General features: G+C 63.8%; 55 protein-coding genes and 1 tRNA gene (2 of these 56 running past the window's edge). 26 read left to right on the top strand and 30 right to left on the bottom strand.

Features of this window, described 5'->3' with window-relative positions; genetic code table 11:
• A protein-coding gene (locus tag P8192_RS04200; RefSeq protein ID WP_431521138.1) for an IS1634 family transposase crosses the window boundary here: on the top strand, positions 1-101 show its end. It extends 1,429 nt beyond the left edge of the window; the window shows 101 of its 1,530 coding nt (coding positions 1,430-1,530); the start codon falls outside the window, past its left edge; its stop codon occupies positions 99-101.
• A gap of 56 nt (positions 102-157) precedes the next feature.
• Here the strand turns inward: P8192_RS04200 and P8192_RS04195 are convergent.
• The 4 genes from P8192_RS04195 to P8192_RS04180 form a co-directional block, all read right to left on the bottom strand.
• Positions 158-1,305 (bottom strand): IS3 family transposase gene (locus tag P8192_RS04195; protein WP_278158466.1). Its coding sequence is split into 2 segments (ribosomal slippage): positions 158-1,035 and positions 1,035-1,305, totalling 1,149 coding nucleotides; the frame shifts between segments, so codons are not numbered across the junction.
• 214 nt (positions 1,306-1,519) lie between these two features.
• Positions 1,520-2,050: a GbsR/MarR family transcriptional regulator gene (locus tag P8192_RS04190; protein ID WP_278158727.1), complete on the bottom strand. Its 531-nt coding sequence runs from the start codon at positions 2,048-2,050 to the stop codon at positions 1,520-1,522.
• A gap of 7 nt (positions 2,051-2,057) precedes the next feature.
• Positions 2,058-2,246 carry an MbtH family protein gene (locus P8192_RS04185; protein ID WP_278158725.1) on the bottom strand — a complete coding sequence of 63 codons (189 nt, stop codon included), beginning with the start codon at positions 2,244-2,246 and terminating at the stop codon, positions 2,058-2,060.
• A gap of 53 nt (positions 2,247-2,299) precedes the next feature.
• Complete coding sequence (locus P8192_RS04180) at positions 2,300-6,160, bottom strand: non-ribosomal peptide synthetase (protein WP_278158723.1); 3,861 nt, start codon at positions 6,158-6,160, stop codon at positions 2,300-2,302.
• A gap of 334 nt (positions 6,161-6,494) precedes the next feature.
• On the opposite strand from P8192_RS04180, the gene P8192_RS04175 reads away from it, so the two are divergent.
• Both P8192_RS04175 and P8192_RS04170 read left to right on the top strand, forming a co-directional pair.
• On the top strand, positions 6,495-7,205 hold the full coding sequence (locus tag P8192_RS04175; protein WP_278158720.1) for a GAP family protein: 711 nt from the start codon (positions 6,495-6,497) through the stop codon (positions 7,203-7,205).
• A gap of 177 nt (positions 7,206-7,382) precedes the next feature.
• Positions 7,383-7,562, top strand: coding sequence for a hypothetical protein (locus P8192_RS04170; RefSeq protein WP_278158718.1), 180 nt, complete (start codon positions 7,383-7,385; stop codon positions 7,560-7,562).
• A gap of 130 nt (positions 7,563-7,692) precedes the next feature.
• Here the strand turns inward: P8192_RS04170 and P8192_RS04165 are convergent, their stop codons facing one another.
• Positions 7,693-9,909 (bottom strand): NADP-dependent isocitrate dehydrogenase, encoded by a 2,217-nt coding sequence (locus P8192_RS04165; protein ID WP_278158717.1) that lies wholly within the window; start codon positions 9,907-9,909, stop codon positions 7,693-7,695.
• 229 nt (positions 9,910-10,138) lie between these two features.
• Between P8192_RS04165 and P8192_RS04160 the strand changes: the two genes are divergently transcribed.
• The gene (locus tag P8192_RS04160) at positions 10,139-10,612 is read left to right on the top strand and encodes a DUF4190 domain-containing protein (protein ID WP_278158715.1); all 474 of its coding nucleotides are present in this window, start codon (positions 10,139-10,141) and stop codon (positions 10,610-10,612) included.
• Between the two features lie 30 nt (positions 10,613-10,642).
• Here P8192_RS04160 and mgtE read toward each other — a convergent pair whose 3' ends face one another.
• The 3 genes from mgtE to purN form a co-directional block, all read right to left on the bottom strand.
• Entirely contained in the window at positions 10,643-12,028 is a 1,386-nt protein-coding gene (mgtE, locus tag P8192_RS04155) for a magnesium transporter (RefSeq protein ID WP_278158713.1), read from the bottom strand.
• Position 12,029: 1 nt separating this feature from the next.
• Positions 12,030-13,730: a bifunctional phosphoribosylaminoimidazolecarboxamide formyltransferase/IMP cyclohydrolase gene (purH, locus tag P8192_RS04150; RefSeq protein WP_270105998.1), complete on the bottom strand. Its 1,701-nt coding sequence runs from the start codon at positions 13,728-13,730 to the stop codon at positions 12,030-12,032.
• A gap of 61 nt (positions 13,731-13,791) precedes the next feature.
• Positions 13,792-14,421: a phosphoribosylglycinamide formyltransferase gene (gene purN, locus P8192_RS04145; protein ID WP_270105999.1), complete on the bottom strand. Its 630-nt coding sequence runs from the start codon at positions 14,419-14,421 to the stop codon at positions 13,792-13,794.
• Positions 14,422-14,428: 7 nt separating this feature from the next.
• On the opposite strand from purN, the gene P8192_RS04140 reads away from it, so the two are divergent.
• Genes P8192_RS04140 through P8192_RS04120 form a run of 5 tightly spaced genes read left to right on the top strand, consistent with a single transcriptional unit; the run spans position 14,429 to position 18,130 of the window.
• Positions 14,429-15,301 carry an ABC transporter ATP-binding protein gene (locus P8192_RS04140; protein WP_270106000.1) on the top strand — a complete coding sequence of 291 codons (873 nt, stop codon included), beginning with the start codon at positions 14,429-14,431 and terminating at the stop codon, positions 15,299-15,301.
• A complete protein-coding gene (locus P8192_RS04135; protein ID WP_270106001.1) occupies positions 15,298-15,948 on the top strand; it encodes an ABC transporter permease in 651 nt (216 codons plus the stop codon). Before P8192_RS04140 ends, P8192_RS04135 begins: the two co-directional genes overlap by 4 nt.
• Complete coding sequence (locus tag P8192_RS04130; RefSeq protein ID WP_270106002.1) at positions 15,945-16,625, top strand: ABC transporter permease; 681 nt, start codon at positions 15,945-15,947, stop codon at positions 16,623-16,625. The genes P8192_RS04135 and P8192_RS04130 overlap by 4 nt, the downstream gene beginning before the upstream one ends.
• Positions 16,626-16,671: 46 nt before the next feature.
• Positions 16,672-17,712 (top strand): ABC transporter substrate-binding protein, encoded by a 1,041-nt coding sequence (locus P8192_RS04125; RefSeq protein ID WP_278158709.1) that lies wholly within the window; start codon positions 16,672-16,674, stop codon positions 17,710-17,712.
• A gap of 4 nt (positions 17,713-17,716) precedes the next feature.
• On the top strand, positions 17,717-18,130 hold the full coding sequence (locus P8192_RS04120; RefSeq protein WP_270106004.1) for a hypothetical protein: 414 nt from the start codon (positions 17,717-17,719) through the stop codon (positions 18,128-18,130).
• A gap of 17 nt (positions 18,131-18,147) precedes the next feature.
• On the opposite strand, the gene P8192_RS04115 is transcribed toward P8192_RS04120, so the two are convergent.
• On the bottom strand, positions 18,148-19,455 hold the full coding sequence (locus P8192_RS04115) for a cell division protein PerM (protein WP_270106005.1): 1,308 nt from the start codon (positions 19,453-19,455) through the stop codon (positions 18,148-18,150).
• Between the two features lie 193 nt (positions 19,456-19,648).
• Here P8192_RS04115 and gdhA point away from each other — a divergent pair, with 193 nt between their 5' ends.
• Positions 19,649-20,989 carry an NADP-specific glutamate dehydrogenase gene (gene gdhA / locus P8192_RS04110; protein WP_270106006.1) on the top strand — a complete coding sequence of 447 codons (1,341 nt, stop codon included), beginning with the start codon at positions 19,649-19,651 and terminating at the stop codon, positions 20,987-20,989.
• 72 nt (positions 20,990-21,061) lie between these two features.
• Here the strand turns inward: gdhA and P8192_RS04105 are convergent, their stop codons facing one another.
• Genes P8192_RS04105 through P8192_RS04090 form a run of 4 tightly spaced genes read right to left on the bottom strand, consistent with a single transcriptional unit; the run spans position 21,062 to position 24,661 of the window.
• Complete coding sequence (locus P8192_RS04105; RefSeq protein WP_270106007.1) at positions 21,062-21,538, bottom strand: acyl-CoA thioesterase; 477 nt, start codon at positions 21,536-21,538, stop codon at positions 21,062-21,064.
• A complete protein-coding gene (locus P8192_RS04100) occupies positions 21,531-22,688 on the bottom strand; it encodes an App1 family protein (protein WP_270106008.1) in 1,158 nt (385 codons plus the stop codon). Before P8192_RS04100 ends, P8192_RS04105 begins: the two co-directional genes overlap by 8 nt.
• 31 nt (positions 22,689-22,719) lie before the next feature.
• Complete coding sequence (locus tag P8192_RS04095; RefSeq protein WP_278158704.1) at positions 22,720-24,159, bottom strand: MFS transporter; 1,440 nt, start codon at positions 24,157-24,159, stop codon at positions 22,720-22,722.
• Positions 24,152-24,661: a MarR family winged helix-turn-helix transcriptional regulator gene (locus P8192_RS04090; protein ID WP_278158702.1), complete on the bottom strand. Its 510-nt coding sequence runs from the start codon at positions 24,659-24,661 to the stop codon at positions 24,152-24,154. Before P8192_RS04090 ends, P8192_RS04095 begins: the two co-directional genes overlap by 8 nt.
• Positions 24,662-24,756: 95 nt before the next feature.
• On the opposite strand from P8192_RS04090, the gene P8192_RS04085 reads away from it, so the two are divergent.
• Both P8192_RS04085 and P8192_RS04080 read left to right on the top strand, forming a co-directional pair.
• On the top strand, positions 24,757-25,674 hold the full coding sequence (locus tag P8192_RS04085; RefSeq protein WP_278158700.1) for an inositol monophosphatase family protein: 918 nt from the start codon (positions 24,757-24,759) through the stop codon (positions 25,672-25,674).
• On the top strand, positions 25,671-26,105 hold the full coding sequence (locus P8192_RS04080; RefSeq protein ID WP_278158698.1) for a pyridoxamine 5'-phosphate oxidase family protein: 435 nt from the start codon (positions 25,671-25,673) through the stop codon (positions 26,103-26,105). Before P8192_RS04085 ends, P8192_RS04080 begins: the two co-directional genes overlap by 4 nt.
• Positions 26,106-26,125: 20 nt before the next feature.
• Here P8192_RS04080 and P8192_RS04075 read toward each other — a convergent pair whose 3' ends face one another.
• Together P8192_RS04075 and P8192_RS04070 are read right to left on the bottom strand one after the other, a co-directional pair.
• Complete coding sequence (locus P8192_RS04075; protein ID WP_278158696.1) at positions 26,126-26,452, bottom strand: DUF202 domain-containing protein; 327 nt, start codon at positions 26,450-26,452, stop codon at positions 26,126-26,128.
• Positions 26,449-26,835: a YidH family protein gene (locus P8192_RS04070; RefSeq protein WP_270106014.1), complete on the bottom strand. Its 387-nt coding sequence runs from the start codon at positions 26,833-26,835 to the stop codon at positions 26,449-26,451. Before P8192_RS04070 ends, P8192_RS04075 begins: the two co-directional genes overlap by 4 nt.
• Before the next feature lie 141 nt (positions 26,836-26,976).
• Between P8192_RS04070 and P8192_RS04065 the strand changes: the two genes are divergently transcribed.
• Genes P8192_RS04065 through P8192_RS04055 form a run of 3 tightly spaced genes read left to right on the top strand, consistent with a single transcriptional unit; the run spans position 26,977 to position 29,952 of the window.
• Entirely contained in the window at positions 26,977-28,113 is a 1,137-nt protein-coding gene (locus tag P8192_RS04065) for a VIT1/CCC1 transporter family protein (protein WP_278158694.1), read from the top strand.
• A gap of 43 nt (positions 28,114-28,156) precedes the next feature.
• Entirely contained in the window at positions 28,157-29,191 is a 1,035-nt protein-coding gene (locus P8192_RS04060) for an aldo/keto reductase (protein WP_347403428.1), read from the top strand.
• Entirely contained in the window at positions 29,188-29,952 is a 765-nt protein-coding gene (locus P8192_RS04055; protein ID WP_278158691.1) for a peptidyl-tRNA hydrolase, read from the top strand. Before P8192_RS04060 ends, P8192_RS04055 begins: the two co-directional genes overlap by 4 nt.
• A gap of 86 nt (positions 29,953-30,038) precedes the next feature.
• Here the strand turns inward: P8192_RS04055 and sucD are convergent, their stop codons facing one another.
• The 3 genes from sucD to pcrA all read right to left on the bottom strand — a co-directional run bounded on the left by sucD (position 30,039) and on the right by pcrA (position 34,827).
• Positions 30,039-30,959 carry a succinate--CoA ligase subunit alpha gene (sucD, locus tag P8192_RS04050; RefSeq protein ID WP_270106017.1) on the bottom strand — a complete coding sequence of 307 codons (921 nt, stop codon included), beginning with the start codon at positions 30,957-30,959 and terminating at the stop codon, positions 30,039-30,041.
• A gap of 24 nt (positions 30,960-30,983) precedes the next feature.
• A complete protein-coding gene (sucC, locus tag P8192_RS04045; RefSeq protein WP_278158689.1) occupies positions 30,984-32,147 on the bottom strand; it encodes an ADP-forming succinate--CoA ligase subunit beta in 1,164 nt (387 codons plus the stop codon).
• Between the two features lie 166 nt (positions 32,148-32,313).
• The gene (gene pcrA, locus P8192_RS04040) at positions 32,314-34,827 is read right to left on the bottom strand and encodes a DNA helicase PcrA (RefSeq protein WP_278158687.1); all 2,514 of its coding nucleotides are present in this window, start codon (positions 34,825-34,827) and stop codon (positions 32,314-32,316) included.
• A 135-nt stretch (positions 34,828-34,962) separates the two neighbouring features.
• Here pcrA and P8192_RS04035 point away from each other — a divergent pair, with 135 nt between their 5' ends.
• From P8192_RS04035 to P8192_RS04025, 3 genes are all read left to right on the top strand, one after another.
• Positions 34,963-35,568, top strand: a complete 606-nt coding sequence (locus P8192_RS04035) for a hypothetical protein (RefSeq protein WP_278158685.1) — start codon at positions 34,963-34,965, stop codon at positions 35,566-35,568.
• Positions 35,569-35,576: 8 nt separating this feature from the next.
• Positions 35,577-35,652, top strand: a tRNA-Arg gene (locus tag P8192_RS04030).
• 220 nt (positions 35,653-35,872) lie between these two features.
• Complete coding sequence (locus P8192_RS04025) at positions 35,873-36,043, top strand: hypothetical protein (protein ID WP_278158683.1); 171 nt, start codon at positions 35,873-35,875, stop codon at positions 36,041-36,043.
• Here the strand turns inward: P8192_RS04025 and P8192_RS04020 are convergent.
• The 8 genes from P8192_RS04020 to P8192_RS03985 form a co-directional block, all read right to left on the bottom strand.
• A complete protein-coding gene (locus P8192_RS04020) occupies positions 36,035-36,340 on the bottom strand; it encodes a transposase (protein WP_278158681.1) in 306 nt (101 codons plus the stop codon). The genes P8192_RS04025 and P8192_RS04020 overlap by 9 nt on opposite strands.
• Positions 36,341-36,770: 430 nt before the next feature.
• Positions 36,771-37,808, bottom strand: a complete 1,038-nt coding sequence (gene glsA / locus P8192_RS04015; RefSeq protein ID WP_278158679.1) for a glutaminase A — start codon at positions 37,806-37,808, stop codon at positions 36,771-36,773.
• A 568-nt stretch (positions 37,809-38,376) separates the two neighbouring features.
• Positions 38,377-38,688, bottom strand: a complete 312-nt coding sequence (locus P8192_RS04010; RefSeq protein WP_278158677.1) for a metal-sensitive transcriptional regulator — start codon at positions 38,686-38,688, stop codon at positions 38,377-38,379.
• 16 nt (positions 38,689-38,704) lie between these two features.
• Entirely contained in the window at positions 38,705-40,921 is a 2,217-nt protein-coding gene (locus P8192_RS04005) for a heavy metal translocating P-type ATPase (RefSeq protein WP_278158675.1), read from the bottom strand.
• Between the two features lie 42 nt (positions 40,922-40,963).
• The gene (locus P8192_RS04000; protein WP_278158673.1) at positions 40,964-41,536 is read right to left on the bottom strand and encodes a YdhK family protein; all 573 of its coding nucleotides are present in this window, start codon (positions 41,534-41,536) and stop codon (positions 40,964-40,966) included.
• Between the two features lie 196 nt (positions 41,537-41,732).
• On the bottom strand, positions 41,733-44,081 hold the full coding sequence (locus tag P8192_RS03995; protein ID WP_278158671.1) for a heavy metal translocating P-type ATPase: 2,349 nt from the start codon (positions 44,079-44,081) through the stop codon (positions 41,733-41,735).
• Positions 44,071-45,045, bottom strand: a complete 975-nt coding sequence (locus P8192_RS03990; protein ID WP_270106026.1) for a heavy-metal-associated domain-containing protein — start codon at positions 45,043-45,045, stop codon at positions 44,071-44,073. The genes P8192_RS03995 and P8192_RS03990 overlap by 11 nt, the downstream gene beginning before the upstream one ends.
• Before the next feature lies 1 nt (position 45,046).
• The gene (locus P8192_RS03985; protein WP_270106027.1) at positions 45,047-45,259 is read right to left on the bottom strand and encodes a heavy-metal-associated domain-containing protein; all 213 of its coding nucleotides are present in this window, start codon (positions 45,257-45,259) and stop codon (positions 45,047-45,049) included.
• A 185-nt stretch (positions 45,260-45,444) separates the two neighbouring features.
• Here P8192_RS03985 and mobF point away from each other — a divergent pair, with 185 nt between their 5' ends.
• From mobF to P8192_RS03950, 6 genes are all read left to right on the top strand, one after another.
• On the top strand, positions 45,445-46,602 hold the full coding sequence (gene mobF, locus P8192_RS14495) for a MobF family relaxase (protein WP_431521137.1): 1,158 nt from the start codon (positions 45,445-45,447) through the stop codon (positions 46,600-46,602).
• A 338-nt stretch (positions 46,603-46,940) separates the two neighbouring features.
• On the top strand, positions 46,941-47,177 hold the full coding sequence (locus P8192_RS03970; protein WP_278158669.1) for a heavy-metal-associated domain-containing protein: 237 nt from the start codon (positions 46,941-46,943) through the stop codon (positions 47,175-47,177).
• 33 nt (positions 47,178-47,210) lie between these two features.
• On the top strand, positions 47,211-49,217 hold the full coding sequence (locus P8192_RS03965) for a heavy metal translocating P-type ATPase (protein ID WP_278158667.1): 2,007 nt from the start codon (positions 47,211-47,213) through the stop codon (positions 49,215-49,217).
• 34 nt (positions 49,218-49,251) lie between these two features.
• On the top strand, positions 49,252-49,680 hold the full coding sequence (locus tag P8192_RS03960; protein ID WP_270106031.1) for a cupin domain-containing protein: 429 nt from the start codon (positions 49,252-49,254) through the stop codon (positions 49,678-49,680).
• Between the two features lie 153 nt (positions 49,681-49,833).
• Entirely contained in the window at positions 49,834-50,550 is a 717-nt protein-coding gene (locus P8192_RS03955) for a Crp/Fnr family transcriptional regulator (protein WP_278158665.1), read from the top strand.
• A 102-nt stretch (positions 50,551-50,652) separates the two neighbouring features.
• Positions 50,653-52,512 carry a heavy metal translocating P-type ATPase gene (locus P8192_RS03950; protein ID WP_278158663.1) on the top strand — a complete coding sequence of 620 codons (1,860 nt, stop codon included), beginning with the start codon at positions 50,653-50,655 and terminating at the stop codon, positions 52,510-52,512.
• A gap of 615 nt (positions 52,513-53,127) precedes the next feature.
• Here the strand turns inward: P8192_RS03950 and P8192_RS03945 are convergent.
• Positions 53,128-53,724, bottom strand: a complete 597-nt coding sequence (locus P8192_RS03945; RefSeq protein WP_278158661.1) for a DUF2249 domain-containing protein — start codon at positions 53,722-53,724, stop codon at positions 53,128-53,130.
• A 125-nt stretch (positions 53,725-53,849) separates the two neighbouring features.
• On the opposite strand from P8192_RS03945, the gene P8192_RS03940 reads away from it, so the two are divergent.
• Positions 53,850-54,215, top strand: a complete 366-nt coding sequence (locus P8192_RS03940) for a LuxR family transcriptional regulator (RefSeq protein WP_278158659.1) — start codon at positions 53,850-53,852, stop codon at positions 54,213-54,215.
• 58 nt (positions 54,216-54,273) lie between these two features.
• Here P8192_RS03940 and P8192_RS03935 read toward each other — a convergent pair whose 3' ends face one another.
• The 3 genes from P8192_RS03935 to P8192_RS03925 all read right to left on the bottom strand — a co-directional run bounded on the left by P8192_RS03935 (position 54,274) and on the right by P8192_RS03925 (position 56,674).
• Positions 54,274-54,540, bottom strand: coding sequence for a hypothetical protein (locus P8192_RS03935; protein WP_270106037.1), 267 nt, complete (start codon positions 54,538-54,540; stop codon positions 54,274-54,276).
• A 147-nt stretch (positions 54,541-54,687) separates the two neighbouring features.
• Complete coding sequence (locus P8192_RS03930; RefSeq protein WP_347403425.1) at positions 54,688-55,536, bottom strand: C40 family peptidase; 849 nt, start codon at positions 55,534-55,536, stop codon at positions 54,688-54,690.
• Between the two features lie 403 nt (positions 55,537-55,939).
• Positions 55,940-56,674, bottom strand: coding sequence for a metal-dependent transcriptional regulator (locus tag P8192_RS03925; RefSeq protein ID WP_270106038.1), 735 nt, complete (start codon positions 56,672-56,674; stop codon positions 55,940-55,942).
• Positions 56,675-56,972: 298 nt separating this feature from the next.
• Between P8192_RS03925 and serC the strand changes: the two genes are divergently transcribed.
• Positions 56,973-57,283 carry the 5' portion of a phosphoserine transaminase gene (gene serC, locus P8192_RS03920; RefSeq protein ID WP_278158654.1) on the top strand. It continues 817 nt past the right edge of the window, so only the first 311 of its 1,128 coding nucleotides appear in the window; it begins with the start codon at positions 56,973-56,975; its stop codon lies beyond the right edge, outside the window.

Genomic DNA, 57,283 nt, shown 5'->3' with positions numbered 1-57,283 from the left:
CGTTGCGAACGGTCACGATTGATATCAATGGGCAGCAACTCGCCGCGGCCCCGTCCATCCCCGTGGACGCTCAGAAACTGCTCGACTCGTTGGTCTCATAAACTACGCACTAAATCTGGCACGACTCAGGTCAAACAATAGTGGGCCGCCCCCGTAGTTAGGTCCGCTCAGTATGCGAGTCGGTTTCTTCGAACGTGTGGGTGCAGGATCGAGCGTACTCGACCGGGGCCAGGTACCCCAGCGAGGAATGTCGGCGCTCGTGGTTGTACTCGTGCTTCCAGTCGCTGATCACGACCCGTGCATGGAGCAGCGAGTAGAAGCTGTTGATGTTCAGACACTCGTCGCGGAGCCTCGAGTTGAACGACTCAACGTATCCGTTTCGCCAGGGCTGACCGGGCGGGATGTACGACAACCCGGTTCTCGTGCCAGCCCAGTCTGCAACGGCATCCGAGATGAACTCCGGCCCGTTGTCACTTCGCAGCATCATCGGTGCCCCATGCTCAGCGACGAGTTCCTCGAGATGCTCGATGAATCGCTCTGCGGTGATCGACCGCTCCACAAGACCACCCAAACACACGCGGGTGTGCTCATCCACGATGGAGCAGATCTTGATCGCTTTGCCGCGCTCATCGACATCAAATTGGAAATCAACCGCCCACACCACGCCCGGCGCAGCCGCCTTGGGGGCGTCAGCAGTTGATGACCCCACCCGCTTCCGCCGACGTTTCTGCGGCACCCGGAGCCCTTCTTCACGCCACAAACGTTGTACCTTCTTGTGGTTCACATTCCAGCCCTCAGCACGCGCGTCATGGTACGCACGTCGGTACCCCCAACGTGGGTGGTTCTTCGCAAACTTCCGGAGCCAGTCGCGCAGCGCCTGGTCAGGGTCTGCCGGGGTGTCGCCTCGGAGCGGCCGCCGCCATGCGGAGCGGGAAAGCCCGGCCAGGCGGCACGCCATGCGCTCACTGATCTGCAAGGTGCGAATCAGGTGCGTGATAGCGGCGCGACGCCTACCCGGGCCTAGAAGTTTCCCTCAGCCAACTCCTTCAAAGCAGCCTTCTCGAGCTCTGCTTCGGCAAGCAACCGCTTCAGGGTCGCGTTCTGCTTCTCGAGCTCCTTGAGCCGTTTCGCGTCGTCGGCTTTCATGCCGCCGTACTGGTTTCGCCACCGATAATAGGTCTGCTCGGTAACCCCGAGCTCGCGGCAGGCATCGGCGATCGTATTGCCCTCGCCCAGGAGCCGGTCGGCTTGCCCGAGTCTCCGGACGATCTGCTCCGGGGTGTGACGCCTTCTTTGTTTGCTCATCGTGTGATCCATTCTCCCCGCGAGCGCGGGGGTCAGGACTCACATAACGAATGGACCTAGAAAACGGGGTCAGCCCAATAGGCCATCCAAGTCTCCGAACGATTCATACACGACTATCCCGTGGGATATTAGCCCTTGCACGGCGACCTAAGACTAGCGAAGGACTCTCCCCGATCTCGTTGCATAGCTCGAAGAACGACTGACGTGGAAGTGATCAAGAAGAATCAACAATCACAGTCGAGTCAAGATTCGCTTCAGCGGCTCCATCCCGCTCCCGCAAACGAGCTCGAACAGCGAGCCATTCGTCTTTTAACTCTGGAAGTCGCTCAGCGAGAAAGAGATACAGTTCGCTCAGCTCTTGAAGCGCCTGTTTTCTCCCTGACTCATCAGCTTCGAGGAGTTGCGAAGCTTGCTCAAGTAGTTGGGCTTGATCGGCGTAAGCCTCACCGTCCAAGTCCCTGGTGAATTGCTGGATGTCAAGATTTGCGACTACGAAGTCGACCCTTTGCCCGCGACCGCGATAGCGCCGGGCTAGTCCTCTTTCGCTGAGCAATGACACGGCCTGAGTGATTGCACTTCTGCTGGCTAGTAGCGCGTCTGCTAGTTCGGCGATCGTCTGTTCCGCCGGAGAGCTCACGGCTAGGTATGCCAACGTCCGGCCGGCCACGGGTGGAAATCCCAGGCTTTCCGCGTAGTAAGCACCGGCTTTATCGACGAACTTCAACGTTTGCACCTGGTCTGTCATTGAGCTCCTAGCGATCGGCATTCTGAGCAACTGGCGCCCCCTCTTCAACCCAAGCCAAGCACTCTTCTCTAGTACCTGGACCAAAGGCCACATGCCAACCATCCGGCACGTTCTTGAATTCAGGCCAGAGTGACTTCTCCAGCTTCTCATTCGTCAAAATAAAGAAGGATCCGTTTTCGTTGTCTAGAGCACTCATCTTAGTATCTCCTCGCTCTTTTAGGGGTATGGTTCTTCAAATCGGTTCTGTATCTAGTGAGACTGGAGCCATGCGCGCATTGAATCTTCGAAACTGCTAACGCCAGCTTCAGTCAGTAGCTCGTCATGTGTTGTCGGGGCCGAGACCGACTTCACCTCACCGTTCACGCGGTAACGCCAATGGGCTTCTGTGTCAAGTGCAGCGGTAGCACCCTTTGACGCAACGATGACCATGACGTCAGCGGAGATATAGGCGGGATCCACATGACCGTTTAACAACGCTTCCATTCCATCCAAACAACGGCCCATACGGAGGGCATCTGCCTTAGGCGGAAGGACGTCGGCTGCACCACTCTGTTCTACCCATGCATAGAAGCTGTCGACTCCGCTGAGCACGGAAGGAGAAAGATCCCTCAAGCCAATTTCAGCGTGCCGGGCAAGCAGAGTCACGATATCTGCCTCGGTCACTTTCGTCTGGTTCGCACCAGAAACGGCAGGGTCCACCGAATCAATAACCACCAACGACGCAATCGCTTCACCACGCTCTTCCAATTGGCGAACGATCTCTGCGGCAATCGTTCCGCCGCTGGACCATCCGACCAGCGTCGTTTCGTTCCAGTTTTGCACACAGTCAGAAAGCCCATCCATATGGCGTCGAGCAAGCATCTCGATACTTGCGTCCGAGGCCTCCCCGAAGTACTCCGGTGCCTGTACCGCGTAGAAGGGGCGGTCCGGTGGGATAACCCGTAGTAGCCGTGAATATACGTGCCCGGTACCGGCTCCAGGATGAATCGCGACGACGGGTGCGCCTTTTCCATCCTGGAGCGTCAATACATGCGGTTCATCTACATCGGCGAGACCAGCAGTCAATGAAGACGCCATTGCCTCGACGCTTGGGCTGTTGTAGACAAGCCGAGCCGTTAGGTCGAGGTTTAGCTCCGTCCGTATGCGGTTGACCAGTTGAATCGCCGTAATCGAGTCCCCGCCCAAAGCAAAGAACGACTCATCAGTACTCACCGAGTCCAATCCCAAGACCTCCGAGTACAACTGCACCAGAACCCGCTCAGTCTCTGACTCAGGCTCCACAATCAGCCGAGCATCATCCAACTCCGGTCGCGGCAACTGCCGGAAATCAGTCTTGCCGTTATGCGTCAACGGAATCTTCTCCAACTCAACGACCGCAGCAGGAACCATGTAATCCGGCAACCACTGCCGCAACTGCTCACGAACCAATGCCGACTCAACATCAGCACCCGAAGCAACCACATACCCGACCAACTGACGATGCCCAGGCATATCCTCACGCACCATAACGGTCGCCTGAGCCACCCCCGGCACCCGAAGCAACGCAGCTTCTACTTCACCAGTCTCCACACGGAAACCACGGATCTTCACCTGATCGTCATTCCGCCCCTCAAAGACCACCTCACCGTGCTCATTCCAACGAGCAAGATCGCCCGAACGGTACATACGAGCACCATCACCAGCAAACGGATCAGCAATGAACCGCTCAGCCGTCAGACCCGGCCGACGGAAATAACCTCGCGCCAACCCGATACCAGCAATAAACAGCTCACCGGTCACCCCGACCGGACACGGATTCAGATTCCCATCCAACACATAAATCGACGTTCCCGGGAACGGCCGACCAATACTCGGCGCATCCTCCCCCGGCACCAACGCACCCGTCAATGTCGACACCACAGAATTCTCCGTCGGACCATATGTGTTGAAAAGTGAGTGATTCTTCGACCAGTCGTCGACTAGGGACGAAGTGCAGGCTTCTCCGCCAACGACAACGACCAAACCTTCAGGAACCTCGTCAGGATCGACGGTTGCCAACAGGGCGGGGGTTAGAGACATGTGGGTGGGCTTGACCTTGCGAATGGTCGTGGTCAAATCTGCATCTACAGAAGACTTGGCCCCTTCGACAATTGACAGTTCCGCGCCGGAACAGAGGGTGACGAAAATTTCCTCGACGGAGATATCGAAGCTGGTGGATGCCATGTGCATGAACCGCTGACCAGGACCAACGCCGAACGCCGCGGATTCAGCGTTTACGAAGTCGGCGAGGCCGCGGTGAGTGACCAAAACCCCCTTGGGCTTACCAGTTGACCCGGATGTATAGATCAAATAAGCCGGATCGTCCACGCCCAAAGCACGAACCCGGTCCTGCTGCTCAACAGCACTGTCAGAAACATCGCGCCACGGACGATCTTCAACCAGAATCTCGCCGGAACGACCAGAACCCCTCGACGAACTCGCCACCACGAAACTCGGGCACGCATCATTCAGAATGTAATCAATCCGTTCCAGAGGATACTCCGGATCCACAGGCAGATACGCACCACCAGCCTTGATCACACCCAAAATGGCGACCAAAGCATCAACACCCCGCGGCAACATAATCGCCACGATCGATTCTGGCCCAACACCAAGATCAATCAAATACCGAGCAACCCGATTAGATTCCCGATCCAACTGCTCATACGTCAGCCCACCATCAGACCCACTCACCGCCGGCCGATGTGAATGCAAAGACACCTGCTGAGCAAACAAATCCGGCAACACAACAGGGACCTCAGCAATCCCGGTCTGATTGAACGACTCCAGCTGGCCGCGTAACTCATCACCGACCAAATCCACATTGCCCACAAACTGATGCGGATCATCCACCACAGCAACCAACGCCCTGATGAACTGTTGCAGCTGTCGCCGTGTTCCTGGCTCGCCGTGCATCTGATCATTTGTGTACCAGAGAGCTTCAGTAGTGTCACCTTCCGGGTGGTACACAGAGACGAAGGCGTCGTCCGTCAAGCCGTTGTTTACAACAGTGAGCCGACTTTTGATTCCTTCGAGTCCCGAATCAAACGAACCCATATAGTTCACCGTAAGACCTGCTAGTTCGGTCACCCCTGACTCGAGGCGTAGATCCCGGCCAAGGCGCGATGCTCGGTAACGCTGATGCCTTAGCACTCCAGCCAGTCCAACTTCAGCAGCGACCACAACCTCTTCGAAGGTCATAGCAGCAGTGACATGAATCGGAACCGGGAGGATGTTCGCGGCAGTCGCTGGCGTCTCACGATCTTTTCTGGAGAATCGAGCAGCAAGCGCCAGACCAACGGGTATATCTCCGTCACCCACTAGCGGATGCAACATGACGGCCGCAGCCGCAAGTAAGGTTGCAGGAATTGATTTTCCAGTGCTCTTGATTCTGTTGAGCAAATCGCTGGGCATATTAGAGCGAACAATATGATTGCTCGTAGCGCGGATCGGCGGGGCACCGCTCAAGCTTGCGCGTCGCCTGAGTCGCTCCGTTTGACCCCACCAGTACTCTCGGTCCCTAGCCAAATGATTTGACTCACGATACTGATGGTCTCGCTCAATAAACCCTTCTAAGTCACCGATGCTGGAGTTTGAGTCAGCTGGCGATTCACTGGTAGGCGCCTGGTAGGCGAGCATGACTTCACGCACGATAAGTGCACCGGCATAACCGTCGAGGTGATAGTGATGTGCCGCGAAATCAACGCGATAGTGGTCGGGCCGCAGGCGAGCGACGACGAAGACGTGACTATGGTCTGAGTCTAGCGGTGATAGTTGAGCATGCCACGGGACAAGCCACTGATCAAGCGCGCCCTCCGGGTTAGACGAACCGGAGAAATCCAATGCATGTACATTCGGGCGAGTCCGCCGAAGGCGTTGCTGGGGCAAAGCGTTTGCAATGTCGATCACCAGGCCAAGTGACTCAGTTCGAAGGACGACTCGACGCAGAGCCTCCTCCATTTTCGCTAGATTGACGTCCTCAAAGATGTCGACGAATTCTTTCACGTACCGCCGGTCTCTGCCACCGGCCAGTAACTGGCTGTACCAGAACTCCTCTTGCGCACCCGTCAGGGTCAACTTCTTGTGTTCCATAGCATCTCCGTAGACATCTGATTCGTAGCGGAACTGAACTCTCGGCTCTCAACTGAACGTCAACTCATGTGCATTGACCCCGCCCGGTGCGTTGATTCTGGTTCACCCAGGGAATACACCGAGAACGTTAACCGTCAGTCAGTAAATAGGATACCAGCGATAACACGTAAATGTGTCATAACTATTAGATGAAACATTCTCAGAACTATTGACCCCAATGAGCTTCAACAGTATGATAAACAGCACAGATCACAGTTATATCTGTTATTCCTGCTATGCATGTCAGCTGTGATATTATCGACCTCGGCATGACTACGACCCGAGGACATTTGGCATGACTGCACCCCTGGCCTTCCTTATCATTGGCCTGGCACTGATCGACAGCACTAGTCTCGGCACATCCCTCATACCCTTGTGGTTGTTGCTGTCTCCGGGGCGTCTCAGCAAAACACGCATCGGCTCTTACCTGCTGACACTGACATTGGCATACTTTGCTATGGGTTTGGCCGTGGCGGCCGGAGCAGCATCCCTCTTTAACGCATTCCAATCCTGGATTTCGTCCGCACCCGACGCATTGCTTGTCGGTGGTCAGACAACAATCGGCGCGCTTATCATCGCGTTCGGACTCACCCTGCTCATCCGCAACCTTCGGGGTGTAGAAAAGGGTTCCGGCAACTCGCTATTTCGGTGGCGGAACGAAGCGATGACAGCTGGTTCTTCTCGGGGTCTTGTCCGGCTTGCCCTTCTAGCGTTCGGCATTGAGTTCGCCACGATGGTCCCCTACGTCGGAGCAATCGTTGCAATGACTGACGCTGAGATGACCGCGGAGTCGATCGTTCTCTGGATCTTCATTTACTGTGCAGTCATGATGGCTCCGGCCGGGATTTTAACCGTGTTCCGCTTGGGCTTGGGACATCGGATAGATCCACTTCTCCGACGCTTGGACGCCTGGCTCGAACGCCATATGGGCACGGTCAGCGGTACCGGGCTGACACTTCTGGGCGCGCTCATCGTAGGCATTGCACTCAGCAATCTGACAGCCTAGCATCACGAAGCCACCGCGGAGAGACTCTCAAATGGGTAGTGTTCGGCATAGTGCTGTCCAGCTAGGTCGATGATTGGCTGCTGAGGATATGACTCAATAAGAATGTGACACTGTTCCGGGTGTCTTTTCCTTGACTTGTCCGCCACAGTCTCCGTCATCGAAACCGGGACGTTCCCGGTGAATCTGACTACCACCTATGAAGGTGACTACCAGATCGAAGGCGGCGCCTGGATCCCGGTAGCCGGCACCATGAGTGTGAACGCTGAAACCCAGCAAGCCGATATCTGGCGGGCCAAGACCCGCAACGTGGCCGAGCCCTGCACCCCCGGCTCCACCGCCTGGGGCTGCACCGGCTAATCCTAGAGCCTCCTCAGCCGCGATTTGCTCGTTCCGGTTCAGAAACGACAGGACGCACCACCCCGAAGGGCAGTGCGTCCTGTCGTTTTACTGCGCTCTAGACGCTGGCCAGATTGGTCAGCGCGGTGTCTCAGAGCGCGTCAATGATGGCGTTCAGCGTGGCCGAGGGGCGCATTGCTGCGGAGACAAGCTCCTGCTTCGGGTAGTAGTACCCGGCGATGTCGACGGGCGCACCCTGAACGGCGCTCAGCTCCTCGACGATCTGCTGCTCGTTGGCACGCAGCTGCTCGGCAACAGGCTTGATCCGCTCTGCCAGCTCGGCGTCGTCGGACTGTGCTGCCAGTTCCTCGGCCCAGTACAGGCCCAGATAGAAGTGCGAGCCGCGGTTGTCGATCTCGCCGACCTTGCGCGAGGGGGAACGACCCTCCTCGAGCACCTTGCCGGTGGCACGATCCAGGGTGTCGGCCAACACCTGAGCGCGCTGGTTGCCGTTCGAAGCAGCCTCGTGCTCGAAGGACACGGCCAGGGCCAGGAACTCGCCGAGGGAATCCCAGCGCAGGTGGTTCTCCTCCAAGAACTGCTGCACGTGCTTCGGAGCGGAGCCGCCGGCGCCGGTCTCGAAGAGGCCACCGCCGTTGATCAGCGGAACGATGGAGAGCATCTTCGCCGAGGTGCCCAGCTCCAGGATCGGGAACAGGTCGGTGAGGTAGTCGCGCAACACGTTGCCGGTCACCGAGATGGTGTCCTCGCCGCGGCGGATACGATCCACCGAGAACTGGGTGGCTTCCTTCGGCGCCATGATGCGCAGGTCCAGCCCGTCGGTATCCAGGTCCTCGAGATATTCGTTGACTTTGGAGATCAGGTTGGCGTCGTGGGCGCGGTTCTCGTCGAGCCAGAACACGGTGGGGGTGCCGGTGGCGCGGGCTCGGTTGACGGCGAGCTTGACCCAGTCGCGGACCGGAACGTCCTTAGTCTGGCAGGCGCGCCAGATGTCGCCGGCTTCGACGTCGTGGCTGAACAGCACCTCACCGGCGGAGTTGACGACCTCGACGGTGCCGTCCGACTCAATGATGAAGGTCTTGTCGTGCGAACCGTACTCTTCGGCTTTCTTCGCCATCAGGCCCACGTTCGGGACGGTGCCCATGGTGGTCGGGTCGTAGGCGCCGTTGACGCGGCAGTCGTCGATGACGACCTGGTACACACCGGCGTAGGAGGAGTCCGGGAGCACGGCCAGGGTGTCCTGCTCGGCGTCGTCCTTGTTCCACATCTTGCCGCCGCTGCGGATCATGGCGGGCATGGAGGCGTCGACGATGACGTCGGAGGGAACGTGCAGGTTGGTGATGCCCTTGTGGGAGTTCACCTGGGCCAGGGCGGGACCCTCGGCGTAGGCCTTCGCGATCTCGGCGCGCACGCCCTTGGCGACCTCGGCGTCGAGCTGGTCGAGACCGCCCTCGATCGCAGCCAGGCCGTTGTTAGCGGACAAGCCAGCAGCGGCCAGCTGCTCGCCGTACTTCTCGAAGAGGCCGGGGAAGTAAGCCTTCACGACGTGGCCGAAGATCACCGGGTCGGAGACCTTCATCATGGTGGCCTTCAGGTGAGCGGAGAACAGCACGCCCTCTTGCTTGGCGCGCTGCACCTGCTCGGCGAGGAAAGCGTCCAGGGCAGCGGCGGACATGAAGGTGCCGTCGATGATCTCGTGGCGGAGGACCTTCAGCCCGTCCTTCAACACAGTGGTGGTGCCGGAGGCGTCGGTGTGACGGATCGTCAGGACGTCATCGTCAGGAATAATGACTGACTTTTCGTTGGAGAAGAAATCGCGGTCAGACATGGTGGCCACATTGGTCTTCGAGTCGGCCGACCAGGCGCCCATGGAGTGCGGGAACTTGCGGGCGAAGTTCTTCACCGACTGCGGGGCGCGGCGGTCCGAGTTGCCCTCGCGCAGCACCGGGTTCACAGCGGACCCCTTCACGGAGTCGTAGCGAGCGCGGATGTCCTTCTCGGCGTCGGTCTTCGGCTCTTCCGGGTAGGCGGGCAGCTCATAGCCTGCGGCCTGGAGTTCCTTGACGGTGGCCAGCAGCTGCGGCACGGAGGCGGAGATATTGGGAAGCTTGATGACGTTGGCTTCCGGTTCTTTCACGAGCTCGCCCAGCTCGCCCAGGGCATCGATGACGCGCTGATCTTCCGGGAGGAGATCCTTGAACGCTGCCAGAACGCGGCCGGCCAGGGAGATGTCAGCGGTCTCCAGCTCGATGTCCGCGGTGGCGGCGAAGGCCCGCACCACCGGAAGCAGCGACGCTGTGGCCAGCATCGGTGCTTCGTCGGTGTGGGTGTAGATGATTTTCGACATAGATCGGTTCTCCTCTATTCACTGGGGATCCGTGCAGCACGGCGGGGTCACAGTCGCCATCAAATTTACCTGAGCGCGGCGATCCACGCGATCTGCGTCGTGGGATCGTCACAGATCCTGCGGTGAGCGGAGTCGGTTCGACCGGTGAACGGCGAGCGTGCGGGGCGGTGGGCGAGGTGATGCGTGTGCTGGGTTCTCGAATTGCGCCGTCGTCGATATGCTCATCGGTATGACACAGCCTCCTCAACCCCCTTACGGTTCTGGCTCCGATTCCGGTTCCTCGGGCACGCCCGGCTGGTATGGGTCCTCGGGCGCGCAGAACCCCTATGATTCGGTGCCACCCTATTCCTCACAAGACGGCGGCGCGCAGCCGAATGATGGGGCCGGGCGGCCGGACTCGTATCACCAGCGGGGGCAGTACAGTCAGCAGGGCCAGTATGGTCAGTACCCGGTGTCGCCGGAGGGGCAGTCCAACGCGACGACGTCGCTGGTGCTGGGCATCATCGGGCTCTTCGCCTTTGGGATCATTTTGGGCCCGCTGGCCATCTATTTCGCAGGGAAGGCGGAGCGCAACGGTGTCCAGGCCACCGCGGGCAAGGTGATCGGATGGATCGTCACCATACTGTGGGGGCTCAGCATCATCATGATCATTTTCGTGGTGCTGTTCAGCATTCTGGTGGCGGGCGCCAGTAGCGGGTACTGACACACGGACCGAGTCTGGTAGCGGCGACGGTTAGATTCCCAGGATCAGCCGAGCGATCAGGAAATAGACGATCAAGCCCAACGCGTCCACCACAGTGGAGATGAAGGGGTTGGAGAACACCGCGGGATCCACACCGATCTTCTTCGCCAGCAGCGGCATCAGCGAGCCCACTGACGCAGCCAACGTGCACACGCTCAGTAGCGTCAGCCCGATCACCGCGCCCAAGTCCCAGGAGTAGACGAGACCGGCCACGAGCAGCCCCAGGGCACCCAGGGTGGCTCCGAGCGAGAGGCCGACCAGCAGCTCGCGGCGCAGCACCCGCACGACATCGCGGGGTCGCACATCCCCCAGGGCCAGGGCGCGGGTGACGGTGGTGGCGGCTTGATTTCCGGTGTTGCCGCCGGTGCCGATGAGCAGAGGGACGAACAGGGAGAGCACCACCATGGTCTCCAGGGTTTCTTCGAAGACCTCCAGGACCTGCACTGTCAGGATCGCGCCGATGGCCAGCACGAGCAGCCACACGATCCTGGCCCGGAAGAGGCGCTTCACCGGCGTCGAGAGATAGGGCTGCGCCAGCGGAGTGGAGCCACCGGCGCGCTGCGAGTCCTCGGATTCCTCCTCTTCCAGAATGTCGAACGCCTGGTCCACGGTGAGCAGGCCGACAATGCGGTGTGTCTCGTCGGTAACGGGCAGGGCGAGCAGATCGTGCTCGGCGCACAGGCGGGCGGCCGTCTCGTCGTCCTCGGTGGCCAGCACCGCCAACACGTCGGTGTCCATCAATGACTCGATCGTCGCGCCCTGGTCCGCGGTGACCAGACGGGAGAGCTCGATCATGCCCTGCAGCTGATGTGCGTGGGCGACCACCGGCAGCCGGGCAATGAACCGCTGACGTCGTTCGGGGATGTCGGCCTCCCGGATGGCGTCCAGTGCTTCGGCGACGGTCCACTCGGAGCGCAGCTCGATGAGGACCGGGCGCATGCGCCGCCCCACGGACCCGGCCGGGTAGCCGAGCACGGTGCCCGCGCTGGCCCGCTGGCTGCCCGGCAGACTAGCGAGCAGCTGTTGAGCCACCTCGGCGGGCATCTCATCGAGCAGACGGGCCTGGCCGGACGCCTGGAGCTGACCGAACAGCTCCTGAACGTCGTCATCCTGTAGTCCCTCGATGAGGTCGCGCTGTTGGCGCGGCTCGATCGCGGCGAACACGTCGACGGCGACGTCCTTGTCCAGCAGTCGGAAGACCACCGGAACGTCCTTCGGGTCGCTGCGGTCCAGCAGCCGCTCCACCTGGGTGGCGGTGAGCTCGCGCAGTAGCGTTCCCGCGCGTGGCCAGTCGCTCTTGCGTAACGCCTCACGCACCCCGAGTTCCTGGGCGCGCAGGGTCGGAATCGAGCCGGTGTGCGGGGTGACGGGGTGCATTCTAACCGTGGAAGAAGTGGCGCGCCCCGGTGAAGTACATGGTGATCCCGGCCGCTTCGGCGGCAGCGACCACCTCTTCATCGCGGATGGAGCCGCCCGGCTGGACGACGGCGCGCACTCCGGCGTCGATAAGGATCTGCAGCCCGTCGGCGAAGGGGAAGAACGCATCCGAGGCGGCGACCGCACCGCGGGCCCGCTCGGGGGCGCCGGCACCGGAGACGTTCTCGGCGCCACCGGCGCTGGTGATCTCCGCGGACTGGCTTCCGGTCTGCGCGGCGCCCAGGGTGTTGGCGCGCTCGACGGCGAGCCGGCAGGAATCGAGGCGGTTGACCTGGCCCATGCCGATGCCCACGGTGGCGGCGTCGTTGGCCAGCAGCACCGCGTTCGATTTGGCGGCCCGGACCGCGCGCCAGGCGAAGCTCAGGTCGCGCAGGGTGGCCTCGTCGGCGGCGGCACCTGCGGCCAGGGTCCAGTTCGCGGGCTGATCGCCGGCGGCGTTGAGTGCGTCGCGGGTCTGCAGCAGCATGCCGCCGGAAATCTGCTTGTATTCGACGTCATCCTGGGCGAAGCCGTCCGGCAGACGCAACAGGCGCAGGTTCTTCTTCGCGGACAGGATCTCCAGGGCCTCGGCGGAGAACCCGGGGGCGATGATGACCTCAGTGAAGATGTCCTTCACGGTGGCGGCCATGCCGGCGGTGACCTCACGGTTAGCGGCGATCACGCCACCGAAAGCGGAGACCGGGTCGCAGGCGTGGGCCTTGCGGTGGGCGTCGGCCAGCGGGTCCTCGGCGCCCGGCGTGGCCACCGCCACACCGCAGGGGTTGGCGTGCTTGATGATGGCGACGGCCGGGTCGGCGAAGTCGTACGCTGCGCGCAGGGCGGCGTCGGCGTCGGCGTAGTTGTTGTAGCTCATCGGCTTGCCCTGCAGCAGTTCGGCCTGGGCGATCCCGGGGGCGGCAGCGGCTTCCACGTAGAGCGCAGCGTGCTGGTGCGGGTTCTCGCCGTAACGCAGCGACTCGGCGCGCTCCAGGGAGACCCCTGCGTAGGGTGGGAAGGCCGGGGCTGCGGCACCCTCAGCTCCGTCAGTCTCCTCGATGTCACCGAACTGAGCGGCGGTCCAGGCCGCCACAGCGTTGTCGTAGGCGGCGGTGTGCGCGAACGCCAGGGAGGCCAGCCGCTGGCGGGTCTTCAGCGAGAATCCGCCCTGCTGCGCGGCGGTGACGACATCGTCGTAGCGGGTCGGGTCCACCACAATCGCCACGGAGGGGTGGTTCTTGGCGGCCGCGCGCACCATGGAAGGCCCGCCAATGTCGATCTGCTCGATGACCTCGTCCTGGGCGGCGCCCGAGGCCACCGTGTCCACGAACGGGTAGAGGTTCACGACCACCAGGTCGAAGGGGGCGACGTCGAGATCGCGCAGTTGGGCCGCATGATCCTCGCGGCGACGGTCGGCCAGAATGCCGGCGTGCACGCGCGGGTGCAGCGTCTTGACGCGACCGTCCAGGCACTCCTGGAACCCGGTCACCTCGGACACCTCCGTCACCGGCACCCCGGCGTCGGCAATGCGCTTGGCGGTGGAGCCCGTGGACACCAGCTCGACGCCGGCCTCGTGCAGGCCGCGGGCCAGCGGTTCCAGCCCGGTCTTGTCGTACACCGAGATGAGTGCGCGCTTGAAGGGGACGTGATCCAGAGTGATGCTCACGAAAGACTCTCCTGTGGGGTGAACGGGTGCGTACGGGCCGTCGGGTCCGCGGGTGCGTGATTCAGTCTATGTCAGCCGTGCCGGGCGCCAGGTCCAGATCACCGATCACGACGTCGGGGTTCTGCTGGCGCGCCCGGTACAGCGCGGTGAGGGCGTCGAGCACCATGGCACGTTCCTCCACCTTGATCCGCTCGTGCAGGGCGGCTTCGTCTTCGCCCGGGTGAATCCGCACGGCACGCTGGTCCAGAATGCGCCCGGTGTCCACCCCGGCGTCGACGAGGTGCAAGGTGGTCCCGGTGATTTTCACCCCGGCCGCGAGCGCATCGCGCACCCCGTGGGCGCCGGGGAACGACGGCAGCAGGGCGGGATGGGTGTTGATGAAAGTCCCGGCGAAGCGGTCAATAAATTCCGGGCCGACAATCCGCATCAGTCCGGAACTGAGTACCAGATCGGGATCGTATCCGGCGACGGCGTCGCTCAGGGCTACCGTCCACGCGGTGCGGTTCGGGTAATCTGCGTAGTCCAGGACGAAGGTCTCCAGACCGGCGTCGCGGGCGCGCACCAGACCGTAGGCGTCCGGGGTGTCCGACCCGACGGCGCTGATCTGAATCGGCAGAGCGCCGGAGGAGACGGCGTCGAACACCGCTTGGGCATTGCTGCCTGAACCCGAGAGCAGAATCACGATACGCATGGACCCTATGATCTCATTCGACGCCGTCTCCAAGCGGTATCCCACCCGGGGCGGCTCCCGGAAGGCTGCGCAGAATTCCCCTCCGGCTGATCGTCCCGCGGTGGATGACGTCAGCTTGGACATCCCACGCGGCGCGATCACGGTGCTGGCCGGGTCTTCCGGATCGGGCAAAACCACGCTGCTGCGCATGGTGAATCGCATGGTGGAACCCACCTCCGGCCGGGTGGTGGTGGACGGCGACGACGTGGCCGGTGTCGACCCGGTGCGTCTACGCCGCCGGATCGGCTACGTGATGCAGAATTCCGGGCTGCTCCCCCACCGCACCGTGGCGCAGAATATTTCCGTGGTGCCCCAGCTGAACGGGGTCTCCCGGGCGGAACAACGCGAGACCGTGACCGAGATGATGGAGCTCGTCGAACTGGATCCGGTCCTGGCCTCCCGGTACCCCAGTGAGCTCTCCGGCGGGCAGGCCCAGCGCGTGGGCGTGGCGCGCGGGCTGGCCGGGCGACCCGAGATTCTGCTGATGGACGAGCCCTTCGGTGCGGTCGACCCGCTGGTTCGGTCCGGGCTCCAAACCCAGCTCAGGTCACTGCAGTCCCGGCTGGGCACCACCGTCGTCTTCGTCACCCACGACATGGACGAAGCGCTGCGGCTCGGCGACCACATTGTGCTGCTGGGGGCCTCCGCCCAGATCGAGCAGCAGGGCACGGCCGAAGAGTTCGTCACCGCCCCGGCCAATGATTTTGTGCGCGGGTTCCTCGGGCTGCAGGGCGGCGGGCGCGAGCTGTTTACCCGCACCGGCGCGGACGGGTCGGTCGTCGTGGTCGATGCGCACGGGCGCCCGGCCGGCGTGCTGGCAGAGCACCCGGAGACCTCATGACCTGGGTGTTCGACAATCTGGGGCTGATCGGCGAGCGCACCTGGGTGCACCTGTTGACCTCGTTGCCGGCCATTTTCGCCGCCCTGATCATGTCGCTGCCGCTGGGCTGGCTGGCCCACCGCGTCCGCCCACTGAACTCCGGGATCCTCACCACCGCCGGGCTGCTCTACGCCATCCCCTCGCTGCCGCTGTTCATTGCACTGCCGGTGATTCTGGGCACCGGGCTGCGCGACCTCACCAATGTGATCATCGCGCTGACGCTCTACGGGGTGGCGCTGATGGTGCGCTCGGTGGCCGAGGGGTTCGACTCGGTGCCGCCCGAAGCACGCCTGGCCGCCGTCGCGCTGGGCTATTCCCCGTTGCGCCGCGTGCTCACCGTGGAGCTGCCCTTGGCGGCACCGGTGATCCTCACCGGGCTGCGCGTGGTCTCGGTGTCCACTCTGTCGTTATGCACCGTGGGCGCCGTGCTGGGTATCCCGTCGCTGGGCATGTTGTTCACCGACGGGTTCCAGCGCTCCATCATCCCGGAGCTGCTCACCGGCATCGTGATGACGCTGTTGCTGGCCGCCGTCTTGGACGCCCTGCTGGTGGCGCTCGGACGGGTGCTGACCCCGTGGCGACGGACTGGTTCGGGGGCTCGGGCATGATCGCAGAAACCCTGGCCTGGCTCACCGACCCCGGCCATTGGGAGGGCACCGGCGGTATTGCCCGGCGTAGCCTCGAGCACCTGCAGTACACCGGCACGGTCATCCTGATCGCCCTGATCATTGCGGTGCCCTTCGGCTGGTGGATCGGGCACACCCGCCGCTTCTCCGGCATCGTCGTGGGGGTCTCCGCTGCCGCCCGCGCCCTGCCCACCCTGGGCCTGATCACCCTGTTCGCCGTGCTGATGGGCATCGGGGTGGTGCCTCCACTGGCCGCCCTGGTGATTCTGGCGATCCCCTCTGTCCTAGCCGGGGCGTTCAGCGGGTTCGACACGGTGGATCCACGGGTCGTCGACGCCGCGCGTGCCCAGGGCTTCACGACGGCGCAGATCGTCACGCGCATCGAGATTCCGCTGGGGTTGCCCCTGCTGCTGGGCGGAATCCGCACGGCCACCCTGCAGGTCATGTCCACCGCTACCCTGGCTGCCTATGTGGGTGCCGGGGGCCTGGGCCGGTTCGTGTTCTTAGGGCTGAACACCCAGCAGTACGCGATGATGCTGGGAGCCTCGGTGATGGTGATCGTGCTGACCCTGCTCATCGATCTGGCGCTGGCCGGGGTGCAGCGCGCTGCCGTCCCGCACGGGCAACGCCTCGCCGCGGCGTCACCAGATTCTGCGTGACCCGAGCATGGCGCTCGTGCCGCACTGAACCGTACAGTGGTGCACCATGAACCCTCGCCGCACCGTTCACACCGCCGACACCGTTGGATCTGCCGAGACAGCCGAGACACCACAGAGCACCCTGCGCCCGCGACGTCGGCTGCGTGCCTGGCACCTGATCACCGCCGGGGTGGCCGCCACCGCCCTGCTCACCGCCTGTGGGTCCGGCTCCGATCCCCTGGCTGATGACGACGCTTCCGCCTCCGGTTCGGCCGAAGCCTCGGGGGAAGCGAGCGCTGATCCGGAGGCCATTGCCATCGGTTCGCAGGCCTACTATTCGAACGAGATCATTGCCGAGCTCTACGCCCAGGCGCTGGAGGCCAACGGTTTCTCCGTCGACCGGCAGTATCAGATCGGCCAGCGCGAGGTGTACCTGCCCGAGCTGGAGTCCGGCGAGATCGACGTCATCCCCGATTACACCGGCAACCTGCTGCAGTATTACGACGAGGACGCCGCCGCCGAGGCCGGCTCGGCCGACGAGGTGTTCGCCGCGCTCGACGATGCCCTGCCCGAGGATCTGCGGGTACTGCAGTACGCCGAGGCCACCGACCAGGACTCCTACACGGTGACCGCCGAGACCGCCGAGGAGCACAACTTGAGCGCCATCGGCGATCTGGCGCAACTCGACCAGCCAGTTTCCATTGCCGCGAATTCCGAGTTCGAGTCCCGGCCGTACGGACCCGCCGGCGCCGAGGAGGTCTACGGGGTGCAGCTGGAGCTCACCCCGGTGGAGGATTCCGGCGGCCCGCTCACCGTCTCGGCCCTCACCGACGGCACCGTGCAGGTGGCCGATATTTACACCGCTTCCCCCGCCATCGCCGAGAACAACCTGGTGGTGTTGGAGGATCCGGAGAGCCTGATCCTGCCGCAGAACGTGGTGCCGGTGACCGGTTCCGACCTGGATACCGACGCCGCCGCCATCATCGAGGATGTGCAGCGCCGTCTCACGGTGGAAGACCTGATTGAGCTCAACACCCAGTCGGTCAACGAGCAAGCCTCCTCCGCAGACCTTGCGTCCCAGTGGTTGGAGGATCAGGGGATAAGCTGAGTCAATGACGTCTCCCGCGCCGACCAGACCGGACCACGCGACGCCCACCGATGAGGCCCTGCGCCGTGCGCGCAGCCAGTTACTCGCGCTTTTCGGTTGTCTGATCGGCACCTACGTGGCCTCCACGCTGACTCTGCCGGCCAAAGCCCTGGCGATCCCGTTCGCGCTGGCCGGTGTGGTGTTCGGCATCCTGGCGCTCCGCCGCGTGGGCAAGGCGGGACTGTCCATGTTGTTGCCCACCGCCGCCACCGTCGGCATGCTGGGTTGTCTGTTCTTCGCCGGCCTCGTTGCCGCGCAAATGGTGTTCTGGGATGCCACCGTGGCCTACGAGTCGTGTGTCAGCGGGGCCCTCACCGATCGTGCCCTGCATCAGTGCTCCGCCGAGTACAACACCAGGCTCGGCATCGGCACACCCTAATTCAGGCGCGCTCGGTTTCAGTCTTCGTCGTCGGGTTCGGGACCCACATAGCGGTCGCGTTCGCCCCAGGGTGCCACCAGATAGCCGATCATCGACCCCACCGCCAGTTGCGCGCCGAGCAGTAGCGCGGCCACCCACGCCACCGGCCCTACCTCGGTGAACTTGCCGATCCCCCAGGATCCGCCCGACAGCAGTAGCGGTACGAAAGACACGACGGCGACGGCGACGCCGACCAGCAACCCCAGCACCACCGTGGACACGCCGAGGGCCACCAGCGGCTGGGTGATCCGGCTGCGGAACCAGTCTTCTAGGTGGTTCTCCCCCTCACGGAACAGCCACCAGCCGGCCACGATACCGGCGGCCACCGGCACCAGTAGCAACCACCAGGCCGACTCCAACGACTGCCCGGTCGGAATGGCCGAGAGCAGCGGAATCGCCGGCTGCGCACCCACCGTGGTCCCACCCGGAGCCACCAGCGACCCGGCACCCACCGTGAACCCGGCACCGGTGAGATAGGCCACCGTCCACATCCCCACATTGGGCAGCATTCCCAGCTGGATCACCGTGAGACTGGCGCCACCGATCACCCCGGAGCCTAAGCGCTGGTACACGTCCGTGATGCTGGCCCACTGCAGCATTAGCTGCACTGTGAGGAGCACCGAGGCCAGCGCGTACACCGCGAAGACGCCGACCACCGCGCAGCGCACCACCGACCACAGGTAGCTCCCCGTCCAACGGGAGACCTGCGAGGTTCGGGCGATCCAGCCGGTGGTGTCCTGACCGAACAGGGCCGTCCAGGAGCCGGCTTCGCGGCGGGCGCCCACGAGCAGGGCCACGGTCATCCATGCGGCCGGAATCAGCGCCCCGGCCACCAGGTGAATCATCACCTCGGACGTGGACACCAGCGAGGTCAGGGCCAAGCCCACCAACATCCAGGTGAGCACCGCCCCCACCAGTGGCTGCCAGAACTGCGACGCTGTCGTGCACGCGCGCAACAGTCGACGCCCGGCGCGGTAGCCGAAGAGTAGCGGGATCAGCACCCCGGCCCAGCCCAGGAACCACCAGGTGCCGGTGATCGGGTCCGCCCCGTCGACCGCAATACTCAGCTCCAAGGGCACCCCGTGTGTGCCCAGCCACATCTGGCCGGCCAGTGCGCCGACGGCTTCCAGCGGCATATCGCGGAAGGCGCCCAGCCACCACATGGCAGATAGCGGCACCACGATCAGCACCATCGGAAACAGCACGACGAAAAGAGCTTCGACTCCTCCCTGCAACCACAGGGGCATCGGCAGGGTGGCACGGGGGGTACGGGCTGGTCGGTTCATCACGTCCATCGTGCCACCAGCGTACGCGTGAGCGGGTGAAGGGCGCGCGGTTCGTCATACCCATCGCGAGAGCGGATTCAGTGCTGTAATGTAGGAGCGCTGTGACAATGGTTGTCTCCGCCCGGAAGGGACCATTGTGGCGCCTTCCTCGACGCGAGACACGATCGACCAACTGATTGTGAGGAACTCCACGATGGAAGCAAGCTTGGAGAAGCTGCGCGAAGAAGTCCTGCATCGCAACCCGGGCGAGACGGAATTCCACCAGGCCGTGACGGAGGTTCTGGAAGCGTTGGAGCCGGTGGTGGACCGCCACCCCGAGTACGTGGAGCACGGGATTCTGCGCCGCATGTGCGAACCCGAGCGCCAGATCATCTTCCGGGTGCCCTGGGTCGACGACAGCGGCGAAGTGCAAATCAACCGCGGCTTCCGCGTCGAGTTCAACTCCGCACTGGGTCCGTACAAGGGCGGCCTGCGCTTCCATCCCTCGGTGTACCTGGGCATCATCAAGTTCCTCGGCTTCGAGCAGGTGTATAAGAACGCGCTGACCGGCATGCCGATCGGCGGCGGTAAGGGCGGCTCGGACTTCAACCCGGCCGGACGCTCCGACGGCGAAGTCATGCGCTTCTGCCAGTCTTTTATGACCGAGCTCTACCGCCACATCGGTGAATACACCGACGTTCCGGCCGGCGATGTGGGCGTGGGTGCTCGCGAAATCGGCTACCTCTTCGGCCAGTACAAGCGCCTGACCAACCGGTTCGAGGCCGGCGTGCTCACCGGCAAGGGCCTCACCTGGGGCGGCTCGCTGGTGCGCACCGAGGCCACCGGCTACGGCGCGGTGATGTTCGCCAACTCGATGCTGGGCACCAAAGGCGAGTCAATGGACGGCCAGAAGGTGCTGATCTCCGGCTCCGGCAACGTCGCCATCTACGCGGCTGCCAAAGCCCAGTCGCTGGGTGCGACCGTGGTCACCGCCTCGGATTCCTCCGGCTACGTGGTGGATGAGGACGGACTGGACTTGGACCTGCTCAAGCAGATCAAGGAAGTCGAGCGCGGACGCATCTCCGAGTACGCCCAGCGCCGCGGCGGCCGTTCCCGCTACGTGGAGGGTGGTTCCGTGTGGGACGTACCCGGCACCGTGGCTATCCCTTCGGCCACGCAGAACGAGCTCGACGACGCCGCAGCCCGCACGCTGATCAAGAACGGCGTAAAGGCAGTCTCCGAGGGCGCGAACATGCCCTCCACCCAGAAGGCCACCGAGCTCTTCCTCGACGCCGGTATTCTGTTCGGCCCGGGCAAGGCAGCCAACGCCGGTGGCGTGGCGACTTCCGCCCTGGAGATGCAGCAGAATGCCAGCCGCGACTCCTGGACCTTCGATTACACCCACGACCGTCTCGAGGCGATCATGGCCGATGTGCACGACCGTTGCATGGCCACCGCCGACGAGTACGGTGCGCCCGGTAACTACGTAGTGGGCGCCAACATCGCCGGCTTCCTCAAGGTGGCCGACGCGATGATCGCCCAGGGCATCGTCTGATCCCTCCCTGCAAGACCACTGCGCGACGTCGCTGTGCTCCTGGACACGGGAGGCGGCGACGTCGCCGTTTAATCAGGCGCAGTACGGTTCCAGGGCGGCGCGCTGTTCAGGGCTCAGCCGCACGGGCCGGCCGGTCGCGCCGTCGACGAAGACCATGGTGGTGCTCGCGCTCACGCACAGTGTCTGGGCCACCGGATCCACCAGGTCGTAGCCGATCACCACGGAGGCGCCCTTGACGGCGAGTACGCGCACGGTGATCTGTACGTCCGTCGCGCGGTATTCGAGCTGCTGGCGGTACTTCACCGTGTGTTCGGCGATGAGGGTCAGTACTCCGGGGCTCACCCCGGCGAGCAGGTCGATCGGCGCCGAGTCTCCCCCGGGCGCCCCCGTGCCGCCGGGCACACCGAAGACGGCGATGCGGGCCTCTTCCAACACGGAGAGAATTCGGGCGTTATTGATGTGCCCGTAGGCGTCCATATCGCCCCAGCGCAGCGGAACATTCACCGTGATGGACTGTTGCTCAGCGGTGGGCGACTCTGATTCAGCCATCGGCGTCCGCCTCGGAGAAGTCCTGGGTGAAGAGCGGGAAGTCCATCTGCAACCGTTCCACCGACTCGGATTCCTCGGTGCGCACGCTCTGCGGCCAGGCCTGGGGCGAACCGGTGCCGTGCTCGGGGTTGAGGATGCCCAGTTCCTCCAGCTGCAGGGTCAGCGCGGCACCGTCGGGCCCGTAAATCCACGGCACCCCGGGGGTGGTATGCCGGGTTTCGGCGGCGCGGCCACCGGCCAGCAGCGCCTCAGAAGGGGTCAGCTGTCGGATCACGATGGCGCGCACCTTGCCCGGGTGACGTCGGGCGAACGAGGCGTAAATTTCCGGGTCGTGCTGGCCGTCGTCGCCCACCAGAATCCACTGCATGTCCGGGAAATCCACGCTGAGCCGTTCCAGGGCTTGGTGTTTGTGCTGCATGCCTGAACGAAACACCCGATCTTCGGTGGGCCCCCAGCTGGTCAGCAGGAGCGGGCCCAGCGGGTAGAGGTTGCGGGTCAGGAACCGGGTCAGGGTCTGAGCGACATTCCAGGCACCGGTGGACACATAGAACGCGGGCGACGATTCTTCCCGAGCCAACAGCCGGTTGAGCAACACCGAGATTCCCGGGGTGGGAATGCGGGCATGCTCATCGAGAACGAACGAGTTCCAGCCGGCCAGCAGCGGGCGCGGCAGGGCGGTTACCACAATGGTGTCGTCAATATCGCAGATCACGCCCTGGCGGGCCGTCTCGTCGACGACGATGACGTCCACGCTGGAACTGTCCCCGCCGGCCACATGCACCTCGGCGGTGGTCCACCCGGGCTCGAGCTGGGCCGGAATGACGGCGTCGATAATGCCGTTGCGGTCCGCGCGCACCGTGTGCCGTTGCCCCGCCACCTCAACGTCCACTTGATGGAAGGCCAGGGGCGGGGAAATGAAGTTGCGCCAGCCACGCACGCCGTCCTTGATGACGGGTGCCAATCGGCGACCGTTGACGAATTCTTCCCCCGGGGCCAGGATGACGCGGGCCAGCACACGCACCCAGGTGGTGGTGCCGTAGCCGGTAAACGAGAGGATGGTCGGCTCATCGCCTGCTGCTTGACGGCGGCGACGACGATGCCGCTGCCAATGGCCATGCAACCAGGCAGGAAGCTGATCGGGTCCGGGCATACTCCCAGCTTAGCGTGATCACGGGCCAGGTTCAGACCGTGCGCCGCAGTGGCACCTCTCGGATGAGCAGCACGGCCACCAGGGCCGGGGTGGCGATGAGCGCCGCCGCCAAGAACATGGGTGAGGCTCCGTCGGCGTAACCATCCATCAGCTGGCTGGCCGTCACCGCGCCCGCCAGGTGGACCGCCATCACCGCGCCCATCACCGAGTTGCCCAGCGCCCCGCCCACCGTACGGAAGAAGGCGATGGCCGCCGAGGCGGCGCCGATGTGATGCACCGTGACCGTGTTCTGCACTGCCAGCATCAGATTCTGGATTACCATGCCCACGCCGAGGCCAATGAGTGAGATCTTCACCCCGATCAGCCAGAACGGGGTGGTGTCATCCACGAAGGCCAGCCAGTAGGCTGCGGCGATGCCGAGCGCCGAGCCCAGCACCAGGTAGATCTTCCACCGCCCGTAGCGGGTGATCAGCTGCCCGGTCACGGTAGTGCCGATCAGGTTCCCGAAAATCAGGGGCAGGGTGAGCAGCCCCGAGGCGGTGGGCCCCAGCCCGCGGCCGTTCTGGAAATACAGTCCAAGATATGCAGGGATCGACATCATCAGAACGGCCATGGTCATCGAGGCGATGATGGCCAGCAAGGTGGTGCGGGAGCGGAAAATGCGCGGGTCCATCACCGGTTCAGCCACCCGCCGTTCCACCATGATCAGCCCGAGTATGCCGAGCACCACCACCGCCACCAGCGCGGCGGAGGGCACGGAGACGACGTCGAAGAACTGGGGGTTGCCGGCGAAGGAGAGCCAGAGCATTCCCGCGGTCGTCGCCGTGGCGAGCGCGGTGGCGCCGAACCAGTCGATGCGCACCCGTCGACGCTGCTGCGGGGCCAGCTGCAGGGTCTTGGCGATGATCAACATGGCCACCAGCGCCACCGGAATGCCCGACCAGAAAGTCCAGCGCCAGCCAGCGGTCTCCACGAGCAGTCCGCCGATCAACGGACCGGCCGCAGTGGCCGTCGCCATGGTAGCGCCCATGTATCCGGCGTAGCGGCCCCGCTCGCGCGGGGCGATGATCGTCCCGAGAATCGCCATGGTCAGCGCGGCCAGCCCGCCCACACCCACGCCCTGGATCACACGCCCCACGATGAGCATCCCCATCGTGCCACCCGCCCCGGCGACGAAGGAACCGAGGGTGAACACACCCAGCGCGATCTGGAAGAGCAGCTTCTTGTCGAACAGGTCCGCGAGTTTGCCCCAGATCGGCGTCGTCGCCGCGTTGGCCAGCAGGGTCCCGGTGAGCACCCAGGAGTATTCCAGCTGAGTGCCGTCGAGTTCACGGACGATGACCGGCAACGCGGTCACCACAATATTGATCGAAAGCATGGCCGCGAAGAATCCTGCAAGCAGCCCCGTCAGCGCCCGCAGCACCTCGCGGTGGCTCATCGGCTCATCGGCACTGGCAACCGCGTCAGCCACGCAGCGCCCTCGACGGCGGAGTCCGGTCGTCGTCCCCGGACAGATTCTGCTGGATGGTGGTCATCAGCTCCTCCATCGCCGCCACGGTGGCGTGCACGGTGGCGTCGTCCAACCCGGTCAGCGAAGAGCGCACCACCTCCACCCGGCGGGCACGCAACTGCAGGGCCAGCTCCACCCCGTCCTCGGTGAGGCTCAACCGCTGGCTGCGGGCATCGTCCGGGTCGGTCTCCCGACGCAACAGCCCCTTGGCTTCCAAGTCCGCCACCAACCGCGAAGCCGGGGCCTTGTCGATGCCCAGCCACAACGCCAGTTCCTTGGCCCGGCTAGGGCCCTGACGACGCAGAAAGAGCAGCGTCATCTGGGCGGCGGGTCCGGGATCGCCCTCCTGCTGAGCGGTGCGGAAACCCCAGCGCAATAACCGATGGAATCGGGAGAGCGTGGTGAACAGCTCGTCAGCGGTGGACTCGGAGACACTCATCGACGGATCGCCACGCTCGGCCATTGGTTGCTCATGGCAACTAATTCTAGGATGAAGCGGCCGAAGTGACAAGATGTCACCGAGCCCGCGCACTCGTCTGCCCGCGTAGACTGACCCCTGTGACCGACGACGCATCCCTCCCCGACGCCGCCACGCTGCGACGCGTCGCCAGTGCGGCAGCACGCCAGGCGGGAGCCGCGCTCGCCTCGGCGTTCCGCGCAGACCAGGGCATTCTCGGCGTCACCACCAAAACCAACCACCACGATCTCGTCACCGATCTCGACCGCAGCACCGAGGACCTGCTCGCGCGCCTGCTCACCGAGGCGGTGCCCGGATCCGTCGTGCTGGGTGAAGAACGCGGCGCCCGCCACGGCGGCATCAGTAGCACCACCGGCATCGAGTGGATCATCGACCCCATCGACGGCACCTCCAATTTCGTGCACGGTTTCGCCATGTTCTCCATCTCCATTGCCGCCGCCGTGCACGGCACCGTACGCGCCGGGGTGGTGCTGGATCCGGTCAATCAGCTGGAGTTTTCGGCCGACGACGACGGCGCCTACCTGAATGGCGCCCCACTGGCTCCGCGCCCGACCCCGACCGTGGAATCCCGGTACAACCTGGTCACTTCCTTCCCCTCGGCGGAGAATCTCGCCCGCTCCCCCGAGCGCAGTCTGCAGCTGTTCGGCACCCTGGTCGAGGACTACGCCACCGTGCGCCGCGTGGTGTCCGGGGCCCTCGAGCTGTGTTTCACCGCGGCCGGCTGGGCCGATGTCACCATGGCACTGGCCACCCACCCCTGGGACGTCGCCGCCGGACAACTGGTCCTGCGCCGGGCCGGGGGCACCGTGATACCCCGCCGCGGCCCGGACAACTCGACTCACCCGGTAGCGCAGCCGGCACCTCATTGGGCACCTCACCTACTGGGCGTGGCCCCCGGCCGGGAAATAGCCCGGTCCCGCGAGCTCTTCGAGCAGATCGTGGCCGCCGTCGACCCTGAACTCACCGTTTTGACCACCCCACCCACGGAGGCACGATGAACCTCATGTTCCCCCACCCCGATCAGGAGCCGGTGCTGGTGCTCGACGACGAGCGCTCTTGGAAGCTCCTCACCCACACCCGCCACGCCCGAGTAGCGTTTCAGGGCGACGACCGGTTGGAGATCTTCCCGGTTAATATCCTCACCGAGCAACCGGTCGTCTACTTCCGCACCGCTCCCGGGTCTAAGCTCACCGCCGCAGAAGTGGGCCTGCCCGTCGTCCTGGAAGCCGATGGCATGCTACCCGATCAGGGCTGGTCGGTCGTGGCCCGCGGCCTGGCCCGCGAACTCACCGACGAGGAAGACATCCGCCGGGTACGTCGCTTAGGGCTCACCCCCTGGGTACCGACTTTCAAAGATCACGTGGTGGCCGTGGAGGTCACCGAGATCAGCGGGCGCCACTTCGCCTTCGGTCCACACCCCGAGCGGTAGGACCTCACTAGACCAGTGCGTCACAGCACCCAGACTGCCACCAGTGCGCTCAACGCCAGTGCCAGCACCAGCGTCGTCATCCACAGCACCGCCCAGACATCGGCACGCACCCGCTCCGCGGCGATCCCGGTGGACTGAGTGGTGTAACGCGCCCGCTGCGAAAAATGAATACCACCAGCAGCTATGGCACACAGTACCGCCGGGGCGAAGGTGACCAAGCCCTGCTCCGGGTACCAGCGCAGAAAAAACAGCGCCGTCACGCACAACGCCATCAGCGTGCGCGACCAGCTCATCACGGTCCGCTCGGGCTGCAGCCCCGGATCCGCATGCAGCGAGAGGGTGTTCACATCGTCACCATCATGAACACGACGGCGGCAGCCGTGGCCGTACCCAACGCCAGCAGCGGGGCCAACACCGGCAACGGCAACGCCTGCCCGCGCCGCATCGCCCGTTCCACCCGAATCCACCGGAACACCGCGCTGAACGCAATCACCGCGGCCAGCACCAGCAGAATCGAGCCCAGCACCCGGCGTGTCAGCTCATCAAAGAGCCCGCCGGTGAACGCTTCCACCGCCACGCCGCCGGCTAACAGTGCCAGCGAGGTGCGGATCCAGGCCAGAAACGTCCGTTCGTTGGCCAGGGTGAAGCGCGGATCCGGTTCCCGACCTCCGGCCAGCAGCCGACGCGCCACGGTGGACCGTGGTTCGGGCGTATCAGGAGGCGTAGTCATGGCATCAGCGTACTCGTATCTCAGCATCCGAACCCGAACTGGGTCCGGCCACGACCCCAGAGTAAACTCCCTGGGTGGACGACGTCGCCGCGACGCTCCACCTGACGACCCACCCAGATCACACCGAACACCGTGAGGCCCATGTCTACCGCCGACTCCCCCGCAGTCAACGCCGCCCCGGGGCAACCGCCAAGCCCGGAGCAGATCAAACGCTGGCGCCGCTACCTCTCAGACGAAATCGTCGAAGGTCAGATCTACCGCGACATTGCCGCCCGCAAAACCGGCCCTGACCGGGAGATCTTGCTCGGGTTGGCCGAGGCTGAAAAACGGCACGAAAATCATTGGCGCAGCCTGCTGGGAGCCCACGCCGAGCATCCACCGCGGCCGTCACTGCGCCGGGTGCTGTTGCGCTGGCTGGCCCGCATGTTCGGCTCCGTATTCGTGCTGGCACTGATCCAGCGCGCCGAATCCGACTCCCCCTACGCCCGCGACAAAGACGCTCCCGAAGGCATGGTCGCCGACGAGGCCATCCACGAGGAGGTGGTCAGGGGTCTGGCCGCACGGGGCCGCGAACAACTCGCCGGAAACTTCCGCGCCGCCGTCTTCGGCGCCAACGACGGACTGGTGTCCAACCTGGCCCTGGTCATGGGCATCGGTGCCACCAGCGTCTCCAATGAGGTCGTGCTGATCACCGGCCTGGCTGGGCTGCTAGCCGGCGCCCTGTCCATGGGCGCCGGAGAGTTCGTCTCCGTGCGCTCCCAGCGTGAACTACTCGAAGCCTCCGCCCCCACCCAGGTCACCCTCGACGCGGCCAGTCATCTGGACCTGGACCAGAACGAGCTCGAGCTGGTCTACCGGGCCCGCGGCATGGACCAGGCCGAAGCTCACCACCGCGCCCAGGAACGCCTCGGCTACTTCACCTGCGACTGCAACCCCAGCTACTCCGCCCGCCCCGACGGCTCCCAGGGCCCCGTCGACTACTCCGAAGAGCACGCTGAAATCGGCAACGCCTGGGGTGCGGCCGCCTCCAGCTTCTGTTTCTTCGCCTCCGGTGCGATCATCCCGGTGTTGCCCTTCCTGCTCGGCGCCACCGGATTCACCGCCCTGCTCTGGTCCCTGGGCTTGGTGTCCCTGGCGTTACTCGGCACCGGCGGCGTGGTCGGACTGCTTTCCGGGGCCTCCCCGCTCAAACGCGCCCTGCGTCAGCTGCTCATCGGCCTGGGCGCGGCCGGCGTCACCTACGTGCTGGGGCTGATCTTCGACGTCTCCGTGGCGTAATCCCGCGTCACGTCCCCCACGCCGCCGCACTAGAGTGGAGCGCATGACCATGATGATTACCGACCTGTCATCGCCGCGCCTGCTCGCCGGACGCCCGGTGCGCCCCATCGGGCTGGGCTGCATGAACCTCAACCACGGCTACACCCGTTTTCTCGACGACGACGCCGCGGTGGACCTGCTGGTCCGTGCCGTCACCGAAGCGGGGATCGACCACCTCGACACCGCCACCCTCTACGGAGGCGGGCGCAATGAGGAACTCGTCGGCCGCGCCCTGTCCACCACCACCTCGCAGGGTCGACTGCGCGACCGAGTGCTGCTGGCCTCCAAATGCGGGCTGACCCAGTCCGGGGATCGGCGTATCGATGGTCGTCCCGAGACCTTGCGGGCCCAGGTCGAGGATTCCCTGCGGCGCCTGCAGACCGACCACATCGACCTGTATTACCTCCACCGACTGGACCCAGAAGTTCCGGTAGAAGAGTCGGCCGGCGCCCTGGCCGAGATGATCACGCAAGGCAAGATCGGCGCCTACGGGCTCTCCGAAATCTCCGCCGAGACGCTGCGCCGCGCCGACGCTGTGCATCCGGTGGCCGCCGTGCAGAACGAGTACTCGCTGTGGACACGCAACCCGGAGTGGGGACTGTTAGAGGCCTGCCGCGAGACCGGCACCACCCTGGTGGCGTTCTCCCCGGTCGCTCGAGGCTTCCTCTCTGACGCTCCCCCGCGCACTGAAGACCTCGCCGCTTCCGATGTGCGCAGCACTATGCCCCGGTTCTCCGCCGAGAACTACCCGGAGAATCTGCGCCTGCGCGAGAAGCTCGCTGAGCAGGCCCGCGCCCACGGCACCACCGTCGCCGCCTTGGCCCTGGCCTGGGTGCTCGCCCAGGGCGAGAACGTGGTGGCGATTCCGGGCACCATCAACTGGGATCACCTACTCGAGGATCAGTCCGCCGAACAACTGCGGATCAGCCCGGTGGATGTCTTACGCTGGGGCGACATCATCAACCACGCCACCGTGCACGGCCACCGCTATGCAGAAAAAGCCCGGGCCACCATCGACACCGAGGACGCCCCGGCGTGAGCGATCTGCGTCAGCCCCAGCGCTCGGGACCCGACCACCCGGACCATAATGATCCTTGGGCGATGCAGCTGGTGGTCCACCGGGTGAAGACTGATCCGGCACTGCACCGGGATGTGCTGGCCGCCGCCGCCACGGCGGTGGCACGACTGCTCGATGATCCTCGTTCCCACGGCGACGGCGACTGGGCTTCAGCCGTACGGCACTGGCGCGCGGGCTGGATCCGCAAGGTCACCCGCCGGGCCGACAACAAGCGTTGGGACGACGTGCAGCACCTGCCCGGGCTCACCGTCACGGTGAATCACACGCAGAACAGCACGTCTGCGGCCGAGGTGCGTGCGCTGGTGCCCGGTCCACTGACACCGTTGCCTCCAGAGGTGAAGAAACTGCAGGTGGGCGGCACCGAATTTCCGCGCAGTATCGAACCAGCTGTGTCTGCACAGTCTCAAGCCGACGCCGTGGTCACCGTGGTGATGGCTCCTGGGTTGGAACTGTCCACCGGCAAGGCAGCAGCCCAGGCGGGCCATGCTGCCCAGCTGGCCTATGAGCGGCTCTGCGTCGTCGCCGCCGAACCCAGCTCAGATTCCCCGGCCGCGACCGCACTACTCGACGCGTGGCGAGCCGACGGGTTCCGGGTGAACATCGTGGAACCGGAGAGCGACCAGGATCCGCTGTGGGTGCGCCAGGATCTGCCGATCCGCGTCGTCGATGCTGGACTCACGGAGGTGAACGGGCCGACGGAGACTGCCCGAGCCTTCTGGTAATCCAACAACCACTGGGGTAAACGACCGGGCGCCCGGGTCCGGCTCGCAATGAGCCAGTCCCGGGCGCCCGGTGCGTGGTGCGGGGATCAGCCGCGGTTCTGCAAGATCTCGCGCATCAGCTGTGCGGTTTCGGACGGCGTCTTGCCGACCTTCACGCCAGCGGCCTCGAGGGCTTCCTTTTTGGCCTCCGCGGTGCCCGAGGAACCGGAGACGATGGCGCCGGCGTGGCCCATGGTCTTGCCCTCGGGTGCGGTGAAGCCGGCCACGTAGCCGACGACCGGCTTAGTGACGTTGGCCTTGATGAACTCTGCGGCGCGCTCCTCGGCGTCGCCGCCGATCTCACCGATCATCACGATGGCCTCGGTCTCCGGGTCCGCCTCGAACGCAGCCAGGGCGTCAATGTGGGTGGTGCCGATGACGGGGTCGCCGCCGATACCGATGGCGGTCGAGAAGCCGAAGTCACGCAGCTCGTACATCATCTGGTAGGTCAGGGTGCCCGACTTGGACACCAGGCCGATGGGCCCGGAGCCGGTGATGTTCGCCGGGGTGATGCCGGCCAGAGCCTGACCCGGGGTGATCACGCCGGGGCAGTTCGGGCCGATCACGCGGGTGGTGGGATTGCCGTCGGCGTCGGTCTTGGACTCGGCCAGAGCGTAGAACTCGGCGGTGTCCTGGACCGGGATGCCCTCGGTGATCACCACGAGCAGCGGAATGCCTGCTTCGATGGCTTCCACGGCAGCGTCCTTGGCGAACTTCGGCGGCACGAAGGCCACCGACACGTCGGCACCGGTCTTCTCCATGGCCTCAGCCACGGAACCGAACACGGGCAGATCAACTTCGTAGCCCTCGGAGTGGGTGTGGGTCACGGTGGTGCCGGCCTTGCGTGCGTTCACGCCGCCGACGATGTTGGTCCCGGCCTTGAGCATCAGGGCGGTGTGCTTGGTGCCTTCGCCGCCGGTGATGCCCTGGACGATGACCTTGGAATCCTTGTTCAGGTAGATAGACATGGGGTGTGGTCCGTCCTTACGTGCTTACTTGTTGGCCAGCTCGGCAGCCTTGTCGGCGCCTTCGTCCATCGTGGTGGCCAGGGTGACGAGCGGGTGGTTGGCGTCGGCCAGAACCTTCCGACCTTCCTCCACGTTGTTGCCGTCCAGACGGACGACCAGCGGCTTGGTAGCAGAATCACCGAGGATCTCGAGAGCCTTGACGATACCGCTAGCCACCGCGTCGCAGGAGGTGATGCCACCGAAGACGTTGACGAACACGGACTTCACCTGGTCGTCGCCGAGGATGACGTCGAGACCGTTCGCCATGACCTCAGCCGAGGCGCCACCGCCGATGTCCAGGAAGTTAGCGGGCTTCACGTTGCCGTGGTTCTCGCCGGCGTAGGCGACGACGTCGAGAGTCGACATCACCAGACCTGCACCGTTACCGATGATGCCGACCTGGCCGTCCAGTTTGACGTAGTTGAGGTCGTTCTCCTTGGCCTTGGCCTCCAGCGGGTCCTCGGTGCGCTTGTCCACGAGGGCACTGTGGCCTTCCTGACGGAACGCGGCGTTCTCGTCCAGGGACACCTTGCCGTCGAGGGCGAGGATGGTGCCGTCACCGGTCTTCACCAGCGGGTTCACCTCAACCAGGGTGGCGTCTTCGCCTTTGAACACGTCCCAGAGTTTGACGATGACGTCGGCCACCGGGCCGCGCAGTTCCTCCGGGAAGTTGGCTTCGGCCACGATCTTCGCGGCGGTGTCGGCATCGATACCGGTCAGGGCGGAGACAGGAACCTTGGCCAGGGCCTCAGGACGCTCGACGGCGAGCTGCTCGATCTCCATGCCGCCTTCCACCGAGCACATGGCCAGGTAGGTGCGGTTGGCGCGGTCCAGGAGCACGGAGAAGTAGTACTCTTCCGCGATATCGGCACCCTGGGCGATCATCACCTGGTGCACGGTGTGCCCCTTGATGTCCATGCCGAGGATGGCCTTCGCGTGCTCATAGGCTTCGTCAGCGGTCTTAGCGACCTTGACACCACCGGCCTTGCCGCGACCGCCGACTTTGACCTGAGCTTTCACGACGGTGACTCCGCCGATCTTCTCGGCCGCAGCCTTGGCTTCTTCCGGGGTTTGCGCCACGATGCCGGCCAGCACGGGAACACCGTGTGCCTCGAACAGATCGCGTGCCTGGTACTCATACAGGTCCACGGGAATTAAGTCCTTCTGCCTTGACTATAGGGATGATGAGCGGTGGATCGAGGACACCCCGAAACCTGTGCGCTCAAGAAGGATCCGGTCACGCCGGATCGTCCTCTCCAACCTTAGACCAGACGCGCCGAGTTTGCAGGGTTTCGGCGGTGATAAGACGCTGTTCTCAGGACTCGATTCGCGTCAGCGGCGCATAGCGGAGCAGCAGGCGCTTCTCCGTACCGCCAAACACCACCGTGGCGACCGTCTTATCACCCGATCCGGTCAGCGCCGTGACCTGGCCTTCGCCGAAACTAGCGTGGCTGACGCGGTCACCCACCGACAGCGAAATCAGCTCCTTGGATTCGTCCACACGACGCCGAGGACCACCCGTACCGGAGCGTGCTGCCGGGCGAATGACCTCTCGGTTGCCGTCCTCGTCGCGGCCGCCTCCTCCATAGTTTGACTTCGACGTCGATGCACCCCAGTGCGAGCCGGTGAACCGCTGGTTGTAGCGCGACCCCGGGGAGGCGAAACCGCCGACGGAACCGCCGCCGAAGGACCCGGGGTTGGTGCGTCCCACGCGTTCCCATTCGATCAGCTCTTCCGGGATCTCCCCCAGGAACTGACTGGGCGGGTTAAATTGGTGTTGCCCCCACAGGGAACGGGCTTCGGCACGCGAGAGGAACAGCCGTTTCCGGGCGCGGGTGAGCCCCACATAGGCGAGGCGACGTTCCTCCGCTAGTTCCTTCTCGTCAGTCATGGAGCGCGAGTGCGGGAATACACCGTGCTCCATGCCGGTGAGGAACACCACCGGAAACTCCAGGCCCTTGGCGGTGTGCAGGGTCATCAGGGTGACCTGGCCGAGCTGATCGGCCAGTCGTTCACCCTCGGCGTCGGGGGCGCTGGGCAACTGATCGGCGTCGGCCACCAGCGCCACCTGCTCGAGGAACTCCCCCAAGGTGCCCTGAACGTGGGTCTTCTCAAATTCGCGCACCACGGCCACGAGCTCGCCGAGGTTGTCGGCGCGGGATTCGTCCTGCAGGTCCTCGGATTCGCGCAAATTCTGCAGCATTCCGGTTTGCTCCAGCACCGCTTCCAGCACGGTGGCCGGCCCCTGCGTCTCAGCAATTTCGCTGAGATCGTCCATCAGCTGCACGAATCCGACAATGGATTTCACCGAACGCGTCGCCACCCCGGGGGCTTCTTCGGCACGGCGCAGGGCCTCCATGAAGGTGATGCGCTCGCGTTGCTGCAGGGCGGCCACCGCGCCCTCGGCCCGGTCGCCGATGCCGCGTTTGGGCTCGTTGAGGATCCGGCGCAGGTTGACGTCGTCGTCGGGGTTGTCGATCACCCGCAGGTAGGCCAGCGCGTCCTTGATCTCTTTGCGATCGTAGAACCGGGTGCCGCCGACCACACGATACGGGATGCCCTTGGCAATCAGCCGCTCTTCCAGGGAACGCGACTGGGCGTTGGTGCGGTAGAACACCGCAATGTCCGCGGGGCGAATCCCGTCGGTGTCCATGAGTTCATCGACCTTGCCGGCGATCCAGTCGGCTTCCGAGGTTTCCGATTCAGCGGCGTAGCCGATGATCTTCTCCCCCGGACCTTCGGCGGTCCACAGGTTTTTCTTGGTCCGCGCCGGGTTCTTCGAAATCACGGCATTTGCTGCGTCCAGGATGGTCTGCGTGGAGCGGTAGTTCTGCTCAAGCTTGATGGTGGTCGCGTCCGGGTAGTCCTGTTCGAACTCGACGATGTTGCGGATGTCTGCACCGCGGAAGGCGTAGATCGACTGATCCGAGTCACCCACGACGGTGAGCTGCCCGCCTGCTGTTTCCACGCCCTGTGGCTCGTTTGCGGGGCCGGTGAGCAATCGCACCAGCCTGTACTGGGCGTGGTTGGTGTCCTGGTACTCGTCAACCAGCACGAACCGGAAGCGGCGTCGATAGTTATCCAGCACTGCCGGGAATGCCTCAAACATGTGCACCGTGGTGGCGATGAGGTCGTCGAAGTCCATGGCGTTGGCCTGGCGCAGCCGGGAGGCGTACTCCGAATACACCGTCGCCACGGCCTGGTTGTACGGGTCGGCCGCCGCGGTAGAGGCGAAGGAATCGGCGTCGATGAGTTCGTTTTTCAGCGCGCTGATCTTGTTGAGTAGCCCCTTGGGCGCGAATCGCTTCGGGTCCAGATCGTTCAGCTTGGCGATGGTGGTGACCAGGCGCAGAGAATCCGCCGAGTCGTAGATGGAGAAGTTGGATTTCAGCCCCACGTGGGTGGCCCCGCGTCGCAGAATCCTCACGCACGACGAGTGGAAAGTGGAGATCCACATCTGCTGGGCGGCCGCCCCAATCAAGGAGGTGATGCGCTCGCGCATTTCGGCGGCGGCCTTATTAGTAAAGGTGATCGCCATGAACTCATGCGGACGCGCGGCTCCGGTGGCCAGCAGCCAGGCGATGCGGTGCGTCAGCACCCGGGTTTTGCCCGAGCCGGCGCCGGCGACGATCAGGAGCGGACCGGCGGTGTGTTGCACGGCTTGGGCCTGAGGATCGTTGAGTCCATTAACCAGGGCATCGTCCGATGTCGTCCGAGCATCCGCAGCTTCGGGGGCCGTGGTGAATTCCGGGTCTGCCAGCGCCGTCCCCGGGCGGGAGGTGAAAGCGGGCAAGAAACCGGGCAATGAAGTCTGATGATCCTGAGCCATGATGCCCACCAGTCTAGTGCCCTCGACGGACGCGGTAACGTCTCAGGCGAGTTCTCCACAGGAGCCCGCCACTGCACCCCCGTAGAATGGTGGGGCAATGTGGATGACGTTGCGAATCTTGCATCCGGAGGTACTGTGGCACGCTCGAAGGACAATCGACCGAACCGGCCCGAGCGGCCCCGCATGTCGGTCACGCAGGCTCGGGATGACCTTCAGCGCTCCGGCCAGCAACAGGGCAGTCCCGGAATGCTCATCATCGCCCTGCTGGGCACCCTCGCGTTCATCGCGTTCTACTACCACGGGCTTGTTCTCGAGCAGATGACCCAGCTGACCGGTGGACTCTCCATGCTGGACCACCGGATCACCGGCTACTCCCTCGAAGACGTCACCGCCTTGGCCGCGGTGATGGATGACGACGCACTCGGGCAGTTGAATTGGGTGCACAAAACGGCTGGCATAATCTTCCCGATCACGGTGGCTTTGGCTGTTTCCGTCGTGGGTGCCTGGTCCTTGCGCAGCGTTCCCCTGCGTTGGGTGACCCTGGCTTCGGGCGTGATTTTCGCCGTCGTCGATATCTGGGAGAACATCGCGATCGAGCGGGCCCTGCACGAGCTGACGGCCGACGCCGTCGCCACGGCCAGCCTGCTGACGCAGTTGCGCTGGGTGTTGCTCGCGGTGCTGATCGTCTGGCTGGTGATCCTGCTCATCCAGCGTCTCCGACGGCGCAGTTCTGTAGACTAGTGCGGTGCGCCTCAGTAGCTCAGGGGATAGAGCAACCCTCTCCTAAAGGGTAGGTCGTAGGTTCGAATCCTATCTGGGGCACCATAAGCGTGATATTCGACGTAATAGTGCGTTCGGGTGCCGCCGCTACAGATGAATCCAAGCGCCGATCCTCAGGGGTCGGCGCTTCGTTTTTGCTATTACGCTGGCTCTTCTCGGCCTTCTGAATCTCGGCCACAGCCTTGCGAGTCTCGGCGCTGAAGAGCACATCGAACGGCGGCTCCAGCTGCCCCTCTAGCTCGAAGTCACCTGGCTGATCGGTCTCATGCACCAGAATCTTGGTGAAGAAGGTCTTATTGAGTTCGCGCTTCAGATGCTCGGGCGCGTGGCGGTAGGCCTTGCCGCAGTCCTCGGCCAGATCCAGGGCGACGGCGATGATCTTCTCGGCTTCCTGGGCCGGCGGCCAGATCGCATACGAGCGGGTACTTCATTGTGACCGGATCTGAGCCTGCCCGAAGTAGGCAGCGGCCCGTCGCATGACCTCCAGCTCTTGCTCGAGGACTTTGATTCTGCGGTTCGCTGCCCGCAGCTGCGCCTTCTCATCACTGGTGGCACCGGGCTTGCGATCAGTGGTGTTGCCGGCGTCGAGGTCGGCTTGGCGCAGCCACTTGTTCAAAGTGCCTTCATGGATCCCGAAGTCCGAGGCGATCTGGGAGATCGTGGTGTTCTCATCCCGGTTCTGAGCGAGCCGGACAATATCGTCGCGGAACTCTCGGGGATAGGGCTTAGGCAAGATGACAATCCTTCCAGGCCAACCATCGGCTAGCCAGATCAGTTGTCACCTATCCCTGCATCAGCCCCATGTGTCCGAGAACGGCGAGTTCGCCCACAACAGGGCGATCACTGTGACGGCAACAAGAAGCACCGCCGAACCCGATTCCGTGCGAAGACGCTGGCTGAGACTTCGCGGTCCTGATGATGAGATCGGCATGGTGCCATATTATGCCGATCTCGCCGATGTCTCCGCTAACATTGACATTTGAGTACGTCACCCACACCCCGACGCTGACTCCCCACTCCCAGCGGAGCCACGTCATCGCGCTCTTTGATCGCCAGTCTCCCCGACTGGCCTACAGTCCTCCGGCACCAACCTGTCGTCGGCAGGTGCACACTGTGAGAACACTCCCACCGTGATGAGCGGATTCATACCGAGGCCACATCTTCTACTGGCGAGCTCGGGCTGTCGAGGAGAACAGATTCAAGCCGAGCTTATGGGAAAGGTGCCGAGTCGCGTGAACCCCGCGCACGCTGTTCCCTGCCGCATCAAGAGGTGGAGAAAAGGTCGCAAGACTGCCCTTGCCCGGGGCGATGGTGACAATGCCGCCGGCCACTCCGCTCTTACCCGGCATCCCAATCTCGAAGAGCCAATCGCCACTGGCTTCGTACATGCCGGTGCTCGCCATGACCGAGAGCACGTCCCGGCTGACATCAGCACCCACCACCTGTGTCCCGGTAATCGGATGGACACCACCGTTTGCCAGCGTCGCTCCCATGATCGCCAGATCTTCCGTAGTAACACGCAGCGAGCACTGCCGAGTGTAAAGCTCGATCACGCGAGCCGGATCAACGGTGATATGACCATAGCTCTGCAGCAACCGAGCGATGCTCAGGTTGCGCATATTCGTCTCCATCTCGGAGGCGTAGACCCCTTCGTCGAGCTCCAGATCACGGCCGGCGAAAGCTGAAAGCCCCTGGAGGATGAACTCCCACTTCTCCTCCCAGGTCGACCCGGAAACCAGGGACGTCGTGGTCAGGGCGCCAGCGTTGACCATCGGGTTCATCGTGTGACCCTCATTCAACTCGATAGCCATCACCGAGTTAAACGGCAGCCCCGTGTTGTTGACACCGATTCGCTCACGCACCTCATCGTGGCCCACGGCGTCACAGACCAGCGCATAAACGAAGGCTTTAGCGATCGACTGAATCGAGAACTCTTGCTGCGAATCACCACTACTGAACCTGCTCCCCGTCGCCGAGGCCAGCGTCAAACCGAACCACCCAGGATCCGCCTCAGCCAGCTTCGGAATGTAACTCGCAACAGTCCCCTCCGACAGATCCACGTGCAGCTCATACGTCTGCTGCATCATGTTCTCAACGACCGCTGCCTCAGGAAGGTCTCCCGTGGAGACCACGTCAGTTTCCAAGTGACCTTGATCGCGCGCGTACGGGAACAAGACCGGATTCTTCGGATGATTCGACATGGCTCAAGCATACTGAGATCACAGCCACGCCACACGATGCACGACAGCATTGCCGCGCCAATTCCGCCGTCTCCGACCGCGAACATCACACATAGAGGAACTGCCGCTGCAGCATATGAAGTCCTACTCGGCTCGCCCAGAACGCCTCTAATAAGTGACGTCTTACGCCTGCCCGAGAGTTTGGTTATCCTCGATGGGCCCGAAAAGCCTACCGACTCTGTGAACTTGGTGGATTACCGCTAGACGGGCGACGTGGGATTCTCTCACCAAGCCGAGTCGTAGCATCCGTAAGCATTTTCCCTAACTGCTCGGGACAGCGCCTCCACGGCTACCTCGGTAACGTCCCGCCAGACCCAGGGCGCTTCACCGTGCGAGTCCGAGCTGTGAGCGGCTCGAAGCTTCGCATCGGATACGCCCGTCAAAGGCACGGTCACGGCAAGCTATGCCAGTACATGGCGGTCAAGGGAGTCGACCAGCGTGTTACCCGCGCAGGAAGCCCGAGGTGCCAGCGATCGGTCAACGTAGGGAGGACGCGGGCGGCGATGCTCATTGACGGCGGTCCCTGTGGTTAGGACTTCACGAGGCGGGCGATGGCGGCTGAGGCTTCGCGGAGCTTCTGCTCCGCGTCGTCTGCCTGAGCTTGGATGGCGTCGGTGACGCAGTGTTTGAGGTGGTCATCGAGCAGACCCAGAGCGACCGTATTTAGAGCGGAGGTAATGGCGCTGATCTGGGTGAGGATGTCGATGCAGTACTTGTCCTCGTCGATCATGCGGTGGATGCCACGGGCCTGGCCTTCGATGCGTTTCATCCGGGCGAGGTACTGGTTCTTGTCACTGATGTAGCCGTGGGCGGTCGTTGCCACGGGTGCCGTATTCGTCATAGTTCTTCCTTTTGGGTCAGGAACGGTCGAGGATGCGGTTGGTGCTCGCTTCGGGCGTGAGGTCGAGGCGACGCAGCAACTGGGCGTTGAGGGCGACGACGACGGTGGAGGCGGACATGAGGATTGCGCCGATGCTCATGGGAAGCACGAACCCGATGGGCGCGAGCACACCCGCTGCGAGGGGCACGGACACGAGGTTGTAACCGCCGGCCCACCACAGGTTCTGCTTCATCTTGCGGTACGAGGCGCGTGACAGCTCGTAGATCGAGAGTACCGAGCGCGGGTCGGAGGAAGCGAGGATGACGCCGGCGGATCCGATGGCGACGTCGGTGCCTGCTCCGATGGCGATGCCGACGTCGGCCTGGGCGAGGGCGGGGGCGTCATTCACGCCGTCGCCGACCATCGCGACCTTGCGTCCCTCGTCTTGGAGTTCTGCGACCTTGGCGGCCTTGTCCTCGGGGCGCACGCCGGCGAAGACCCGGTCGATGCCCAAGTCCTTGGCCACTGTGTCTGCGACGGCTTGGGCATCGCCGGTGATCATCACCACCTGCGCGCCCTGTGCGTGGAGTGCGTCGACGGCATCGCGGGACTCGGGCCGGATCTCATCGGCCAGCCGCAGTGCCCCGATGACCTCGCCGTCGGCGAGCACATGGAGGATGATCGCGCCCTCCTCCCGCCAGTGGTTCGCCACCGGCAGCTCTCGGGCGGAATGCTGTTCGAGCAGGTAGGGGCCGCCGACCTCGATCACGGTGCTGTCGACGGTCGCCTTGACCCCGACCGCGGGCGAGGATGAGAACTGGCTGGCCTTCGGCACGTCCAGATCGCGCGCCCGCGCGGCTCCGGTGATCGCGCGGGCGAGCGGGTGTTCACTGTCGGATTCGGCGGCGGCGGCCAGGGCGAGAACGTCGTCCTCGCTGCGGTCGCCTACCGGGTCGATGCCGGTGACGGCGGGCTCGCCCTTGGTCAGCGTGCCGGTCTTGTCAAAGAGGACCGCATCCACCGTGCGCATCGACTCCAGCGCGAGGCGATCCTTGACCAGCACCCCTCCCCGGGCCGCCCGCTCGGTCGCGATGGAGACGACCAACGGGATCGCCAGGCCCAGGGCGTGCGGGCAGGCGATCACCAGCACCGTGATGGTGCGCACGACAGCGGCATCGGGCATCCCGACGAGTGTCCATACGATCGCGGTGATCACTGCGGCCCCGAGGGCGAACCAGAACAACCATGCCGCAGCTGTGTCGGCGATCCGCTGCGCGCGAGACGACGACGCCTGAGCATCGGCGACGAGCTTCTGAATCCCGGCCAGGGCGGTGTCGTCGCCGGCGGCGGTGACCTCCACGCGCAGCCCGGAGTCGGTGGCGACGGTTCCTGCGACGATGTGGTCGCCGCTCTCGCGGCGCACGGTCTTGGACTCGCCGGTGACCATCGACTCATCCATCGAGGCCGAGCCGTCGACGATCCGACCGTCGGCGGGTACCGACGAGCCGGGCCGGACGATCACGACATCGCCGACCCGAAGGTCTGCCGGAGCGACCTTGATGATGTCGTCGCCGTCTACCTTCTCCGCCTCGTCCGGCAGCAGAGCTGCCAGCGAGTCGAGCGCGGAGGTGGTCTGGGCCAGCGACCGCATCTCGATCCAGTGCCCGAGGAGCATGATCACCACTAATAGGGCGAGCTCCCACCAGAAGTTCAGCTCGTGATCGAGAAGGTGCAGGGTCGCACCCCAGGACGCGATGAATGCCACGGTGATCGCCAGCCCGATCAGCAGCATCATGCCGGGTTTACGGGAGCGGACCTCGCTGATCGCGCCGGTCAGGAACGGCAATCCGCCCCAGAAGTAGATGACCGTGCCGAGGATCGGGGAGACCCACCGCACCCACTCGGCGTCGGGCAGGTGGTAGCCGATCAGGTGGGCGAACATCTCGTTGAAGCCGACCACCGGGACGGTGAGGACGAGCATGATCCAGAACAGCCTGCGGAACTGCCCGACATGATCGCCATGCCCGCCATGACCCCCGTGCCCTTCGTGAGTGGAATCACCCGCGTGCACGTCGTGTCCACGGTGATCCTGATGGTCGGCGTGACCGTCGTGCCCAGCATCGTGGCTGTGAGCAGAGTGGCTCTTGTGTTGGTGGTCGTGATGCGCGCGACCATGCTCGGGCGCGGAGTGGTGCTCTCGCGTCGCGTTGCCGCCACCGTGATCGTGATGATGTTCGCTGTGCTTGTCGTTCATGCCGGTCTCACTGCTCCTGGTCCGCGTCCGCCCTGTGGCGGGTTAGCTGGTGGGTTCGATTTCGCTTTCGACGACCCACTTGTGATTGGTCATGGTCATGCCGTCGGCTTCGTAATCGACGACGTAGACGGTCTCGTCGGTGGAGGACGCGATCGTCGCGGTGACACCGCTCATGCCTTCCATGTGATCGGCGAGCAATACCACCTCGGTTCCATCGGCAAGGCGCTGGTCACCAGCGTCCTCGATCTCTTCCTGCACGACCCACTTGTGATCCAGAACCTCGGGACCTTCTTCCGGGGTGTAGTCAACGGAGTAGGTGTAGGTGTCGTAGGCGCCAACGATCGTCGCTGTCGCGCCGTCCATGCCGTGCATGTGATTCGCGGTGAGTGTCACCTCGCTGCCCACCGGATAGGTCGGGTCGGTGGCGTCGACCATGCCGTCAGGCACCGGGCCGCCATCTGCCGGGTGATCCATACCGTCGTGGTCGCCACCGTGACCGCCGTGCTCTGCAGAGGGTGACGCCTCGGGCGTCTCTTGGTCGTTCGCACACCCAGCCAGTGCCAGGATGCCGCCGAGCGCAGCGACGGCGATGCTAAGTCGTAGATGCTTGTTCATGTGTGTCGATCCTTTCCTCGTTTCCCGTCGGAGCCGGGTCTCGTGCTAGCTCCGCTGCGGCGGATACCGCGCCCACCGTGCAGGGGAGCGGGCGGACGCGGCCTCCGATCCACTTGCTGTCAGATCAGAAAGTTCACCATCCACGATGACTGCACACGATCACCACAACCACGGCCGCAGTGACGGTTCAGTTGTCTTAGCCCTGTACCGGCTGGCGTGCCGGTGCAGGGGCGTTCCCCGCGGGCGCGGCCTGGTCGTCGTCGGCCTTGGCCTTGAATGTGCGCAGCCGCAGACTGTTACTCACGACGAACACAGACGAGAGCGCCATCGCGGCTCCGGCGAGCATGGGGTTGAGTAGCCCGAAGGCAGCCAGCGGGATTGCGGCGGTGTTATAGGCGAAGGCCCAGAACAGATTCGTCTTGATCGTGCCCATCGTTTTCCGTGACAGGCGGATCGCGTCGGCGGCCGCGCGCAAGTCGCCGCGCACCAGGGTGATGTCGGCGGCCTCTATCGCGACATCGGTGCCGGTGCCCATCGCCAGGCCCAGATCGGCTTGGGCGAGTGCGGGAGCGTCGTTGACGCCGTCGCCGACCATCGCCACGGTCTTGCCCTCACCTTGCAGGCGGGTGACGACGTCGACCTTGTCCTTCGGCAGCACCTCCGCGATGACTTGGCCGATGCCGACCTCGGCGGCGACCTGCTCGGCGACGGACTGATTGTCGCCGGTGAGCAGCACCGGAGTCAGGCCGAGTTCCTTGAACTGGCGGATCGCTTCAGCGCTGGTGGGCTTGATCTGGTCGGAGACCACGAGCACACCGCGCGCCTGGCCGTCCCAGCCGACAGCGATCGCGGTCTTGCCCTGCGACTCGGCCTCCTGCTTCGCAGCAAGGAGCTCATCGTCGAGATGGATCGACCAGTCGGCGAGCAGTGACTCTCGTCCGGCGAGCACGGCGTGGCCGTCGACGGTGCCCTGCACGCCTTTGCCCTCGATATTCTCGAAGGACTCCGGCGTCGGCAGCTCACCCACCTCGGAGGCGGCACCTGCGGCGATGGCTTGAGCGATCGGGTGCTCGGAGTAGTCCTCCAGGCCGCCCGCGATCCGCAGCAGCTCCTCGCGGGTGGTGCCGTCGGCGGTGAAGACGTCGGTGAGCGTCATCTTTCCGGTGGTGACGGTGCCGGTCTTGTCCAACACGATCGTGTCCACGCGCTTCGTGGATTCCAGTACCTCCGGTCCTTTGATGAGCACGCCCATTTGCGCGCCCCGCCCGGTGCCGACCAGCAGCGCCGTGGGCGTCGCGAGGCCCAGCGCGCAGGGGCAGGCGATGATCAGTACGGCGACGGCGGCGGTGAACCCAGCCGAGAGCGGGAATCCGGCCCCGATCCACGCGCCGAGTGCGGCGACCGCGACAGCGATCGCGATCGGCACGAACACCCCGGAGACGCGATCTGCCAGACGCTGGATCTCGGCCTTGCCCGATTGGGCATCCTCGACCAGCTTGGCCATCTGGGCCAGCTGGGTATCGGCGCCGACCCGGGTGGCCTTAACCACGAGGCGTCCTCCGGCGTTCACTGTGGCGCCGGTGACGTTGTCACCCTCGCCGACCTCGACGGGGATGGACTCGCCGGTCAGCATGGACGCATCGATCGCAGAGCTACCGGAGGTGATGATCCCGTCGGTGGCGATCTTCTCGCCGGGCCGGACGACGAACTCGTCACCGACGCTCAACTCCTCGATCGAGATCCGCTCTTCCCTGCCGCTCCGCAGGACCGAGACCTCTTTCGCGCCGAGTTCGAGCAGGGCGCGGAGGGCGGCTCCAGCGCGGCGTTTGGAGCGCTTCTCGAAGTACCGGCCGAGCAGGATGAAGGTGATCACCCCGGCGGCGACCTCTAGGTAGATGTGCCCGAGGCCGTCGGAGCGGGAGATGGTGAACTCGAAGGGGTGGACGACGCCACGATCTCCCGCGGTGCCGAAGAACAGGGCGATGACTGACCAGATCATGGCGGCGGTCGTGCCGATGGAGATGAGCGTGTCCATCGTCGCCGCGCCGTGCTTGAGGTTCATCCAGGCAGCTTTGTGGAACGGCCACCCCGCCCAGACGACCACGGGAGCGGCCAAGGTGAGGGAGGCGAAGCCCCAGTAGTCGAACTGCAAGGCCGGGATCATCGCCATCGCGATGACAGGCACCGTCAGAATCGCCGACCCGATGAGCCGCTGGCGCAGCACCCGCAGCTCAGCATCCTCACGTGACGCGCCGTCATCATCATCGCCCGGCGCGAGTGCGCCCTTGACGGCGGGGAGCTCGGCGGTGTACCCCGTCTTCTCCACCTCCGCGATCAGCAGCTGCGGGTCATAGCCCGCCGGGGCGGTGACGCTGGCCTTCTCGGTCGCGTAGTTCACAGAGGCGGTGATGCCGTCGAGCTTGTTGAGCTTCTTCTCGATTCGGTTCGCGCAGGAGGCGCAGGTCATGCCACTGATCTGCAACTCGACCCCGGTAAGATTCACCCCGGAGCCGGTCGTCTGGGTACTGGTGTCCTCAGTGGTCATGGCCCTCTCCTTCCTCGTGCTCGCCGGTTCCGTCTCCGGGGCTTGGCTGGCTCTCACTGCTACCGGTGGTATCGATCACCAGTGGCGCGGTATGCACCTGCCCATCGACCTGGAAGTCCAGGTAGAGCAGGTATCGGCCCGGCGTGGGCGCTGTGGCCTCGAAGACGATCTCCGGGCCGGACGTTTCACCGGCGGCAGGCGCGTCACCGTGGGGGTGGACGTGCAGGTAGGCCAGGTCTCCGTCGCGCAGGGCGACCAGGTGACCGAACGCGCCCAGATAGGGTTCGAGCGTCGTGACCGATTCACCGTCACGGGTGACGGTCATGGTCAGCTCGGAGGCTGAACCGGCGACGAGGTCACCGGACACGGCCACATCGAACCCCTCGGCCGTGGTCGCCAGGGTGGGCTGCACCGGAACCGGCTCGTAAGAACCCGCGACCTGCAGCATCGTGGACAAGGTCAGACCCTCACCGGTCTCCGCCGGGACGAAGTCCGCGAAGATCCGGTAGGTGCCAGCCGACTCCCACTGCCAGGGGATCGACCAGATGCCGGTCTCATCCCGTTCGGGGTGGACGTGGGCGAAGTGCTGCCCGTCGGCGCGGACGGCAACCAGGTGCATTTCCTCCTCATGGTCGCGTTCAAAGTCGGTCACCGGGTTCCCGTCGGGTCCTGTGATCGCGAACGTCAGTTCGCCCTCGTCGCTAGGTCCGGTCGGAGCGCTCACGCTGGTGAGCTGGTAGCCGTCCTGGGCCAGGCCGAGGCCCAGGGCGGCCGTGCCGGCCTTGTGGCCCTCATGCCCGCCGCTGTTCATCTCTTCTTCTCTGTGGTGGGTGTTGTCTGCGGTGTCTTCCGCCCAGGACTGCACGGTATCCTCTGGAATGATCGTGTTCGCCGTGAATGCGCTCACGCCGAACACGGCCACGAGGGCAAGCCCGTACAGGCCAAGCCGTGCAGCGGCTTTCATCTCAGCTCCTGACGGCGGTGTAGCCGGCCTCGTCGACAGCTGTGATCACCGCGGCGTCATCGACGGGCTGCTCAGAGGTGACCGCGAGACGCCCGGTCTGTGCGCTCACCTCGATACCAGTCACGCCGCTGATCTCGGAGACCTCGCTGCGGATCGCGATCTCGCAGTGCCCGCAGCTCATGCCGGTCACCTGGTACTCGGTTGTCGTTGCCATATCTATAACTCCCTCACTCGTGTCTGATTTATCCCAGACTATACCCAGGGGGGGTATGATTCAACTGACGGTCGCTTCGACCTCTTCCTGCGCCTGCCCGGTCGGGCGGACGTGGCGCGGCGGGCGGCACCGAGCTCTCGACGAGGTCGGTGGTCAGCGCCATCGAGGGAGCGACGCCGGGGTAGGTGATCACGAAGCTCGCGATGACCACTGCCAGGCTGGTGCCCGCGTCGAGTTGGGTGAACAGCGAGTACACTCCGCCCAGCGCGGCGGGCGAGAGTAGGAACACTGCCAGTGCCCCGGAGACGGTGCGGTTGGCGAACAGGCGCACAGTCCAGCAGAGGCTTCTTCGCACGGAGCTGGCGGATCACGAACCACAGTCCGATCAGGGCGCCAGCGATCAGCAGGCCGATCCAAGGGCCGATGGGCGCCTGGACGGCGAAGCGCTTGATGCCGTAGATGATCGCCAGCAGCCCGCCGACCAAGAGGATGGCGCTGAACAGGTCGATCCGCGCGGTGGGTCCTTGTTCTCGGGCACGAGCAGGGGCGCGCCGATGGCGACGAGTGCCATGATCGGCACTGCGACCAGGAACGTCGCCTGCCAGCCGAAGACCTCCAGCAGCAACCCAGTCAGCAGCGGGCCGAGGGCGACACCGGTGAAGATGCCGTCCCTCTATTGCCGTCCCTCTATTGCCGCCCGCCTTGCACGCCTCGATCCCAGCTTGCGTGGCGAGGCACGGGAAGAGAGCGTGCCGCGCATTCGTGAGGAAGAGAATGCGAAGAAGCCCCGCACCGCCGTTGCAGGTTTCGACCTCACGTTCTCGCCGTCGAAGTCGGTCAGCGCGATCTGGGGCGTGGCCGACGCGGGTACGCAAGCCCTGATTGCGCAGGCCCATCACGCCGCGATGCGAGACACCATCGCCATGCTGGAAGATCGCGTCGCTGTAACCCACGTCGGTGCGGGAGGTATCGCGCAGATGCCGATCGAGGGCGTGATCGCCACCACGTGCGACCACTACGACAGCAGAGCGGCAGACCCGCAACTACATACGCACGTCGTGGTCTCGAACAAGGTGCAACATGAGCCCCAGAACATCAACCTTCCCAGCCACACCACGAACTACCCAGCCACACCACGAACTACACTGACCAAAGATGGCACGAGTCAGGCCCGACATCACGGATCCGGCTCGGCAACGTGGCGCTCGAGCGCCGCACAATCCGGCTCGAGGTGCTGGCCGACAGATTCAAGGCCAAGCGCGTCGAGTAGGCAGAACACGGTCAGATCAGGGGGCACGAAGGTAGCGTGGTGCACGTTGAGGTCTTCCGGATGGGCGGTGTAGGAACTTCCATCATCTGAAGGCCTCGACCTTCATCCAGGCAGCGACGCGCTCAGCGACCTACACCCTCATTTACGATGAGCCGATTTTTCAGCACCCCGTCTCGCTCGCGTACCAGTGGCCCACACACGCTATGGCTGAGGTCGGCACCGCTGCAGGTTTCAAAATTGTGACACAGTACGCGGATCCGCGACGACCTCACGCCATCATGCTTGCGCGGAAGCCCGTGACTTGATCTGCATCAAGGCCAAGACCCGCGCCCGCCCATATCCTGAAAACACGATGGATCAGGAAAATATCCCGGTCACACCCACATGTAGGGCAACGAGGAAGGGCTCCCGATGAGCAACACGACTGATACCACCCACACTCTCCTGCGTGCTGAGGGATTCTCTTGCCCCTCGTGTGTCAGCAAGATCGAGAAACAGGTCGGACGCCTCGACGGTGTCGAGGGTGTGAAAGTCCATTTTGCGTCCGGACGTGTCGAGGTTGACCACGACGAAACCACGACGTCGGTCGATGACCTGATTGCCGCCGTCAACAAGGCCGGATATAAATCCAAGGCCTCCGCATTCTGACACTCACCTTCTGATTTGAAAGACGGCGGCATCGTGACAGCTTTCCGAACATGGAGACGAGGCAACTGGTTCATTCCAGTTGTTTCTGGCATCCTGATCCTTGCTTCATTCGGCGTCGAACAACTAGCCAGTGGGGCGTGGAATATCACCGTCGGCCCGCAATGGTGGATCGACGCAGGCGAACACGCCCACGGAACAGGGCATGTCTTCACGCTCGCCAATGCGTTCATGCTCGCGGCGGCGATCGTCGCCGGCTACGGCATCGTGGTGAAAGCGTTCCGCGCCCTGATGGTGAAGTTCATCAGCATCGATCTGCTCGTATCGATCGCGGCCATTGGTGCGACCATCATCGGGAACTTCTGGGAGGCGGCCGCGGTCACCTTCTTGTTCGCTATTGGTCGCGCACTCGAAGCAGGCACGATGAACAAGACACGTGCGGCACTCGCCACCCTTGTGGCGGTAGCACCCGACACCGCGGTTGTGCTTCGCGACGGTGGCCAGGTCGAGATCCCCGCAAGTCACGTGCGCATGGGCGAGATCGTGCTGGTCAAAAACGGCGCGAAAGTCCCCGTCGATGGGCAGGTGGTATCGGGCGCCGGCGCAATCGACGAGGCCTCGATCACCGGCGAATCCATCCCGGTAGAGAAAACCAAATCAGATCATGTGTTTGCCGGCACGATCTCGCGAAGCGGATTCCTTCAGGTGTTGGCAACAGGGATCGGCGCAGACACGACTCTCGCGCGCATCATCCACCGAGTCGAAGAGGCGCAGGACGCGAAGGCCAAAACCCAGGCATTCATCGACCGCTTCTCGAAGTGGTACACGCCAGCGGTGATGGTGCTTGCTTTGGTTGCCGGTCTCATTTCTGGTGACGTCGTGCTTGCGCTGACCCTGCTGGTCATCGGTTGCCCCGGTGCGTTGGTGATTTCGATTCCGGTGGCGATCGTCTCTGGAATCGGCCGCTCCGCCCGCAATGGCATCCTCATCAAGGGTGGCGAGTACCTGGAGACGTCATCGAAGATCTCGGCCGTCGCGGTCGATAAGACCGGCACCCTCACCGAGGGCAGGCCGGAATTGACGGATATCGTCGTGCTCGATCCGGCTCGGAAGCGGAGCGATGTGCTGCGCTGGGCTGCCGCTGCAGAAGCTGGATCCGAGCACCCGCTGGCCCGCCCGATCCTTGACACCGCACGAGATGAAGGCGTTGCCCCCGACGGGATCCCAGGCACCGTCACCCCGGTGATCGGCAAGGGGATTGTGGTCGACGTCGATGGCAAACGGGTGCTCATCGGAAACGCGCCGCTACTCACGCAATACGGCATCACGGACGACGCGGGTTCAGCGGTGGTCGCTGATGAGTTGGCCGCTGCCGGCAAGACCCCGATGATCGTCGCCGTGGGCGACGCAGTGATCGGTGTGATCGGTGTTGCCGATACCGTCCGGGAGGATGCGCCCGAAATGATCCGACGCTTGCACGCGGCCGGGGTAAAGAAGGTCGTGATGCTCACCGGCGACACTCGGCTTGTGGCAGAGGCCATTGGGCGGGCCGTTGGGATTGATGAGATTCATGCGTCGCTGCTACCCGAGGATAAACTGGACGCCGTCGCCCAGATGCAACGCGAGGGCCACACCGTCGCGATGGTCGGTGACGGAGTGAATGATGCTCCTGCGCTGGCAACAGCAGACATCGGGGTAGCAATGGGGGCTGCCGGGTCTGCCGTCGCGGTCGAAACCGCAGACATCGCCCTGATGGGAGACAACCTCCTGAAACTGCCCGAGGCGATCCGACTCGCTAAACGCACGGTGAGTGTGATGCGACAGAACATCATCATCGCACTGACCACCGTGGTCCTCCTCCTGGTCGGCGTTTTCGCCGGAGGCGTAACCATGGCAATCGGGATGCTCGTACACGAAGGGTCAGTACTTGTGGTGATTCTCAATGCGATGCGACTGCTGCGCAACACACAAGGTGCCACAACCATGCCGAAATCCGAACGCACACCCAGCCGCACGGCTGAACCGGCAGTTGCCGAGCGCTAACAGAACAAACTCTCAGAAAGAAAATGAGGACAACATGACCGACAAACACACCAATATCGGTAGGAACGTCGAGCACTTCATCATCGCGGACATTGCGAAGGAGAACGTGAGCTTCCGAAAGGTGCTCTGGACCGGAGAGCACTCCCAGCTCGTGGCAATGACGGTTCCGGTGGGAGGAGAAATCGGTGACGAGGTGCACGAGACCACCGACCAGCTGCTGAGCTTCGTTTCCGGTACTGGTGAAGCCGATCTCGACGGTCACACCCACGCGGTCGATGCCGGCGATCTGTGTGCCGTTCCCGCAGGCACACGCCATAACTTCCGCAACACCGGTGACGAACCGTTGGTGCTCTACACGGTGTATTCACCACCCGAGCACGCGGTCGATGCAGAGTACACCACCAAGGAACTGGCAGACGCCGCCGAGGCCGCAGGTGAAGATACCCCTCCGCACGCGAACTGAGCGAACGACATCCGAATGAGGAACATGGGAGGGCCGCACGAACCTGAGGCCACTCCAACATATGCGCCCGAACGCGTAGCATTCAGATTACTCGCGTAACTCATACGGCTCACGGAATATCGCGCGTTGCCATACTAGTGAGAGAGGAGGCCTATGTTTACGCCGCTGCCAGCCGTGGACACAGCTCGCTCCGAAGAACTCTGCGTGGCACGGGTTCCGCTCTTTCGCGGGCTCACGCACGAACATCAGCTCGAGGTCGCCCGGGTGGCACGCCCGACACTGCTCGATCGCACTGAACGAGTGTACTCGGGAGGCTCGAACATTTCGCAACTGATGGTGGTGCACACTGGCCGAGTCAAGATCTCGCGAACGAGCCCCGACGGGCATGAGCAGATCATTCGGGTGCTCGGCGCCGGGGATTTCATCGGAGAGTCAGCGTTTCTCAGCGGTGTCCGCCCTGATCATGAAGCGACCGCACTCGAACCAGCACAATTGTGTGTCTTCCATCATGCTGATCTCGGTCGCCTCGTGGAGAAGCACCCGAGTATCGGGTTGCGAATGCTGGAGAGTGTCAGCCGGCGTCTGAGAGAAACCGAAGCGCGATTGGCCTCTGTCATTTCGGGAGATGTCACCTCCAGACTCGCAAGCTATCTGCTGACTTTGCCCACGCGGCATGGATCAGGGATCTACCCGGAGGTCTTGCTGCCATTGGCGAAGAAGGATATTGCCTCATTGCTGGACACCACCCCGGAATCGTTGAGTCGACAGCTGCGCCATCTCAGCGACTCCGGCGTAATCACACAAGCACCCCGAGGCAAGATCACGATCACCGACATCGACGCACTGAGCACGCTCTCAACAAACTCGTGAAGAAGAAGGACTCGTAGGGTGATGGCAGCTCCTCAGTCTGAACGCGGCACGAAGCGGCGACCCATGCATGAGGTGCTGCCGTTTCTTCGTAGCAGGCCGCTCATGATCTTCGTCGTGATCGGCCTAGCTGCCGGTGTAACTCTGTGGTCTCTCGGGCAGACCCTGCCCCTCGCCATGGTCGCATACATCGTCATCGGAGTCGTGATCTTCGTCACTGCCGTTGGTATGGTGCGCGATCTGATGAGCGGGCACTGGGGACTCGACATTCTCGCAGTGATCGCGATGATCGCGACCCTTGCGGTTGGTGAGTATGTGGCGGGTCTCATCATCGCGCTGATGCTGACCGGCGGCGAAGCGCTCGAAACACTCGCCGCGCGCCGGGCGAGCCGCGAACTCGACACCTTGCTGAACCGGGCACCGGTCTACGCGCAGCGTGTGGACCCGCATACCGATGAGGTGGATCGTATCCCGATCGCAGATGTGGTGATCGGGGATGAACTCCTGGTGCGATCCACCGAAGTGCTGCCCGTAGACGGCACCCTCATCTCGGCGCGAGCAGTCATCGACGAATCCTCGGTCACCGGCGAACCGCTCCCCGTCACATACCAGGCCGGTGACGCGCTGCTCTCGGGCACGATAAACAACACCGAAACGTTCACAATGCGCGCGGACAAAGCCGCACACGACTCGCACTACGCGTCGATCGTGCGCCTCGTTGAGGGAGCGGTGGAATCTCGGGCGCCAATGGTGCGCCTTGCCGATCGCTATGCCGTGCCTTTCACGATCGTGTCGCTGCTCATCGCGGGTCTCGCCTGGTACCTCAGTGGGGATCCGGTGCGATTTGCGGAGGTGCTCGTCGTAGCCACCCCGTGCCCGTTGTTGATCGCCGCACCAGTGGCCTTCATGGGCGGCATGAGTTCCGCGGCAAAGTTGAACGTGATCATTAAAGACGGTGGCGCGTTAGAGGTACTTGCCCGTGTGCGTACGGCTGCGTTCGATAAGACCGGAACCCTTACGCAGGGCAGACCAGATGTGGTCGAGATCCGCCCAATCACCCGCTCTACAGATGAGATACTCCGGCTCGCCGCTGCTGCGGAACAGTATTCGGTGCATGTGTTCGCTGGGCCGATTGTCGCCCACGCTGTGGAGAAGCAGCTGCAGTTGCCCCAGGTAACGGCGGCTGAGGAGTTCGCTACGAACGGAGTGCAGGCGACACTCGCCGACGACAGCGTGGTGCCGGTCGGAAAACCGGCATTCATCGAAGAAGTCGCCGGTGCGTTCGCGCGTACCCCGCTCGCGGCTGGGGAAACGGCCGTGTACGTGTCGGTTGACAGTGATTTTGCCGGTGTCATCGTGGTCTCCGACCCGCTGCGCTCCCACGCTTCCGAGACGATCGCCCGCCTCCGCGAAACCGGCGTGGAGCAGATCGTGATGGTGACCGGCGACGTCGCGCCGACTGCGGAATCAATCGCCGCCGATGCGGGCATCACCACGGTGCACGCCGAAACAACACCTCAGAGCAAGGTGGACATCGTGGTGGCATTGCGGCCTCGGCCCGTGATGATGGTGGGCGATGGCATCAATGACGCTCCGGTGCTCGCTGCTGCCGATGTCGGGGTCGCGATCGCAGGCCGCGGGGCAACCGCGGCAAGCGAGTCAGCATCCGCCGTGATCACCTCCGACGACGTGTCGCGCGTGGCCGATGTGGTGCAGGTATCGCACATGACGGTGAAGATCGCATTGCAGTCGATCTGGATGGGCATCATCATCTCGGTCGGGCTCATGCTTGTGGCAGCGTTCGGGTACCTTCCGGCGGTAGCGGGCGCGTTGTTGCAGGAGATCGTGGATCTTGTCGCGATCCTCTCCGCACTGCGTGCCCTGCGCGCATACCGAAGTGTGACTCGTTTCCGTGAGGCCGGACAGCCGCTACGTCACCGTGCAGATTTCACGCCACGCGTGTAGCGCTGATTGCGGAGCAGGTGCTCGCGCGTTGGGAAGATGAGGTGCATTGCCGTGACGTTGTTCATCAGTTGGATGCCGTCTCCAAGCGTTCGCCTTTGCAGGATTCCTGATGACCTCAAGCGCACTTCGCGAATGCTTGAATGACCCGGAGTCTGACCTGAGTCGTGCCGATTTTGGTGCGCCAGCAAGGCACTAAGCCGCAACACGAGCCCCAGAAAATCAACAATCCCAACCACACCACGAACCAGACTAACCAAAGATGGCGCGAGTCAGGTCAGATGTCTTTCGTGTGCAGCCAGATCGTGCCGCGGTGCTTGTTAAAGCGCTCAGCGATAAGGCGGACGCTCTCGCCGCTGGCCCTCGCCGTTCTAATAGCGTCCACTTCCTCTGGCGTGGGAGGCGTTCTAGGCGGTCTGCTCGGCTCTGTCACGATATCGAAGCGCTCTCCTGCCGCGTGGCTTCGCCATCGTAGACGCCCCGCCGTGCCTGCTCCCACACCGCTTCTAGGCGATCGAACCGATGCTGTACGTTCGGTTTTAGTCCATTGAGGGGCACCCCGCTCTGACCGCGAAAAGCCCTCGGTTTCCGACTGTTCGGAGACCGAGGGCTTCGCTGTTACCTCGGCGGGGCCGCGGTGATGTTCAAGGTTGGCTTGCGGTGGTGCACTGACAGGTAGCGCAATCCTTCTGGGCCGGCCTGGAAGCGGCGCTGAGATCGTCGCGGCAACCAGACAATATCGCCCCGCACCAACTGAACGTCGCCGCCTTCGGTACTCAGGGTTCCGCTCCCCGCGACCACGTGGATCAGCACATCTAGTTCCGGACCATTGTGGGTGTCGATGCGGTCCCCTGCGCCGAGCGCGATGACGTTGGCATCCATGTCCCGTGCGGCAGGAGTGAGCTGCCAGATCGACCCACCAGAGGTGACGTCGTCATCATGGTCGGCTGTCTCAGTGGAACCCATCCACCGTGGCAGTGCAGTACTCGTCAGCTTGGTGATCCGCACCCGCCACACCCCAGCGTTCTCCCCCAGCGATTCCCACACGAAAGACCCGGGCAACTCGCGGTCAAAATCTTGGTGCAGCCGCTCAGGTTCGTGGTCGGCGAGTAAGAGCAGAGCGTCACCGACGTTTAAGTGGTCGAATCGCACGAAAATCTGCCGATGTCTCCGGGGTCGCGGAATGTCGCGGAGATCGATCTCGACTTCAGTCATCACCTATCACCCTTTCAGCCGGAGCCACCTCTTCGGCGGTGCTCTCATGCTACGTCGGTCATATCGGTTCGACGTATGCTGGGCTCATCGAGAGCGAGACCTGATTCTGTAGAGAGGACGAAGCTATGACAGACGCCGAAGCACACGGTGCACCGGAAATTTCGCCGGTCGGCCTGAAGCAGATCCAGGAGTCGTTGCTGGCCGCGGCCCGCTCGTCGCGTGCCCAGCGGGCGGCCAAGTCCGTCTACGGTTCGCGAGACACGAAGATGGGCCAAACCGTACTCGCACTGCTGGCCGGAGCAGAACTGGCTGAGCATGACAGTCCGCCCGAAGCCGTGTTGCAGGTGCTGACCGGACGCATTCGCCTCCATGGCAAGGACCGCTCGTGGGAACTGACCGCGGGCCAGCTTCTGCCGATTCCGCCGGAGCGTCATTCCGTGACCGCATTGGAGAACAGCGTTTTTCTGCTCACCGTCATCCGCGGCGCCTAGCGTCCGGGAATAATCCCGGAGCGACCTCCTGACACCGCGAACCGGCGAGGGGGACGCACTAACGGTCCGTGTCGGCCCGCAGGTGGTGTGTCAGAAATCCCAAGGCCGCACGGTGCGCGCGGTTGAAATCTGCCTGCTCACTGCCCTCCGCCATACCGGTGGCATAACCGGCGAGAAAGCCTCCGAGAAGGATGTCTAAATCTTCCCCCTGAGCCCGCGATTGAACGGCTGTGAGGAAATTCCGCAGACGTTCGTCGTCAAGCTGCGGATCCCCCAACTCCATAGCAGAGGCGACGTCGGTGAACCACAACGGTAGAGAAGTCATTGCCCTAGTGTACGGCGGACCCGCCGCCCGATATTCTGACCGGCCGTCACAGCGTACACAGACAACGAGAGACCCTCTCCGAGGGGAGAGGGTCTCTCGTTGCAGTCTTTACCCGGCCATCATTCCGGGGTATTGGCTGTGGTCCGATCAGCCAACGTAGGTGTAGTAGCCCATCAGGGGGTTGCGGCTCACGGAGTGCAGGAAGGTGCCCACGGAGGGGTTCTGCGCGCCGATCATCTGGCCGTTGCCCACGTAGATGCCTACGTGGCTGCCGCCATTCTGGTAGACCAGGTCGCCGGGCTTCGGGTTCGAGGTACGCACGAACTGGCCGGAGTTGCGGATCGCGGAAGTCTGCGAAGGAATGGTGATGCCGGCCTGGGCATAGGCCCACGCGGTGAAGCCGGAGCAGTCCCAGCCGCCGGGGCCCTTGCCGCCAAAAACGTAAGGCTGACCGATACCCGAGTAAGCGGCCGACACCACGGCGCCCATGCTGCCGGAGGCCGAGGAGGCCGGAGCTTCCTGCTCGACGGTCTCTTCGGCTTCATGAGCGGAAGTCTGAACGCTTTCCTGCGACTGCTGAGTCGAAGAAGCGGAAGAATCGGTGGCGGTGGTGGACTGCTGACCCACGTTTGCGTTAGTGACCGGGGTCAGGTCCTCTTCCGGCTCCGGTTCGGGAGCGGGGGTGGAGGACACGGAGGCACGCTCGATGGTGACTTCAGCGTCGGCCTCTGCCACGGTGAGGGTGGTTGCCTTGGAGGCGCGCTCCAGGTCAACGTTGGCGGCTGGCAGAACGCTGGTGTCGCGTGCGGTCGGAACCGGCGAAGCGTTGACTGCAGGGGCGCCCAGGGTCAGCACCATGGTCGAAGCAGCAGCCACGACAGCGGTTTGGCGACCGAAGTTGCCGGCGTTGATGGTCACTGCCTTGGACATTGCGTCCAGGGTGAAGTTTGACGCAGGGGTCGCGCGGTGGCGGGCGACGGAAGCGCGCTTCGACACGATAGAAACCTCTCTCAGGTGCTTTCAGGACATAGGCCTGCCCCCGCCATGATGGTGTTTGACGACTGCTTTTTCATCGTGAGCCGCGGGGGTTCAGCAAGCTCTTGATGTGTGACCCGGAGATCTCTCCTGCCTGGGCACCGCTTCAGCGTATATCAAACCGATACCGAATGTCACGCTGAGATAACGGCATGGTGGAAAAATGTCACGACGGATCCTCAACTTCCGCGGAATTTCGCCAATTTTCGGCAGTGATCTTCTGTGATCTTTGCTGTGATTTTCGTGTCCTACGGCGTGTTGCCGTGATCCATATTCCTCTTTAACGGCACCGGCGCCGCGTTGTGCGGCGCCGGTGCTGGGAGGTTCCGGAGAAGCGATTCTGGTGATTTCTCCTGAGTTGAGATCAGGAACGGACCACCCGAATGTGGTGTGCGGTCTCTTCGGAGATCTCCAGACCTTCATCGGAGAAGTCTTCGCGAGAATCATCCAGCGCCACGGCAGGGCCCGGCTCGATGGTGCGCACCGCAACGTAACCGTCGGAGGGGCTTGCTTTAATGACCGCGCCGGGGCGGATGCCTGCTGCAGCCAGCTGGGCCAGCAGCTCGGGATCAGTCTGGATGGCTTCGGTGAGCAACAGAATGCGGAACGTGCCCGGAGTCGTCAGGGCCACAGTCAGGTGCTCCCCCTCATACCGAGTGGGGCCTTCTGCCGTGTCCGGGCCGCCGATTTCACCCAGACCCGGAATTGGGTTGCCGAAGGGCGAGTACACCGGCTGGTTCAGCAGATCGACGAGACGACGCTCGACTTGATCGCTCATCACGTGCTCCCAGCGGCAGGCCTCTTCATGCACGTAGGGCCAGTCCAGACCAATGACGTCGGAGAGCAGACGCTCGGCAAGACGGTGTTTGCGCATCACCTTGGACGCGGTGTCCAGCCCGGTGTCGGTCAGCTCAAGATGTCGATCGCCAGCCACCTTCACCAGTCCGTCACGCTCCATGCGCGCAATCGTCTGAGACACGGTGGGACCGGAATGATCCAGGCGCTCCGCGATCCGCGCCCGCAATGGAGTAATCCCTTCCTCCTGCAGCTCGTAGATCGTACGCAGATACATTTCGGTCGTGTCGATCAAGTCGGTCATGCTCGCCTACGCTCCTCGTCACCATGGGGAGCCGCGTGAATCGCGGCTCCCAGAACGACCGCCGTCCGACCAGCAGGGGTCGGCCAGCGGCCCATCAAGTATCGTGCATATCCTACCCACCTGGGTCAACAATGTTCATGGGTCAATCCCCCGGGTTCGCGTTCAGCGACATAAAACCGGGCATGTCATGACCGTACGCGCGCTTTCTCTCGTGACCAGAGACAATAGGAACGGCGCGGAGCCGACCCTGAGCCGACCCCGCCCGGCCGATAACGGACAAGCACTATAAGGAGTACAGGTGAGCACCTCCACCGTCACTATCCCCAACGACCTTCTGCCCCGTGACGGACGATTCGGCGCCGGCCCCTCCAAGGTCCGCCCCGAGCAGGTCGCCGCTCTCAGCGAGGCCGGTGCACAGCTGCTGGGCACCTCCCACCGTCAGGCCCCGGTGAAGAACCTGGTGGGTTCGGTGCGCGAAGGCATCACCCAGCTGTTTTCCGCTCCCGAGGGCTACGAGGTCATCATGGGCGTCGGTGGCTCCACCGCATTCTGGGATGCCGCATCCTTCGGGCTGGTGCGCAATAAGGCACAGCACCTGAGCTTCGGAGA

The sequence above is a fragment of the Citricoccus muralis genome (assembly GCF_029637705.1).
GTDB lineage: Bacteria > Actinomycetota > Actinomycetes > Actinomycetales > Micrococcaceae > CmP2.
Note: the sequence above shows the minus strand (reverse complement) of the source record. Positions and strands in the feature narration are given on the sequence as shown.

Coding starts and splice junctions, on each gene's coding strand:
- P8192_RS04160 (WP_278158715.1), top strand. CDS start 10,139: ATGACACAGCCTCCTCAACCCCCTTACGGTTCTGGCTCCGATTCCGGT.
- P8192_RS04010 (WP_278158677.1), bottom strand. CDS start 38,688: ATGACGAATACGGCACCCGTGGCAACGACCGCCCACGGCTACATCAGT.
- P8192_RS03955 (WP_278158665.1), top strand. CDS start 49,834: ATGTTTACGCCGCTGCCAGCCGTGGACACAGCTCGCTCCGAAGAACTC.
- P8192_RS04070 (WP_270106014.1), bottom strand. CDS start 26,835: ATGACTACGCCTCCTGATACGCCCGAACCACGGTCCACCGTGGCGCGT.
- P8192_RS04005 (WP_278158675.1), bottom strand. CDS start 40,921: ATGAACGACAAGCACAGCGAACATCATCACGATCACGGTGGCGGCAAC.
- P8192_RS04100 (WP_270106008.1), bottom strand. CDS start 22,688: ATGCCCGGACCCGATCAGCTTCCTGCCTGGTTGCATGGCCATTGGCAG.
- mgtE (WP_278158713.1), bottom strand. CDS start 12,028: ATGCACCCCGTCACCCCGCACACCGGCTCGATTCCGACCCTGCGCGCC.
- P8192_RS04120 (WP_270106004.1), top strand. CDS start 17,717: ATGACGTCTCCCGCGCCGACCAGACCGGACCACGCGACGCCCACCGAT.
- P8192_RS04180 (WP_278158723.1), bottom strand. CDS start 6,160: ATGGAACACAAGAAGTTGACCCTGACGGGTGCGCAAGAGGAGTTCTGG.
- P8192_RS04025 (WP_278158683.1), top strand. CDS start 35,873: ATGCACCAGAATCTTGGTGAAGAAGGTCTTATTGAGTTCGCGCTTCAG.
- sucD (WP_270106017.1), bottom strand. CDS start 30,959: ATGTCTATCTACCTGAACAAGGATTCCAAGGTCATCGTCCAGGGCATC.
- P8192_RS04135 (WP_270106001.1), top strand. CDS start 15,298: ATGACCTGGGTGTTCGACAATCTGGGGCTGATCGGCGAGCGCACCTGG.
- P8192_RS03985 (WP_270106027.1), bottom strand. CDS start 45,259: ATGGCAACGACAACCGAGTACCAGGTGACCGGCATGAGCTGCGGGCAC.
- P8192_RS04000 (WP_278158673.1), bottom strand. CDS start 41,536: ATGAACAAGCATCTACGACTTAGCATCGCCGTCGCTGCGCTCGGCGGC.
- P8192_RS03940 (WP_278158659.1), top strand. CDS start 53,850: ATGACAGACGCCGAAGCACACGGTGCACCGGAAATTTCGCCGGTCGGC.
- P8192_RS04090 (WP_278158702.1), bottom strand. CDS start 24,661: ATGGCCGAGCGTGGCGATCCGTCGATGAGTGTCTCCGAGTCCACCGCT.
- P8192_RS03970 (WP_278158669.1), top strand. CDS start 46,941: ATGAGCAACACGACTGATACCACCCACACTCTCCTGCGTGCTGAGGGA.
- P8192_RS04105 (WP_270106007.1), bottom strand. CDS start 21,538: ATGGCTGAATCAGAGTCGCCCACCGCTGAGCAACAGTCCATCACGGTG.
- purN (WP_270105999.1), bottom strand. CDS start 14,421: ATGCGTATCGTGATTCTGCTCTCGGGTTCAGGCAGCAATGCCCAAGCG.
- P8192_RS03950 (WP_278158663.1), top strand. CDS start 50,653: ATGATCTTCGTCGTGATCGGCCTAGCTGCCGGTGTAACTCTGTGGTCT.
- gdhA (WP_270106006.1), top strand. CDS start 19,649: ATGGAAGCAAGCTTGGAGAAGCTGCGCGAAGAAGTCCTGCATCGCAAC.
- glsA (WP_278158679.1), bottom strand. CDS start 37,808: ATGTCGAATCATCCGAAGAATCCGGTCTTGTTCCCGTACGCGCGCGAT.
- P8192_RS04185 (WP_278158725.1), bottom strand. CDS start 2,246: ATGAGTGCTCTAGACAACGAAAACGGATCCTTCTTTATTTTGACGAAT.
- P8192_RS04190 (WP_278158727.1), bottom strand. CDS start 2,050: ATGACAGACCAGGTGCAAACGTTGAAGTTCGTCGATAAAGCCGGTGCT.
- P8192_RS04130 (WP_270106002.1), top strand. CDS start 15,945: ATGATCGCAGAAACCCTGGCCTGGCTCACCGACCCCGGCCATTGGGAG.
- P8192_RS04060 (WP_347403428.1), top strand. CDS start 28,157: ATGACCATGATGATTACCGACCTGTCATCGCCGCGCCTGCTCGCCGGA.
- P8192_RS04115 (WP_270106005.1), bottom strand. CDS start 19,455: ATGAACCGACCAGCCCGTACCCCCCGTGCCACCCTGCCGATGCCCCTG.
- P8192_RS03990 (WP_270106026.1), bottom strand. CDS start 45,045: ATGAAAGCCGCTGCACGGCTTGGCCTGTACGGGCTTGCCCTCGTGGCC.
- P8192_RS03995 (WP_278158671.1), bottom strand. CDS start 44,081: ATGACCACTGAGGACACCAGTACCCAGACGACCGGCTCCGGGGTGAAT.
- pcrA (WP_278158687.1), bottom strand. CDS start 34,827: ATGGCTCAGGATCATCAGACTTCATTGCCCGGTTTCTTGCCCGCTTTC.
- P8192_RS04140 (WP_270106000.1), top strand. CDS start 14,429: ATGATCTCATTCGACGCCGTCTCCAAGCGGTATCCCACCCGGGGCGGC.
- P8192_RS03935 (WP_270106037.1), bottom strand. CDS start 54,540: ATGACTTCTCTACCGTTGTGGTTCACCGACGTCGCCTCTGCTATGGAG.
- P8192_RS03925 (WP_270106038.1), bottom strand. CDS start 56,674: ATGACCGACTTGATCGACACGACCGAAATGTATCTGCGTACGATCTAC.
- P8192_RS04125 (WP_278158709.1), top strand. CDS start 16,672: ATGAACCCTCGCCGCACCGTTCACACCGCCGACACCGTTGGATCTGCC.
- P8192_RS03960 (WP_270106031.1), top strand. CDS start 49,252: ATGACCGACAAACACACCAATATCGGTAGGAACGTCGAGCACTTCATC.
- P8192_RS04065 (WP_278158694.1), top strand. CDS start 26,977: ATGTCTACCGCCGACTCCCCCGCAGTCAACGCCGCCCCGGGGCAACCG.
- P8192_RS03945 (WP_278158661.1), bottom strand. CDS start 53,724: ATGACTGAAGTCGAGATCGATCTCCGCGACATTCCGCGACCCCGGAGA.
- P8192_RS04080 (WP_278158698.1), top strand. CDS start 25,671: ATGAACCTCATGTTCCCCCACCCCGATCAGGAGCCGGTGCTGGTGCTC.
- P8192_RS04175 (WP_278158720.1), top strand. CDS start 6,495: ATGACTGCACCCCTGGCCTTCCTTATCATTGGCCTGGCACTGATCGAC.
- P8192_RS04165 (WP_278158717.1), bottom strand. CDS start 9,909: ATGTCGAAAATCATCTACACCCACACCGACGAAGCACCGATGCTGGCC.